At 71.2% G+C, this 56,482-nt stretch carries 56 protein-coding genes (1 of these 56 running past the window's edge); 25 read left to right on the top strand and 31 right to left on the bottom strand.

All coding sequences use genetic code 11. The annotated features are described in order from the left end of the window. Positions 1-217: 217 nt before the first annotated feature. The 4 genes from A6A25_RS29745 (at position 218) to A6A25_RS29760 (ending at position 4,771) form a co-directional block, all read left to right on the top strand. A complete protein-coding gene (locus tag A6A25_RS29745) occupies positions 218-1,684 on the top strand; it encodes an FtsK/SpoIIIE domain-containing protein (protein WP_073895783.1) in 1,467 nt (488 codons plus the stop codon). A 41-nt stretch (positions 1,685-1,725) separates the two neighbouring features. Beyond that, on the top strand, positions 1,726-3,318 hold the full coding sequence (locus A6A25_RS29750; protein ID WP_073896169.1) for a replication initiator: 1,593 nt from the start codon (positions 1,726-1,728) through the stop codon (positions 3,316-3,318). A 13-nt stretch (positions 3,319-3,331) separates the two neighbouring features. Continuing rightward, a complete protein-coding gene (locus A6A25_RS29755) occupies positions 3,332-3,511 on the top strand; it encodes a helix-turn-helix transcriptional regulator (RefSeq protein ID WP_073895785.1) in 180 nt (59 codons plus the stop codon). Between the two features lie 81 nt (positions 3,512-3,592). Continuing rightward, positions 3,593-4,771 carry a tyrosine-type recombinase/integrase gene (locus A6A25_RS29760; RefSeq protein ID WP_241828984.1) on the top strand — a complete coding sequence of 393 codons (1,179 nt, stop codon included), beginning with the start codon at positions 3,593-3,595 and terminating at the stop codon, positions 4,769-4,771. Between the two features lie 39 nt (positions 4,772-4,810). On the opposite strand, the gene trhA is transcribed toward A6A25_RS29760, so the two are convergent. Next, positions 4,811-5,482, bottom strand: a complete 672-nt coding sequence (gene trhA, locus A6A25_RS29765; RefSeq protein WP_073895789.1) for a PAQR family membrane homeostasis protein TrhA — start codon at positions 5,480-5,482, stop codon at positions 4,811-4,813. 117 nt (positions 5,483-5,599) lie between these two features. Here trhA and A6A25_RS29770 point away from each other — a divergent pair, with 117 nt between their 5' ends. Continuing rightward, positions 5,600-6,346 (top strand): isoprenyl transferase, encoded by a 747-nt coding sequence (locus A6A25_RS29770; RefSeq protein WP_380734330.1) that lies wholly within the window; start codon positions 5,600-5,602, stop codon positions 6,344-6,346. Positions 6,347-6,419: 73 nt separating this feature from the next. Here the strand turns inward: A6A25_RS29770 and A6A25_RS29775 are convergent, their stop codons facing one another. After that, positions 6,420-6,785 carry a hypothetical protein gene (locus tag A6A25_RS29775; RefSeq protein ID WP_073895793.1) on the bottom strand — a complete coding sequence of 122 codons (366 nt, stop codon included), beginning with the start codon at positions 6,783-6,785 and terminating at the stop codon, positions 6,420-6,422. Between the two features lie 340 nt (positions 6,786-7,125). Next, positions 7,126-7,440, bottom strand: a complete 315-nt coding sequence (locus tag A6A25_RS29780; protein WP_073895795.1) for a hypothetical protein — start codon at positions 7,438-7,440, stop codon at positions 7,126-7,128. Positions 7,441-7,672: 232 nt separating this feature from the next. Here A6A25_RS29780 and A6A25_RS29785 point away from each other — a divergent pair, with 232 nt between their 5' ends. Further along, on the top strand, positions 7,673-8,911 hold the full coding sequence (locus tag A6A25_RS29785; RefSeq protein WP_073895797.1) for a DUF885 domain-containing protein: 1,239 nt from the start codon (positions 7,673-7,675) through the stop codon (positions 8,909-8,911). 462 nt (positions 8,912-9,373) lie between these two features. Then, positions 9,374-10,663, top strand: coding sequence for a PhoH family protein (locus A6A25_RS29790; protein WP_073895799.1), 1,290 nt, complete (start codon positions 9,374-9,376; stop codon positions 10,661-10,663). Here the strand turns inward: A6A25_RS29790 and A6A25_RS44315 are convergent. From A6A25_RS44315 to A6A25_RS29800, 3 genes are all read right to left on the bottom strand, one after another. Then, positions 10,651-10,812, bottom strand: a complete 162-nt coding sequence (locus A6A25_RS44315; RefSeq protein ID WP_158073841.1) for a hypothetical protein — start codon at positions 10,810-10,812, stop codon at positions 10,651-10,653. The genes A6A25_RS29790 and A6A25_RS44315 overlap by 13 nt on opposite strands. Before the next feature lie 82 nt (positions 10,813-10,894). Next, entirely contained in the window at positions 10,895-12,334 is a 1,440-nt protein-coding gene (locus tag A6A25_RS29795; RefSeq protein WP_073895801.1) for a GuaB1 family IMP dehydrogenase-related protein, read from the bottom strand. Positions 12,335-12,460: 126 nt separating this feature from the next. Further along, a complete protein-coding gene (locus tag A6A25_RS29800; RefSeq protein WP_073895803.1) occupies positions 12,461-12,844 on the bottom strand; it encodes a MerR family transcriptional regulator in 384 nt (127 codons plus the stop codon). 91 nt (positions 12,845-12,935) lie between these two features. Here A6A25_RS29800 and A6A25_RS29805 point away from each other — a divergent pair, with 91 nt between their 5' ends. Continuing rightward, positions 12,936-13,610, top strand: a complete 675-nt coding sequence (locus A6A25_RS29805; RefSeq protein ID WP_073895805.1) for an SDR family NAD(P)-dependent oxidoreductase — start codon at positions 12,936-12,938, stop codon at positions 13,608-13,610. A gap of 131 nt (positions 13,611-13,741) precedes the next feature. Then, the gene (locus A6A25_RS44320) at positions 13,742-13,948 is read left to right on the top strand and encodes a hypothetical protein (RefSeq protein ID WP_158073842.1); all 207 of its coding nucleotides are present in this window, start codon (positions 13,742-13,744) and stop codon (positions 13,946-13,948) included. A gap of 415 nt (positions 13,949-14,363) precedes the next feature. Here A6A25_RS44320 and A6A25_RS29815 read toward each other — a convergent pair whose 3' ends face one another. Together A6A25_RS29815 and pdxR are read right to left on the bottom strand one after the other, a co-directional pair. Then, positions 14,364-15,890 (bottom strand): ATP-dependent DNA ligase, encoded by a 1,527-nt coding sequence (locus A6A25_RS29815; RefSeq protein ID WP_073896171.1) that lies wholly within the window; start codon positions 15,888-15,890, stop codon positions 14,364-14,366. A 53-nt stretch (positions 15,891-15,943) separates the two neighbouring features. Further along, positions 15,944-17,311, bottom strand: coding sequence for a MocR-like pyridoxine biosynthesis transcription factor PdxR (gene pdxR, locus A6A25_RS29820; RefSeq protein WP_073895810.1), 1,368 nt, complete (start codon positions 17,309-17,311; stop codon positions 15,944-15,946). 47 nt (positions 17,312-17,358) lie between these two features. Between pdxR and A6A25_RS29825 the strand changes: the two genes are divergently transcribed. Further along, positions 17,359-18,273 (top strand): DMT family transporter, encoded by a 915-nt coding sequence (locus A6A25_RS29825; RefSeq protein WP_073896172.1) that lies wholly within the window; start codon positions 17,359-17,361, stop codon positions 18,271-18,273. Positions 18,274-18,349: 76 nt separating this feature from the next. Here A6A25_RS29825 and A6A25_RS29830 read toward each other — a convergent pair whose 3' ends face one another. Then, on the bottom strand, positions 18,350-19,741 hold the full coding sequence (locus A6A25_RS29830; protein ID WP_073895812.1) for a class II fumarate hydratase: 1,392 nt from the start codon (positions 19,739-19,741) through the stop codon (positions 18,350-18,352). A gap of 64 nt (positions 19,742-19,805) precedes the next feature. Between A6A25_RS29830 and A6A25_RS29835 the strand changes: the two genes are divergently transcribed. After that, positions 19,806-20,777, top strand: coding sequence for an NAD(P)/FAD-dependent oxidoreductase (locus tag A6A25_RS29835; protein WP_073895814.1), 972 nt, complete (start codon positions 19,806-19,808; stop codon positions 20,775-20,777). Here the strand turns inward: A6A25_RS29835 and A6A25_RS29840 are convergent. The 8 genes from A6A25_RS29840 to A6A25_RS29875 form a co-directional block, all read right to left on the bottom strand. After that, positions 20,774-21,205: a L,D-transpeptidase gene (locus tag A6A25_RS29840; RefSeq protein WP_073895816.1), complete on the bottom strand. Its 432-nt coding sequence runs from the start codon at positions 21,203-21,205 to the stop codon at positions 20,774-20,776. The two genes, A6A25_RS29835 and A6A25_RS29840, sit on opposite strands and share 4 nt — an antisense overlap. 55 nt (positions 21,206-21,260) lie before the next feature. Next, positions 21,261-21,845 carry a L,D-transpeptidase gene (locus A6A25_RS44915; RefSeq protein ID WP_241828986.1) on the bottom strand — a complete coding sequence of 195 codons (585 nt, stop codon included), beginning with the start codon at positions 21,843-21,845 and terminating at the stop codon, positions 21,261-21,263. A 162-nt stretch (positions 21,846-22,007) separates the two neighbouring features. Further along, positions 22,008-22,775: a S1 family peptidase gene (locus tag A6A25_RS29850; protein WP_073895820.1), complete on the bottom strand. Its 768-nt coding sequence runs from the start codon at positions 22,773-22,775 to the stop codon at positions 22,008-22,010. 127 nt (positions 22,776-22,902) lie between these two features. Continuing rightward, positions 22,903-23,958, bottom strand: coding sequence for a class II fructose-bisphosphatase (glpX, locus tag A6A25_RS29855; RefSeq protein ID WP_073895822.1), 1,056 nt, complete (start codon positions 23,956-23,958; stop codon positions 22,903-22,905). Between the two features lie 54 nt (positions 23,959-24,012). Beyond that, complete coding sequence (locus tag A6A25_RS29860; RefSeq protein ID WP_053719410.1) at positions 24,013-24,222, bottom strand: exodeoxyribonuclease VII small subunit; 210 nt, start codon at positions 24,220-24,222, stop codon at positions 24,013-24,015. Further along, on the bottom strand, positions 24,219-24,626 hold the full coding sequence (locus A6A25_RS29865) for a sugar ABC transporter substrate-binding protein (protein WP_143193489.1): 408 nt from the start codon (positions 24,624-24,626) through the stop codon (positions 24,219-24,221). The genes A6A25_RS29860 and A6A25_RS29865 overlap by 4 nt, the downstream gene beginning before the upstream one ends. Continuing rightward, positions 24,607-25,905 (bottom strand): exodeoxyribonuclease VII large subunit, encoded by a 1,299-nt coding sequence (gene xseA / locus A6A25_RS29870; RefSeq protein WP_073895824.1) that lies wholly within the window; start codon positions 25,903-25,905, stop codon positions 24,607-24,609. Before xseA ends, A6A25_RS29865 begins: the two co-directional genes overlap by 20 nt. Beyond that, the gene (locus A6A25_RS29875) at positions 25,902-26,384 is read right to left on the bottom strand and encodes a lipid droplet-associated protein (RefSeq protein ID WP_073895826.1); all 483 of its coding nucleotides are present in this window, start codon (positions 26,382-26,384) and stop codon (positions 25,902-25,904) included. Before A6A25_RS29875 ends, xseA begins: the two co-directional genes overlap by 4 nt. Positions 26,385-26,448: 64 nt before the next feature. Between A6A25_RS29875 and A6A25_RS29880 the strand changes: the two genes are divergently transcribed. Beyond that, complete coding sequence (locus tag A6A25_RS29880; protein WP_073895828.1) at positions 26,449-27,393, top strand: 4-hydroxy-3-methylbut-2-enyl diphosphate reductase; 945 nt, start codon at positions 26,449-26,451, stop codon at positions 27,391-27,393. Between the two features lie 68 nt (positions 27,394-27,461). Here A6A25_RS29880 and A6A25_RS29885 read toward each other — a convergent pair whose 3' ends face one another. Together A6A25_RS29885 and A6A25_RS29890 are read right to left on the bottom strand one after the other, a co-directional pair. Next, positions 27,462-27,725 carry a DUF397 domain-containing protein gene (locus A6A25_RS29885; RefSeq protein WP_073895830.1) on the bottom strand — a complete coding sequence of 88 codons (264 nt, stop codon included), beginning with the start codon at positions 27,723-27,725 and terminating at the stop codon, positions 27,462-27,464. Next, the gene (locus tag A6A25_RS29890) at positions 27,722-28,585 is read right to left on the bottom strand and encodes a helix-turn-helix domain-containing protein (RefSeq protein ID WP_073895832.1); all 864 of its coding nucleotides are present in this window, start codon (positions 28,583-28,585) and stop codon (positions 27,722-27,724) included. The genes A6A25_RS29885 and A6A25_RS29890 overlap by 4 nt, the downstream gene beginning before the upstream one ends. A gap of 121 nt (positions 28,586-28,706) precedes the next feature. On the opposite strand from A6A25_RS29890, the gene A6A25_RS29895 reads away from it, so the two are divergent. From A6A25_RS29895 to A6A25_RS29905, 3 genes are all read left to right on the top strand, one after another. Further along, complete coding sequence (locus A6A25_RS29895; protein ID WP_073895835.1) at positions 28,707-29,210, top strand: hypothetical protein; 504 nt, start codon at positions 28,707-28,709, stop codon at positions 29,208-29,210. Between the two features lie 76 nt (positions 29,211-29,286). Beyond that, positions 29,287-31,170 carry an ABC transporter ATP-binding protein gene (locus A6A25_RS29900; RefSeq protein WP_073895837.1) on the top strand — a complete coding sequence of 628 codons (1,884 nt, stop codon included), beginning with the start codon at positions 29,287-29,289 and terminating at the stop codon, positions 31,168-31,170. A 246-nt stretch (positions 31,171-31,416) separates the two neighbouring features. After that, positions 31,417-34,269 (top strand): AfsR/SARP family transcriptional regulator, encoded by a 2,853-nt coding sequence (locus tag A6A25_RS29905; RefSeq protein ID WP_073895839.1) that lies wholly within the window; start codon positions 31,417-31,419, stop codon positions 34,267-34,269. 73 nt (positions 34,270-34,342) lie between these two features. Here A6A25_RS29905 and A6A25_RS29910 read toward each other — a convergent pair whose 3' ends face one another. From A6A25_RS29910 to A6A25_RS29920, 3 genes are all read right to left on the bottom strand, one after another. Beyond that, positions 34,343-35,260, bottom strand: a complete 918-nt coding sequence (locus A6A25_RS29910) for a DUF346 domain-containing protein (protein WP_073895841.1) — start codon at positions 35,258-35,260, stop codon at positions 34,343-34,345. 214 nt (positions 35,261-35,474) lie between these two features. Continuing rightward, positions 35,475-38,354 (bottom strand): AAA family ATPase, encoded by a 2,880-nt coding sequence (locus A6A25_RS29915; RefSeq protein ID WP_073895843.1) that lies wholly within the window; start codon positions 38,352-38,354, stop codon positions 35,475-35,477. After that, positions 38,351-39,493: an exonuclease SbcCD subunit D gene (locus A6A25_RS29920; RefSeq protein ID WP_073896175.1), complete on the bottom strand. Its 1,143-nt coding sequence runs from the start codon at positions 39,491-39,493 to the stop codon at positions 38,351-38,353. Before A6A25_RS29920 ends, A6A25_RS29915 begins: the two co-directional genes overlap by 4 nt. 97 nt (positions 39,494-39,590) lie before the next feature. Between A6A25_RS29920 and A6A25_RS29925 the strand changes: the two genes are divergently transcribed. Beyond that, complete coding sequence (locus A6A25_RS29925) at positions 39,591-40,529, top strand: DNA recombination protein RmuC (protein ID WP_073895845.1); 939 nt, start codon at positions 39,591-39,593, stop codon at positions 40,527-40,529. Positions 40,530-40,566: 37 nt separating this feature from the next. Beyond that, positions 40,567-41,316, top strand: a complete 750-nt coding sequence (locus A6A25_RS29930; protein ID WP_073896177.1) for a DUF6542 domain-containing protein — start codon at positions 40,567-40,569, stop codon at positions 41,314-41,316. A 93-nt stretch (positions 41,317-41,409) separates the two neighbouring features. On the opposite strand, the gene A6A25_RS29935 is transcribed toward A6A25_RS29930, so the two are convergent. Then, positions 41,410-41,907, bottom strand: coding sequence for a methylated-DNA--[protein]-cysteine S-methyltransferase (locus A6A25_RS29935; RefSeq protein ID WP_073895847.1), 498 nt, complete (start codon positions 41,905-41,907; stop codon positions 41,410-41,412). After that, positions 41,904-43,172, bottom strand: coding sequence for a DNA-3-methyladenine glycosylase 2 family protein (locus A6A25_RS29940; protein ID WP_073896178.1), 1,269 nt, complete (start codon positions 43,170-43,172; stop codon positions 41,904-41,906). Before A6A25_RS29940 ends, A6A25_RS29935 begins: the two co-directional genes overlap by 4 nt. Positions 43,173-43,252: 80 nt before the next feature. On the opposite strand from A6A25_RS29940, the gene ychF reads away from it, so the two are divergent. Next, positions 43,253-44,332, top strand: coding sequence for a redox-regulated ATPase YchF (gene ychF / locus A6A25_RS29945; protein WP_073895848.1), 1,080 nt, complete (start codon positions 43,253-43,255; stop codon positions 44,330-44,332). A 149-nt stretch (positions 44,333-44,481) separates the two neighbouring features. Here the strand turns inward: ychF and A6A25_RS29950 are convergent, their stop codons facing one another. Continuing rightward, a complete protein-coding gene (locus A6A25_RS29950) occupies positions 44,482-45,474 on the bottom strand; it encodes an Abi family protein (protein WP_073895850.1) in 993 nt (330 codons plus the stop codon). Positions 45,475-45,855: 381 nt separating this feature from the next. Between A6A25_RS29950 and A6A25_RS29955 the strand changes: the two genes are divergently transcribed. Both A6A25_RS29955 and A6A25_RS29960 read left to right on the top strand, forming a co-directional pair. Further along, complete coding sequence (locus tag A6A25_RS29955) at positions 45,856-46,059, top strand: CopG family transcriptional regulator (RefSeq protein WP_073895852.1); 204 nt, start codon at positions 45,856-45,858, stop codon at positions 46,057-46,059. After that, positions 46,056-46,442 (top strand): type II toxin-antitoxin system death-on-curing family toxin, encoded by a 387-nt coding sequence (locus tag A6A25_RS29960; protein WP_073895854.1) that lies wholly within the window; start codon positions 46,056-46,058, stop codon positions 46,440-46,442. Before A6A25_RS29955 ends, A6A25_RS29960 begins: the two co-directional genes overlap by 4 nt. Here A6A25_RS29960 and A6A25_RS29965 read toward each other — a convergent pair. Next, positions 46,426-47,001, bottom strand: coding sequence for a Uma2 family endonuclease (locus A6A25_RS29965; protein ID WP_073895856.1), 576 nt, complete (start codon positions 46,999-47,001; stop codon positions 46,426-46,428). The genes A6A25_RS29960 and A6A25_RS29965 overlap by 17 nt on opposite strands. Before the next feature lie 420 nt (positions 47,002-47,421). On the opposite strand from A6A25_RS29965, the gene A6A25_RS29970 reads away from it, so the two are divergent. Further along, positions 47,422-48,642, top strand: a complete 1,221-nt coding sequence (locus tag A6A25_RS29970) for a mannosyltransferase (RefSeq protein ID WP_073895858.1) — start codon at positions 47,422-47,424, stop codon at positions 48,640-48,642. Here the strand turns inward: A6A25_RS29970 and A6A25_RS29975 are convergent. Beyond that, entirely contained in the window at positions 48,592-48,891 is a 300-nt protein-coding gene (locus A6A25_RS29975; protein ID WP_073895860.1) for a 4a-hydroxytetrahydrobiopterin dehydratase, read from the bottom strand. The genes A6A25_RS29970 and A6A25_RS29975 overlap by 51 nt on opposite strands. Positions 48,892-49,028: 137 nt before the next feature. Between A6A25_RS29975 and A6A25_RS29980 the strand changes: the two genes are divergently transcribed. Genes A6A25_RS29980 through A6A25_RS29990 form a run of 3 tightly spaced genes read left to right on the top strand, consistent with a single transcriptional unit; the run spans position 49,029 to position 52,611 of the window. Then, positions 49,029-50,063 (top strand): thiamine ABC transporter substrate-binding protein, encoded by a 1,035-nt coding sequence (locus A6A25_RS29980; RefSeq protein ID WP_073895862.1) that lies wholly within the window; start codon positions 49,029-49,031, stop codon positions 50,061-50,063. After that, on the top strand, positions 50,039-51,640 hold the full coding sequence (locus A6A25_RS29985; protein ID WP_380734313.1) for an ABC transporter permease: 1,602 nt from the start codon (positions 50,039-50,041) through the stop codon (positions 51,638-51,640). The genes A6A25_RS29980 and A6A25_RS29985 overlap by 25 nt, the downstream gene beginning before the upstream one ends. Beyond that, positions 51,640-52,611 carry an ABC transporter ATP-binding protein gene (locus tag A6A25_RS29990; RefSeq protein ID WP_073895864.1) on the top strand — a complete coding sequence of 324 codons (972 nt, stop codon included), beginning with the start codon at positions 51,640-51,642 and terminating at the stop codon, positions 52,609-52,611. The genes A6A25_RS29985 and A6A25_RS29990 overlap by 1 nt, the downstream gene beginning before the upstream one ends. 1 nt (position 52,612) lies before the next feature. Here A6A25_RS29990 and A6A25_RS44325 read toward each other — a convergent pair whose 3' ends face one another. From A6A25_RS44325 to A6A25_RS30005, 4 genes are read right to left on the bottom strand one after another with little or no spacing between them, the layout of a single operon-like run. After that, positions 52,613-52,753 carry a hypothetical protein gene (locus A6A25_RS44325; protein WP_158073843.1) on the bottom strand — a complete coding sequence of 47 codons (141 nt, stop codon included), beginning with the start codon at positions 52,751-52,753 and terminating at the stop codon, positions 52,613-52,615. A gap of 3 nt (positions 52,754-52,756) precedes the next feature. Further along, positions 52,757-53,590: an ABC transporter permease gene (locus A6A25_RS29995; RefSeq protein WP_073895866.1), complete on the bottom strand. Its 834-nt coding sequence runs from the start codon at positions 53,588-53,590 to the stop codon at positions 52,757-52,759. Then, positions 53,587-54,603 carry an ABC transporter ATP-binding protein gene (locus A6A25_RS30000; RefSeq protein WP_073895868.1) on the bottom strand — a complete coding sequence of 339 codons (1,017 nt, stop codon included), beginning with the start codon at positions 54,601-54,603 and terminating at the stop codon, positions 53,587-53,589. Before A6A25_RS30000 ends, A6A25_RS29995 begins: the two co-directional genes overlap by 4 nt. Beyond that, complete coding sequence (locus A6A25_RS30005) at positions 54,600-55,736, bottom strand: LolA family protein (RefSeq protein ID WP_073895870.1); 1,137 nt, start codon at positions 55,734-55,736, stop codon at positions 54,600-54,602. Before A6A25_RS30005 ends, A6A25_RS30000 begins: the two co-directional genes overlap by 4 nt. Positions 55,737-55,876: 140 nt before the next feature. Between A6A25_RS30005 and A6A25_RS30010 the strand changes: the two genes are divergently transcribed. After that, a protein-coding gene (locus tag A6A25_RS30010; RefSeq protein ID WP_073895872.1) for a response regulator transcription factor crosses the window boundary here: on the top strand, positions 55,877-56,482 show its 5' portion. 141 nt of this gene lie beyond the right edge of the window; 606 of the gene's 747 nt are visible here — the first part of the coding sequence; it begins with the start codon at positions 55,877-55,879; its stop codon lies beyond the right edge, outside the window.

The raw sequence follows: 56,482 nt of genomic DNA on the forward strand, positions 1-56,482 counted from the left end.
TTGTTGACACACAAGGGATTCCAGTCATGTCAAGGGTATCTCGTCGCGGGGGACGTGCGTCAAATCGGGCCGTCGCTCCGTCAGGGTGGAAGCTGTCCAACGGTTCGAAGTGCCGGCGGTGCAAGCGGTTCGGTGTGTTCGCGCCCGGACAGCTCGCCTGCTGTGCCTGCCTGGGGTGGCTCGCGCTCATCTTCACCCCGGCAAGGGGTGTGGCCTGATGGCGCGGTGGGTTGATCCGGCTCCGTTCGAGGGTGCCCGGCCTCGGGTGCCGTGGTGGGCCTTGGTGCCGGGCAAGCTGAAGTGGCTGGCCCTGCTGGTCGCGGTGGTGTGGCTGGCGCTGGTCGGTGTCGTGCGCCTGGTGCTCGTCGTGGTCCGGTACCCGGTGGTCACGCTGGTGCCGTTGACGGCGGCCTGGTGCTGGTTGCGGTTCGGGTTGTCGCCGCTGGTCCTGGCCTTGCTGAGCCTGACGGCAGGGCTCATGGTCTGGGCTGGCCTGGATCGGGCGTCGTTCCTGCGGTACGTGTGGTTCCGGCTGGTCACCGAGTACCGGCGGGCGACGGTGTACGTGCCGCGTTGGCGCACCACCATGCGCCTTGCCGAGCTGGCCAAGGACAACCGGGGACGTGAGTACCGGCCCAGGCTGCGGCGCGTTCGATCCGAGGGATGGCGGGACCGCGTCCGCGTGCGGATGATCCCGGCGCAGGCCCCTGAGGCGTGGGAGCTGCGTCGTGACGGCCTGGCGCACTCGTTCGGGGCGCAGTCGTGCCGTGTCCGGGTGCTCCGGCCCAAGGTGATCGAACTCGACTTCATCCACTCCGACCCGTTGGCCCGGTCACTGCCGGTGCCATCCCTGGCCGACGATGCGGACGCGGTCGACCTCAAGCGGGTGGTGGTCGGCCGCACGGAGACCGGTAAGCCGTGGCGGATTCGCTTGCAGGGCAACCAAGTTCTTGGTGTCGGTGTGCAGGGTGCGGGCAAGGGGTCGGTGCTCTGGTCGATCATCTGGCACCTTGCCCCGGCGGTGCGGGCCGGTCTCGTGCGCCTGGTGGGGATCGACCCCAAGGGCGGTATGGAGCTGGGGCAGTGCCCGGACGCCTTCACCCGGCTCGTGTTCGACAACGGCCGTGAAGCGGTCGAACTGCTGGAGGAGCTGGCGGCGGAAGTCAAGGAGCGGGCGGCGCGGTACAGGGGTGTCCGGCGGCTGTGGGCTCGCTCGAACGGTGAACCGTTCACGGTGCTCGTGGTGGACGAGCTGGCGGACCTGATCGCCTACCAACCGGACAAGAGCCTGCGGGAGCGGGCCACCCGCGCCATTCAGACGATCACCTCACAGGGCCGCGCTCCGGGCTTCTGCGTCCTGGGCCTGGTGCAAGACCCGCGCAAGGAGGTCGTGGGGTTCCGGCACCTGTTCGGTACCCGCGTGGCCCTGCGCTTGGACGAGTCGGCGCAGGTGGACATGGTCCTGGGCGACGGCGCCCGTGCGCGTGGCGCTGCGGCACACGAGATCAGCGAGCAGACACCCGGCGTGGCCTGGGTGAAGTCCGATGGACGCGGTGAGCCGGAGCGCGTGCGGGCCTTCCACGTCACCGACGCGGACCTTGTCGAACTGGGCGTCTACCTGGCCGACGCGACCGTGCACGAGTTCCCGACTCAGCCGGATGGCAGTGGAGAGGTGGCAGCGTGAACACCCCTGTTATCCCTGCAGTGCCACTCGACGTGGCGGGCATGACCTCGGCCGAACGGGCTCGGCTGCCACTGTCCCTCGACGTGGTCAAGGCAGCCGCCGAACAGCACGGCGTCTGCACCCGGCCCGTGCTGCGCGAAGTCGTGGACCTGGACACCGGAGAAGTGCGGATCGTCGGCATCCGCTGCAACTCCACCCAGGCGTCCAAGTGCCCGGCCTGCGCCGAACGCAACCGCCGCTCCCGCATGGCCCAGTGCCGCGAGGGCCGGCACCTCGACCACGAACCCGTGGCCGAGCGGCACGTGCCCACGGTCGACCAGGTCGAGCTGGTGACCTACCGCTCGGACCTGACCGCCGAGTACCGCCGTGCCGTGGCTGAGGGCGCAGTCGACCAGGTGGAAGACCTGCGCGAGGGCATCCGGGAGGCCGACGCGGACCTGAAGCGGGAGGGAGTCCGCGGGAACCTCCCCAACGTCGAACGGCCTGGGCGAGCGGCGCCAGTCAGGTCGACCCGGCGCAGGCAGGACGCACCCAACCTGCCTCGTCGGAAGGTTGCCAAGCGCACCGTGGGCCGGGAGTTCGCGGGCAAGTACCGGCCGTCGATGTTCATCACGCTCACGCTCGACACCTACGGCAAGGTCACCTCGGACGGCGCTCCGGTCGACCCGGACACCTACGACTACCGGCGGGCGGCTCGGGACGCCGTGCACTTCGCCTCGCTGGTCGACCGGTGGTGGCAGAACCTCCGCCGGGTCGTGGGCTTCGACGCCCAGTACTTCGGCACGGTCGAGCCACAACGCCGCATCACCCCACACGCACACTTCGCCGTGCGCGGCTCCATCCCGCACAAGGTCATCCGCCAAGTCACCGCCGCCACCTACCTCCAGGTCTGGTGGCCCGACCACGACCACCTGAAGTACAGCGGCGAACGCCTGCCGGTCTGGGACATGCGCACCAAAGGCTTCGTGGACCCGGACACCGAACAACCGCTGACCACCTGGGCCGACGCCGTGGCCGACTTGGACGCCCCGGCCCACGTCGCTGAGTTCGGCCGCCAGGTCCACTCGAAAGGCATCCTTGGCGGCACGGAGGAGTCCGGGCGGCACATCGGCTACCTGACCAAGTACCTCACCAAGTCCATCACCGAAGTGGTCGAACAGGACGCCTCACCACGCCTGGCCGACCACGCCGACCGCCTGGCCGCCGAGCTGGTCGTCACGCCGTGCTCGGAGCGCTGCGCGGTCTGGCTGCTCTACGGCATCCAGCCCAAGGGCGTCACGTCCAAGACCACCCCTGGCCACTGCAAGGGCAAGGCGCACCGCAGGGACACCCTGGGCCTTCCTGGTCGCCGTGTCCTGGTCTCCCGGCGCTGGTCGGGCAAGACGCTGGCCGAGCACAAGGCGGACCGCGCCACGTTCGTCCGCGAAGCCCTCAAAGCCGCTGGCATCGCCAAGCCAGAGGACGAACGCGCCCGACTCCAGTGGGGGCCGGTCCGACCGGGTGACCCGCACGCCCCGTCCCGGACAGAGCTGCTGATGCACATGATCGCCCAGCGGCTCGCCTGGCAGGCCGAGTACCAGCAGGCACAAGCCGTGCTGGCACCTCCGCCGGACCTTTCAGCAATCGCAGCTTGATCAAGGGGGAGCCGTGGGGGAGATCGAACCGCTGTGGGGAGTGGAAGAGGTCTCGGCGTTCCTGGGAGTGCCGGTCAAGACGCTCTACCAGTGGAAATGGCGTCGCTACGGGCCGCCGGTGCGGAAGGTCGGCAAGCACCTCCGCTACGTGCCCGCACAAGTCCGTCGATGGGTTGAAGACCTCGCCGCCTAGCTGTTTCAGCAGTTCAAACGACAGGAGGAGTCTGCCGTGGGCCACATCCAAGATCGCTGGTGGAAGGAGGAGCGCGACCCCGTGACACAGCAGGTCACGCGGGTCAAGACCTCCTCGTACGGCAAGGGCCTGCGCTATAAGGTCCGCTACCTCGACCCGCAGGGCACCGAGAAGAGCAAGAGCTTCCCGGACAGGCAGAAGAAGCGGGCGGAGGACTTCCTGCTGGCGGTCGAGTCGGACAAGCGGGAAGGCAAGTACGTCGACCCGAAAGCCGGGGAGATCAAGTTCTCCAAGTACGTCGAGACCTGGTACGGCGGTCAGTCGCAGGACGCGGCGACGCAGGAGAACCTGCACAACCAGGTGGAGAAGCGCCTGACCCCATTCTTCGGCGCGATGAGCATGAAGGCCGTGACCATCCCGAGGGTCCGTGAGTGGATCGGCTGGATGACCGAGGAGGGCCTGAGCCTCCGCTACCAGCAACTTCTCTTCGACCGGCTGTCCTCGATCCTGAACGCGGCCGTGGAGGAGAAGATCATCACTTCCAACCCGTGCAAGGCGCGGAGCGTGCAGCGGCCGTCACCGCCGGAACGCAAGGTCACCCCATGGCCCGTGGCACGGATGCGCATGGTCCAGCTCGCGCTACCCGCCGAGTTCCAGATAGCGCCGGTCCTCGCTGGTGGGGCGGGTCTGCGGCAGGGAGAGGTGTTCGGCCTGGCGGTGGAGGACATCGACCGCGACGCGATGGAACTGCACGTCGTGCGCCAGGTGCGGATCGTCGCCAACCAGCTGGTGTTCGCCATGCCCAAGAGCAAGAAGACCCGAACCGTGCCGCTGGGCGGTGGTGTCTTGGACGCCCTGGACGATCACCTGGAGGCACGCCCGCCGGTGGACGTCACGCTTCCGTGGGAACGGCCGGGCGGTGAGCCGGTGACGGTCCGTCTGGTCCTCACGATGAACGGTGAGGCCTGCCGACGTCAGACGTTCAACATGGGCGTGTGGCGTCCGGCGTTCGAGGCGGCGGGGCTGGTCTACCGGCCGCAGGACGACGGGATGCACGGCCTCCGGCACCTGTACGCGTCCAGCCAGCTGGAGAACGGCGTCTCCATCAAGGTGCTGTCGGCGCTCCTCGGCCACAACGACCCGGGCTTCACGCTCCGGACCTACACGCACCTGATGCCGACCAGTCACGACCGCAGCCGCAGAGCGGTCGACCGCCTCTTCAAGCCCCGGAAGCGGCCTGACGGCCTGGAGACGGCCTGATCATGGAAAACAGGAGTCTCCAGGCCATGAAAGCCCAGGTCAGGAGTAGATCGCGAACCAGATGGCGATGTAGTGGCACAACGCCGCCAGCACGGTGGCCGCGTGGAAGAACTCGTGGTAGCCGAAGACCTCCGGCCAGGGGTTGGGCCAGCGGGTCGCGTAGAACACGGCGCCGGCCGTGTAGAGCAGGCCGCCGACGAGGAGCAGGACCAGGGCCGCGACGCCGACGTGGTGCAGCAGGTCGGGCAGGACGAAGACCGCCACCCAGCCCAGCGCGATGTAGATCGGCACGCCCAGCCACCTCGGGGCGTGCGGCCAGGCCAGTTTCAGCGTCACGCCGCCCAGGGCACCCGCCCACACCACGATCAGCACCACGTTGCCGGTGCCGGGGTCCATCGCCAACAGGGCGAACGGGGTGTAGGTGCCGGCGATGAAGACGAAGATCATCGAGTGGTCGAGGCGCTTCATCCACGTCCGCGCCCGCACGCTCACCCAGTTCACCCGGTGGTACAGGGCGCTCACGCCGAACAGGCCGAGCACCGTCGCCCCGTACACGGACGTCGCGAGCGCGGCCTTCGCGGACACGGTGGCGGCGGCCAGGGCGATCAGCGTGGCGCCCGTCGCCACGGACACCACGAACGACCAGAGGTGCAGCCATCCCCGCAGGCGGGGCCGCAGGGCGGGCTGTGGCTGGTGAGTGGACGTCGTCACGCCCCGAGGTTACGGGAGCGTAGGTGACCCGGTCAGCACACGACGGCGTGACCGCGACCACCCGGCGTACGCTCTTCCAGCGTGGGTCTTCGCGAGCGCATCAAGGACAAGCTCCTCCTGCCGGTCTACGAGTACCGCCTCAACCGATGGCTCGACGGCAAGCAACGACCACGTCACGTCGGCGTGGTGCTCGACGGCAACCGCCGGTGGGCCAAGGAGGCGGGCTTCACCGACGTCGCGCACGGCCACCGCGCCGGCGCCCGCAAGATCCTCGAACTGCTGAGCTGGTGCCGCGAGGCCGAGGTCGAGGTGGTCACGCTGTGGATGTTGTCCACGGACAACCTCAACCGCCCGCCCGAGGAGCTGGACCCGCTGCTCGACATCATCGCCGACATCGTCGACGAGCTCGCCGAGCCGGGTAACCCGTGGCGCATCCGGCACGTCGGCGCGCTGGACATGCTGCCGACCGAGACCGCGGCCCGGCTGTCCGCGGCGGCACTGCGCACCAAGGGGCGCACCGGCCTGGAGGTCAACGTCGCGGTCGGCTACGGCGGGCGGCAGGAGATCGCCGACGCCGTCCGCAAGCTGCTGCAGAAGCACGCCGAGTCCGGCGGCACGATCGAGGAACTCGCCGAGGTGCTGGACGTCGACCACATCGCCGAGCACCTCTACACGTCCGGTCAGCCCGACCCGGACCTGCTCATCCGCACCTCGGGCGAGCAGCGGCTGTCCGGGTTCATGCTGTGGCAGTCCGCGCACTCCGAGTTCTGGTTCACCGAGGCCTACTGGCCCGAGTTCCGCCGCACCGACTTCCTGCGCGCCCTGCGCGACTACGCCATCCGGCACCGCCGCTTCGGCTCCTAGAACCCACTCCCGCAACGCCCGAGGGCGGCACCCCCAACGGGAGGTGCCGCCCTCGGGAACTCCAGCGCGGAGCTCAGTCGTCCGAGCTGTTGTCGCCGGCGTCTTCCGAGTCGTTGTCGTCGTTGTCGGTCGCGATGCAGAGGCTCTCGTCGTTGTTCGAGAGGATCGGGATCGCGATGACGTTGATCTCGGTCTCGCAGATGTTGATGTTGCTCAGCAGGTCGGAGTCGTTGCCGAAGTTGATGAGACCGAACTGGTCAGCGTACTGGCCGCCGTCCTCGTCGTCCTCGAAGTACTGCTGGTTGTGGTACTCGCCAACGGCGGTGTAGTGGCCGTGGTCGTCGTCGTCGTAGTCCCCGTGCGGAGTCGCGAACGCGGGGGAGCCCAACAACATGAGACCGGCCGCGGCGATGGCGACGGCACCTGCCTTCTTGAACATGTAAACACACTCCTCTAGTGGGGAATTGATGTGACGCCCATAACCTTGCTCGCGTGATCCGAGCATTCGGGGAGTCTGCGGCTCAGGCGTTTTGCCCTCGCTCCGGTAATTTACTGGCTGCTGTTGTGGATTGCACCCGCATGAACACCATCGTGTGAACGGGGTATTCTCTGGTTTAACGCCGAACTCGAAATCCGGACATCGCGCCCACGTACTGGCGTCGGCATATCCACGGTATTGCGCGCTATCCGGTTATTCGGCGGTGCGCACCTCGTCGGTCGCCGTTCGGCGACCTGGGCGCATCCGTCGGCTCGAAGGTGGGTCGGGTTGGTCGGAGCCCTCAGCTGCCGTCGTCGTCCGAGGTGAGGCAGATGCTCTCGTCGTTGTTCGACAGGACCGGGATGCCGAGCAGGACGTTGAGCTCGGTCTGGCACACGCTCAGGCCGCTCGCGACGTCGGAGTCGTTGCCGAAGTTCAGCAGGCCGAACTGGTCGGACACGTTCCCGTTGCCGTCGTCGTCTTTGTTCACGAGCATGAAGCCCGGCTCGGAACCGTGCTCCTCTTCGTGGGGCTCACCGGCCACGGCGAACGCCGGGGCGCCGACCAGCATCAGCCCGGCCACGACCGCGGCGAGCGTACCTGCCTTCTTCAGCACTTCACACTCCTCTTTGCGGGTTTCGCCGGTTCAGCCGGCACCGCCCGGAAGTCGGACTTGGTCACCTGTCCGGCAAACTACCGAACCTCCGCCCCCAGGTGGATCTACGTAACACCATTGTGTGATCGGCCGATCGTGGTTGTCCCTCGTTACGGTGTCATTTGTCGTCATAATTCGTCGGCACCGTTCCACTGTGGTAAACCGGGCGGTCATCTCGTATGGTCTTCAGTCCGTGGACGGCGACCGGATCGTGCGTGAGTACCTGCTGCTCGGGCTGCGGCTCGACCGGCTGTCACCCGGCCTGGTCGACTCGTTCACCGGCGACCGGGCGCTGCGCCGCGCCGTGGACGTCGAGCCGAGGCCGCACCCCGTCGCGCTGACCGAGCAGGCCAGGCTGCTGCGCCGCGAACTGCCCGGTGCCGACCTGGAACCGGACCGCAAGCGCTTCCTGGACGCCCACCTGGTGGCCGCCGAGACGATCGCGCGCAAGCTCGCGGGCGTGCGCGTCGGCTTCGTGGACGAGGTGCGCGCGTACTTCCAGGTCGACATCCGCCCCGGCCACCCCGACACCTACCGCCGCGCGCACGCGAACCTGGACGAGCTGCTGCCCGGCCCCGGCACGCTGGCCGAACGCCTCGCCGACCACCGCGCGCTGGACGAGGTGCCACCGCGCCGGCTCAAGGCCACCGTGCACGCCCTGTCGAGCGCGCTGCGCGACCGCGTGCGGCAGCGGTTCGAGCTGCCCGCGAACGAGGTCGTGGAGTACGAGGTGGTCACCGACAAGCCGTGGAGCGGCTTCAACTACTACCTGGGCGGCTTCCGGTCGCGGGTGGCGGTCAACGCCGACCTGGGCCACCGCATGTCGAACCTGCCGCACCTGGTCGCGCACGAGTCCTACCCCGGCCACCACACCGAGCACTGCCGCAAGGAGGTGGGCCTGGTCGGCAAGCGCGGGCACGCCGAGCAGTCGTTGTTCCTGATCAACACGCCGCAGTGCCTGATGGCGGAGGGCATGGCCGAACTCGGCCTGCACGCGGTGGTCGGCGCGGGCTGGGGCCGGTGGACCGAGGAGATCATGGCCGACCTGGGCCTGCGGATGGAGGGCGAACTCGCCGAGCGGGTGGAGAACGCGCTGTCAGGCCTGCTCACCGTGCGTCAGGACGCCGCGCTGATGCTGCACGACCGGCGTGCCCATCCGGATGACGTCGTGAACTTCCTGTGCCGGTGGCTGCTGGTCCCCGAACGCCGTGCCCGCCACATGCTGCGGTTCCTCGGTGACCCTCTGTGGCGGGCGTACACGACGACCTACGTGGAGGGCGTGCGGCTCGTCCGCGCGTGGCTCGACCTCCGCGCCCGCACGGACACGTTGAGTGACCGCTACCTGAGACTTCTTGACGAACCACTGGTGCCGGCGGCGTTGGCGGAGGAGGTCGCGGCCGGCGTGCCCTGGCTGTCCGGCGACGCTGGGTGACGAAGGGTGCCACATCCGGCCGCACCGGCTCTGAGCTGCGTGGACGACTTCGTGTTGCGCCGATGTGACGGCCGGTCGTGGCCCGTGCGCACCCAACGTGGCCATCTTTCTTCGGTTTTGCGGAGAAGTGACGAATTGACGAATCACCTGTGTGGCTGCCTGCATAAGAGGGACCTGCGGAGGTAACTTCCGGTTGGCGGGACGCGTCCACTGCGGACCGCGCAGGGAGGCCCTGATCGTGGCGGTAAGCGCGAGGGGGCCGGCACCCGGCCCTCGTGGCCGGTGCGCCTGAGCTAGACGGCGTGCCGGTCGATCGGGGTGGTGCCTGGCCCAGCGAGGAGCGGACGCGGGTGCCGCGTTCGTGAGGGAGTTGCCGTGAACGCACGACGACCCGCGAGCCGTTCCTCAGGCTCATCGCGCAGCACTTCCCGGCGCCGTGGCGCGCCGACGACCAACACGTACGTGGTGGACACGTCCGTGCTGCTCTCCGATCCCCTCGCCACCACGCGGTTCGCCGAGCACGAGGTCGTGCTGCCGCTCGTGGTGATCAGCGAGCTGGAGGGCAAGCGGCACCACCCGGAGCTGGGTTGGTTCGCCCGGGAGGCGTTGCGCCTGCTCGACGACCTGCGCCTGCGGCACGGCCGGTTGGACCACCCGGTCCCGATCGGCGACCAGGGCGGCACGTTGCGCGTCGAGCTCAACCACAGCGACCCGGAGGTGCTGCCCGCGGGTTTCCGCACGGACTCCAACGACGCCCGCATACTGGCCTGCGCGCTCAACCTCGCGGCCGAGCGCGATTCCGTCACGCTGGTCACCAAGGACATGCCGCTGCGGGTCAAGGCGGGCGCGGTCGGCCTGGCCGCGGAGGAGTACCGGGCGCACGACGTCACGTTGTCCGGTTACTCCGGGATGTCCGACTTGGACGTCGACCAGTCCGTCGTGGACGCGCTGTACCGCGACACCGTGATCGACCCGGCGCTGTTCGACCTGGCGCACGTCGGCGAACTGCCGTGCCACAGCGGGTTGCGGCTGCTGGCGGGCACGTCGAGCGCGTTGGGGCGGGTCACGCCGGACAAGCAGCTGCGGCTGGTGCGCGGTGACCGGGAGGCGTTCGGGCTGCACGGCCGGTCGGCCGAGCAGCGCGTGGCGCTGGACCTGCTGCTGGACACCGAGGTCGGCATCGTCTCGCTGGGCGGACGGGCCGGTACCGGCAAGTCGGCGCTCGCGCTGTGCGCGGGGCTGGAGGCGGTCATGGAACGCCGCCAGCACCGCAAGGTCGTGGTGTTCCGCCCGCTGTACGCGGTCGGCGGGCAGGAGCTGGGGTACCTGCCCGGTTCCGAGAGCGAGAAGATGCAGCCGTGGGCGCAGGCGGTGTTCGACACCCTCGGCGCGCTGGTCAGCCAGGACGTGGTCGAGGAGGTCATGGACCGCGGCATGCTGGAGGTCATGCCGCTGACCCACATCCGCGGCCGGTCGCTGCACGACTCGTTCGTGATCGTGGACGAGGCGCAGTCGTTGGAGCGCAACGTGCTGCTGACCGTGCTGTCGCGGTTGGGCGCCAACTCCCGTGTCGTGCTGACCCACGACGTGGCGCAGCGTGACAACCTGCGCGTGGGGCGGCACGACGGGGTGGCGGCCGTCATCGAGAAGCTGAAGGGCCACCCGCTGTTCGCGCACGTCACGTTGACGCGGTCGGAGCGTTCACCGATCGCCGCGCTGGTCACCGAGATGCTGGAGGACTACGCCTCCTGACGCTGTGACGCCGCGGCCGCCCCGGTCCTCGTGACCGGGGCGGCTTTCAGCGTGCCGGCCAAGGCCTTCGCGGCCACGGCGATCACGGCAGCCGGCACGCCGTGCCAGACCCGTGAGCCGGTGTGCCGGGTGTGTCGTGCGGTGCTCATCGCCCGATCATCGGGTCGGTGCGGTGGTTCCGCTCGTGACCGCCAGGGCTCAGGTGGGTGTCGGCCCTGGCGGTCACGCGGGCTACCAGCCCGACGGCAGCGGGCGGCCTTCGGCGAACCCGGCCGCGCTCTGCACGCCGAGCGTGGCCTTGGCGTGGAACTCCTCCAGCGTCTGGGCGCCGGCGTAGGTGCAGGCGCTGCGGACGCCCGCGGTGATGGCGTCGAGCAGGTCCTCGACACCGGGGCTGGTCGGGTCCAGGCGCATGCGCGAGGTGGAGATGCCCTCCTCGAACAGGCCCTTCCGGGCACGGTCGAACGCGTTGTCGGTGCGGGTGCGGGCGGACACGGCGCGCTTGGACGCCATGCCGAACGACTCCTTGTAGAGCCTGCCCTGCTCGTCGCGCTGCAGGTCGCCGGGCGACTCGTAGGTGCCGGCGAACCAGGAGCCGATCATGACGCTGGACGCGCCCGCGGCCAGGGCGAGGGCGACGTCGCGCGGGTGGCGGACACCGCCGTCGGCCCAGACGTGCTTGCCGAGCCTGCGCGCTTCGGCGGCGCACTCGGCGACGGCCGAGAACTGCGGGCGTCCGACGCCGGTCATCATGCGGGTGGTGCACATCGCGCCCGGTCCGACGCCGACCTTGACGATGTCCGCGCCGGCCTCGACCAGGTCGCGGACGCCCTCGGCGGTGACGACGTTGCCGGCGACTACCGGGATGCTCGGGCGGGCCTCGCGGACGGCCTTGAGCGCGGCGAGCATCTTCTCCTGGTGACCGTGCGCGGTGTCCACGACGAGGGTGTCGACGCCGGCCTGGAGCAGCTGCTCGGCCTTGGCGGTGACGTCGCCGTTCACGCCGATGGCCGCGGCGACGCGAAGCCTGTTCTCGTGGTCGAGGGCGGGCTGGTAGACGCCCGCGCGCAGGGCGCCCAGGCTGGTCATCACGCCGCGCAGGCGGCCGTCGGCGTCGACCCCGAGCGCGACCCGCTGGGTGCCGTCGTGGAGCCGCTCGAAGACGTCACGCGGAGCGGTGTCCATCGGCAGTGTGACGATCCGTTCGTCGGCCACGTCGTGCAACCGGGTGAACCGGTCGACGCCCGCGCACGCCGCCTCGTCCACGACCCCCGTCGGCCTGCCGTCGTCGTCGATCACGACCACCGCGCCGTGCGCGCGCTTGTGCAGGAGGTTGACCGCGTCGGCGACCGAGTCGCCGGAGTGCAGGGTCAGCGGGGTGTCCCACACGGTGTGCCGTGCCTTCACCCACTGGACGATCTCCGCCACCGCTTCCGGCGCCACGTCCTGCGGGAGCACGACCAGCCCGCCGCGCCGCGCCACGGTTTCCGCCATCCGCCGTCCCGCCACCGCGGTCATGTTCGCGACCACGATCGGGATCGTCGCCCCCGTTCCGTCGGAGGTCGACAAGTCGACACCGAACCTCGAGTCGACGGCCGATCGGCCGGGCACGAGGAAGACGTCGTCGTAGGTCAGGTCGTAGCTGGGCCGATGCCCTTCGATGAACCGCACGAGACCTTGACGATACCCGCGTCGCGGCGAATCCGCCCTGGTTGTGCGCACCAGAGGCGCGATCGGTACGGGGTCTGCGGTTGTGTCATCCTCCAAACCGCACTCCTGCGGCCACCCCCGCGCGGGTCAGTTGGCGCCAGGTTCGTCACCGGGGCCGCTCAGGGCGTCGGTGAGGAGCGCGTCGAGCGCTTGCCGGGATGCCTGGAGCCGGGTGATCGTCTCGTCGATCCGGGTGTGCTCCCGCCGCAGGTGGTCGATCATGCCGGGACAGGGCGCCGGTCGGAGCCGGTCACCCTCGCCGTGCACGCAGTGCAGCACCTCGGCGATGACCGCGGTGGACAACCCGGCCGCGAGCAGGAAGCGGATGTGACCGACCGTGGTGACGTGGGACTCGTCGTACTCGCGGTAGCCGTTGGACCGCCGGCGCGACCGCAGCAGGCCCTGCTCCTCGTAGTACCGCAGCAGCCGCTCGCTCACCCCGGTCCTGCGGGCCAGGGCACCGATCTGCACGGGCGCCTCACTCGTTCGCGGTTGACCTTCTCACTGGTGTGAGACTTTAGCTTTCCCTCGTCCGTTGTCGGAGGAGAAAGAAGGTGTGCCCATGCCGGGCGTGGTGATCATCGGAGCCGGACCGGGCATCGGGTTGTCGGTCGCCCGTCGCTTCGCGCGCGAGGGGTGGTCGGTCGGCCTTGTCGCCCGATCGCAGGCGAAGCTGACCGCGATGGCGGAGAGCTTGGCGGGCAGCGAGGTGGTCGCACGGGTAGCGGACAGCACTGATGAGGCGGCGCTGCGTTCGGCTCTCGACGCCGTGAGCGAGCGGATCGGGGTGCCGGACGTGGTCGTGTACAACGCGGCCGTCATCCGACCCGACCTCCCGGGTGAGCTGTCGGTGGCCGGCCACCAGGACGCGTGGGCGGTCAACGTGGTGGGAGCGATCACCGCGGCCGCGCACGTCGCACCGGCGATGGCGCGTCGGGGCAGCGGTTCGTTCATCATCACCGGCGGGATGCCCGAGCCGAAGCCGGAGTATGTGAGCCTGTCCCTCGGCAAGGCCGGGGTGCGAGCGCTCGTGGCACTGCTGGACCAGCAGTACGGTCCGGCCGGGGTGCACCTCGCGACCATCACCGTCGACGGCCCGGTCGCGCCGGGCACGGCCTTCGACCCCGACGACATCGCCGACCACTACTGGCGGCTGCACGCCCAACCCCGGCACCAGTGGGACCGGGAAGTTGTGCACAGCCGGCACGGCCGCGCGGGGGAGGCGGCACGCTCGTGAGGCGGACCTCCACCGACAGCCGCAATCCAATCGCCGACCTGACCCGACCGACCCGACCCGACCGACCCGACCTCAATCGCCGACCGACCCGACTGTCGCTGTTCCCGGCGGTCGGGTGGCTGGTGGGCTCGGTGGCTGCGCTCGTGATCGACTGCGCGCCGCACGGCACCAAGCAGGTCAGGATGAGCCGCTGTGCTGAGCCGGTCGACCTGGCTGGCCGGGCCGATGGTGGGGCCGACCTGGCGGAATGGTCGGTCTGGCTGGGCGGCGGGCGGACTGGCCGACCTGGCAGGTCGGGCTGCGCGGCGGTCGGGCTGGCCTGGCGGTCGGCGGGCTGAGTGGGGCGGGCTGAGTGGGGCGGGTCAGTCGGGTGGCGCGGCTGAGGCGGCGGGTCGGCCGGGCGCGGCTGAGTGGCGGGTCGGTCAGGTGGCGCGGTCGACTGGGCGGGGCTGTCGGCGTGGGGGCGAGCGGGTGCTGTGGCGTGCGGGCCGGATTGGCTGGGCTGCGTGGGTGTGGGCTGGGTAGGGCGTCGGGCTGGAGGGGTTCGGCTGGGTGCCGAGCTGGGTTGCGGGTGTGTGGTCTGGTCGGCTTGGTCATCGGGTGGAGGGTGGGTGTGGGGCGGTGGTCGGGTCGGGGGTGTGGGCTGGTCGGGCGGGGTGGCTGGGTGGTTGGGCGCGGGGCGGGGTTGGTTGGGTTCCTCTTCGTTTCAACCGAGGGGCGGTAACAGTGTTTCCGTACATTTTGCGGCCATGATCACTCGATCGTGTTCGGATTGGTCGTCGTGGGCTGGGGCAGGAGGGCGCGGACGGTGTTGATGATGTCGGCTTCACCTGCGTCTTTGTCCGGTCGGTAGCGGAGTACGCGGGCGAAGCGGAGGGCTACGCCGCCTGGGTAGCGGGAGCTGACCTGGACGCCGTCCAGTTCGATCTCGATCACCAGCTCCGGCCGGACGGTCACCACCCAGTCGGTCCGCTCGGTCGCGATCGCCATCAGCTCGCGGGTCTGCCACGCCAGCAGCTCGTCCGTCAGCCCCTTGAACGTCTTGCCGACCATGATCGGCGCACCGCCATCGGGATCCCGCGCACCCAAGTGCAGGTTCGACAGCAGCCCTTTCCGCCGACCGCTGCCCCACTCGACGCCGATCACCACCAGGTCGAGCGTGTGCACCGGCTTCACCTTCTGCCACGCCCGCCCGCGCCGGCCGGCCGCGTACACCGACTCCAGCGACTTCACCATCACGCCCTCGTGCCCGGCGGCCAGCGCCTCGTCCAGCACGCGCGAGGCCTCGGCCTCCGCCGGCGACACCGCACCCGGGATGACGTGCGCCCCCGCCACCCGCCGCAACGCCTCCAGCCGCACCCGCAGCGGCTGGTCCAGCAGGTCCTCCCCGTCCAAGTGCAGGCAGTCGAAGAAGAACGGGCTCAGCAGCAGCTCCCGCACGTCCCGCGCACCGAACCGGCTCATCGTCTCCTGGAACGGCCGGGGTTTGCCGTCGTCGGTCAGCGCCAGCGTCTCCCCGTCCAGCACCACCGACGTGCACGGCAGCGCCCGCACCAGCTCCACCAGCTCCGGCACGGTGCCGGTGATCTCGCGCAACGTCCGGGTGAAGATCCGCACCTCGTCACCGGACCGGTGCACCTGGATCCGCGCACCGTCCAGCTTGTGCTCCACCACGCACGACCCCAACTCCGCCAACGCGTCGGGCAGCGACTCCGCCGGTGACGCGAGCATCGGACGCACCGGTCTGCCCACCTCCAGCCGGAACGCCGCCAACGCCTCCTCACCCCTCATCGCCGCCACCGCCGTCCCCGGCAGCGAGCCGGAGAGCATGAACGCCCGCCGCACCACCTCGCCGGGCACGTCGGCGGCCCGCGCGATCGCGTCCAACATCACCCCTTCGAGTGCACCTTGACGCAGTTCACCGGTCAGCAGCCGACGCAGGAAGTCCTGCTCGGCCGCAGTGGCACGACCGAACAGCAAGGTCAGCACCTCGACCCGCCGAGCCGACGACCCCTTGCCGCTGATCGACGCGAACGAACCCAGCGCCGAGTCCACATCGGACACCGTCAGCGAAGGCGTCGGAGCGGGCGGGACGTCCAGGTCGAACACGGTGCGCCACCCCGCGCCGATCCGACCCTGACTGGGCACGCCCACCAGGAACGACACCACCGCGGGCGTGCTCATCCGGCGCACCAGCTCGGCCAGGGCGGCGACCTTGGCCAAGCGGGAACGCGTCGCCGCCACCGCGGCGGACGTTTCGACGACTTCGGTGAACAACACGTCGACCATGGTGCACCCGACCACCGACAAAAACCGGCTCAGCCGAAAACCGGTCAGGCGGCCGCGCGCAGTTCCCGCACGGCCTCCCGCAGCCGGTCCGGGGTCAGCGCCGCGTACCCGAGCACCAGCCCGGGGAACGTCGGCGTGCGCGCGTACCGGGCCAACGCCGGCGCGTTCACCCCGCGCCGCGCCAGCCGCTCCTGCAACGCCACGTCGTCCGTCCCCGCCGGCAGCCGCACGACCACGTGCAACCCGGCCGCCACCCCGATCGGCTCCCACTCCGGCAGCACGACCCGCAGCTCGGCCAGCAACGCGTCCCGCCGCGCCCGGTACAGCTGACGGGTTCGGCGCAGGTGCCGGTCGTACCCGCCGGTGCCGAGCAGCCGGGCGAACGCGGCCTGGTGCAGCGTGCCCGTGCCGAGGTCGTCCAACCGCTTGCGGTCCACCACGACGTCGCGCATCGACGGCGGCAGCACCAGCCACCCCAGCCGCAACGCGGGTGCGAGCACCTTGCTCGCACTGCCCTGGTACACCACCCGCGTCGGGTCGAGCGCCTGCATCGCGCCCAACGCCGGCCGGTCGTAGCGGTGTTCGGCGTCGTAGTCGTCCTCCACCACCACCCCGTCGCACGCGCGCGCCCACTCCAGCAGCGCGCGCCGACGCGACGGATGCAGCACGACCCCCAACGGGAACTGGTGCGCCGCCGTGACGACCACCGCACGGCAGTCCGATGTGGACAGAACGTCCACGCGGAGCCCGTCCGAGTCGACCGGGATCGGCCGGATGGCCAGCCCGTGCGACGCCAGCATCTCCGCGGCACCGAAGTGGCTCGGCTCCTCCACCGCCACGCTCCGGTGCCCGGCCGCGTGCAGGACCCGGCCGAGCAACGAGATCCCCTCCGCCGCGCCGTTCGTCACGACCACTTCGGACGGTCGTGCCGCCACCGCGCGCACCCGACCCAGGTAGTCCGCCAGCTCGCGCCGCAACGGGCCGAAACCGGCCGGGTCGGGGTAGCCGAGGTCGTCGGTGGACAGGTCCGCCAGCGCCGACTTCTGCGCCTGCATCCACTCGTCGCGCGGGAACGCGCTCAACGCGGGCACGCCGGGCTTCAGGTCGTACCGGAACCTCGGGGCGGGTTCGGGTGCGGCGGCCGGGCAGGGCCACGTGCAGGCGGCCGTCACGGTGGTGCCCGAGCCGCGTCGTGCGGTCAGGTAGCCCTCGCCGATGAGCTGCGCGTACGCGGACGTGACCGTGCCGCGGGCGACGCCGAGCTGGGCGGCCAGGTCGCGGCTGGACGGCAGGCGGGTGCCCGGCGCGAGCCGCCCGTCCCGCACCGCGCGACGCAGCTCGGACTCCACCGCGCGCCGTCCGTTCGGGGCGGGGAGGAGGAGCTCACGGTAAGTGGTCCAGTTGGCAGGCATCGAAGTGGAGCTTAAACCTGGACCACTGGTCGCGGAGAGTGCTGGGCATGAGAAACGGCAGAACCGCGATCGCCGCGGGCGCGATGTCGTCGGTGATCGTGGGCGCGTCCGTGCCGGTGACCGGCATGCTCCAGGGGTATCCGCTGCTCACGGGGCAGGCGATGCGGTACGCGCTGGGCGCGGTGGCGCTGCTCGGGTGGATCTACGCGCGCGGTGGGCGGCTGCCGGTGCCGGGTCGGCGGGACTGGTTCCCGCTGGTCGGGCTGGTGGCGACGGGGATGCTCGGGTTCAACGCGTGCGTGCTCTACGCGCAGCGGTACGCCGAGCCGGGGTTCGTGGCGGCCGTGCTGGGTGCGAGCCCGCTGGTGCTGGCGCTGGTGGCGCCGTTGCTGGCGGGGCGCAAGCCGTCCGGTGCGGCGGTGGTGGGCGCGGTGGCCGTGGTCGGTGGGGTGGTGGTGCTGTCCGGCGGTGGGTCGTGGCACGGGCCGGGGCTGCTGCTGGCGTTGTTGACGATGGCCGGTGAGGCGTCGTTCACGCTGTTCGCGGTGGGTGTGGTGCGGCGGTTGGGCGGGTTGGCGGTGGCGACGTGGTGCTGCCTGATCGCGGCGGTGGTCGGTGGGGTGCTGGGGACGGTGGTCGGCGGGTGGCAGGTGCCGACGGTGCGCGAGGGGGTGGCGCTGGTGGTGCTGGGGATCGTGCTGACGGCGGTGGCGTTCGGGCTCTGGTACTTCGCGGTGGCGCGGTTGGGTGCGGACCGGGCCGGGGTGCTGATCGGGCTGATGCCGGTGGCCGGGTTGGTGGCGTCGGTTGCGTTGGGGGCGCAGGCGTTGACGGTGGTGGGGTTGGCGGGTGCGGTCGCCGTGGCGGTGGGGTGCGTGATCGGGCTGCGGGGGCGGGCGGCCGAGGTCGACCGCCCACCCCTGGTCGAGCCGAACGTCCAGGTCGCGCGTTCTGAGCGTTGAATTCAGGGGTCCTGAACGTAGGACACGCGCGACGCGAACGTAGGACACACGCGTTCCGAACGTACGACTCTCGTGGTCAGTGGGGGTTGGCCATGCGGAGGACGTCGAGGGCGTGGTCGAGGTCGGCTTCGGAGAGTTTCGAGGGGACGTGGCCGCGTTCCAGGACGACCTCGCGGATGGTCTTGCGCTCGCGGAGGGACTGCTTGGCGATCGAGGCCGCTTCCTCGTAACCCAGGTAGCGGTTGAGGGGGGTCACGATGGAGGGCGAGGACTCGGCGTACTCGCGCATCCGCTCGACCTGCGGCTCTGCGCCGGTCAGGACCTTGTCGGCGAGCAGGCGGGCGACGGCGGCGAGCAGGCGCGCGGACTCCAGCACGTTGCGGGCGATCACCGGCAGCATCACGTTCAGCTGGAAGTTGCCCTGCGACCCGGCGAACGCCACCGCCGCGTCGTTGCCGATGACCTGCGCCACCACCATCATCGTGGCCTCGGAGATCACCGGGTTCACCTTGCCCGGCATGATCGACGAGCCCGGCTGCAGGTCCGGCAGCGCCAGCTCGCCGAGGCCGGTGCGCGGGCCGGAGCCCAGCCACCGCAGGTCGTTCGCGATCTTGTAGAGGCCCACGGCGGTGGCGCGGAGCTGGCCGGAGACCTCGACCACGCCGTCCTGCGTGGCCTGCGCCTCGAAGTGGTCGCGCGCCTCGGTCAGCGGCAGGCCCGTGACGGACGCCAGTTCGGCCGACACCGCCGCCCCGAATCCCGCCGGGGCGTTCAGGCCGCTGCCCACGGCCGTGCCGCCGATCGGCAGCTCCGCCAGCCGGGGGAGTGACGACGTCAGGCGCTCGACGCCGTAGCGGACCTGCGTCGCCCACGCGCCCGCCTCCTGGCCCAGCGTGATCGGCACGGCGTCCATCAGGTGCGTGCGACCGGACTTCACCAGTGATGTCCAGTCGGCGGCACGGGCGTCCAGCACGTCGGCGAGGTGCTCCAGCGCCGGGATGACCTCGCGCGCCACGGCCTCGGTGGCGGCGACGCGCAGCGTGGTCGGGAACGTGTCGTTGGACGACTGCGAGGCGTTGACGTGGTCGTTCGGGTGCACCTCGCGGCCCAGCGCGCGGGTGGCGAGGGTGGCGATGACCTCGTTGGCGTTCATGTTCGACGACGTGCCGGACCCGGTCTGGAACACGTCCACCGGGAAGTGCGCGTCGTGCTCGCCCGCCGCGACGGCGTCTGCGGCCGAGGCGATGGCCGCGGCGACTTCGGGTTCCAGTACCCCCAGCCGCTCGTTCACCCGCGCCGCGGCGGCCTTGAGCAGGCCCAGCGCGCGGATCTGGGCGCGCTCCAGGCCACGCCCGGAGATCGGGAAGTTCTCCACCGCGCGCTGCGTCTGCGCACGCCACAGCGCGTCCGCCGGCACCCTGACCTCGCCCATGGTGTCGTGCTCGACGCGGTACTCCTGTTCAGCCATACCACCGAGTTTGGACTGGCTGGCCTTACTGGGCACAGTGGGCTGGAACACCTATGGTCGAAGGATGGAGCTTGAGGTCGATCTGCTGATCGTCGGTGCGGGCCCCACGGGGCTGTTCGCGGCGTACTACGCGGGGTTCCGGGACCTGTCCGTCGCGCTGGTCGACGCGCTGCCGGAGGCGGGCGGCCAGATCACCGCGATGTACCCGGAGAAGATGATCTTCGACGTGGCGGGGTTCCCGGCGGTGCGCGGGCGCGAGCTGGTGAGCGCGCTCGTGCAGCAGGCGGACCAGTGGAATCCGACGTACCTGCTCGGCAGGCAGGCCCGCACGTTGTCCGATGTGGACGGTCGGCTGGAGGTCGGGCTGGCCGACGGCGGCGTGGTGCGGGCGGGCGCGGTGCTGATCACGGCGGGCATCGGCGAGTTCCGGCCGCGGCCGCTGCCCGCGGGCGACGGCTGGCTGGACCGGGGCATGGTGCACTTCGTGCCCAAGCTCAACGTGCACACCGGCCAGGACGTGGTGGTGGTCGGCGGCGGCGACTCGGCGTTCGACTGGGCGCTCGCGCTGCACCCGATCGCGGCCAGCGTCACGCTGGTGCACCGGCGTTCGACGTTCCGGGCGCACCCGCCGACCGTGCGGCAGGTCCGCGAGCTGGGCGTGGAGATCATCACAGACGCCGAGGTGCTCGAACTGCGCGGCGACCCGGACCTGGCCGAGGTGGAGCTGGGCATCAAGGGCGGCGACCGCAAGGTGCTGCCCGCGCAGACCGTGGTCGCGGCGCTGGGCTTCACCGCCGACCTGGGCCCGATCGAGTCGTGGGGCCTGGAGCTGGACCACCGGGCGGTGCTGGTGGACACCACCATGCGCACCGCCCGGGATCGCGTCTACGCGGCGGGCGACGTCGCCCACTACCCCGGCAAGGTCAAGCTGATCGCCACCGGGTTCGGCGAGGCCGCCACCGCGGTCAACAACGTCGCCGTGCTGCTCAACCCCGAGGCCCACCTGTTCCCGGGGCACTCCAGCAACGCGACTTAAGGCACTACCTGGACTTGTTCGCCCGGGAACAGGTTGTCGTAGAACACCAACGACTCCTGTGGTCCCAGGCGGACGCAGCCGTGCGACTGGGTGTTCGTGTCACCCTGGTGGAACGCGATGCCGTTCGCGGTGAAGTACACCGCGTTGGGCATCGGCCCGTTGTAGGGCACGCTCCAGTCGTCCTTCACCTTGCGCAGCACGGGGTACGTGCCGACCGGGGTCTCGTAGCCGGGCATCCCGTGGGACACCCGGACGGGGCCGTAGCTGGCGTTGCCCTGGTAGATCAGCCACGCCTGGTTGGTGGACAACTGCACGCACGCGCCGTTCTGCACGGAGCACGGCGTGCCGGTCGAAGCGGAAGCGGGAGCCGTGAGGCCGAAGGTCAAGGCCGCCGCGGCTAACGCCGTCGTGCCGAGCGTCTTCCTCATCGCTATCACTCCTCGACCCCCGGTTACCCCGTCCGAGTCGATCGAACACTCACTGTCAGGGTGCGACCTGAACCTGGTCACCCACCTGGAGGGTTTCGAAGTACTTCGCCGCCGCTTCGCGTGACAGGTGGATGCAGCCGTGGGACTTCTCCGTGAGGCTGCCCTCGTGGAACGCGATGCCGTTGCCGACGAAGTACGTGGAGAACGGCATCGGCCCGTTGTAGGGGATGCTCCAGTCGTCCCGCACCTTCCACAGCACCGAGAAGTAGCCGACGGGCGTCTCGTAGCCGGGCATCCCGGACGTCGTCGGCACCGGCCCGTAGCTGATCCGGCCGCCGCTGATCAGCCACGACTCGTTGGTCGACAGCCGCACGCACGCGCCCGAGGTGATGTCGCACGGAGTGCCGGGCACGGTGACCGGCGGAGGCGGCGGCGCGGGCTGCGGGTCCGGCGTCTTCGTGGTCTCGGTCGGCGGCGCGGGCTCGGGAGTGGGCGCGGGAGTGGGCGCGGGGACGGACGGCTCCGACGTCGGTGCGGCGGAGGACGGAGTAGAGGTCGAAGAGGCCGGAGAAGGTGTGGACGCGGCCGGGCCGGAAGCCTCGGACGTCCCGCAAGCCGTTGCCAGCAAAGCGATTGCCACCAGTGCTGCTCTGCGCATCGCGCATCCCCCCAGAGATCGTGCTGTGTACTGATCCTGGAGACGCCACCTGGTAGCCCCTGGTTGCAGGCCCTTCGATAACGAATCGGGAAGGGCCGCCCCACCCGGAGGAGGGACGGCCCTTCGAACACGAGAACGGGGTCTTTAGACCGCGCCCGCGTACTGGCTGATCCACGAGCGGAACGCCGGCACGTCCATGTAGATCGACGGACCGGTGGCGCAGGTGGAGCTGTTGTTGCCCGCGCGGCTGGTGGCGCCGATCAGCTGCCACCCGCCGTTCACGGACTTGACCTGCGGGCCGCCCGAGTCGCCGTAGCAGGCGCCCGAGTTGCCGTTCGGGTTGTTCGTGCAGATCTCCACCGAGCCGTAGATGCCCAGGCAGCGGCTGTCCGACACGATCGACGTGTTCAGCTCCTGGAGCGTGATCGGGGCGCCGCAGGCACCGCGCGGGGCGCAGGTCTGGCCCCAGCCGATGATGCGGGTGGCCGTGCCGACCGGACCTGACGTGGACGCCACCGCGATCGGCGTCTGGCTCACCGAGGTGGCCAGGCGCACCAGCGCGATGTCGTACGACCGGTGGGTGATCACCTGGGCGCCGGACGCGACCGTGCCGCCGCTGGTGCGGTTGGTCGTGCCGATGCGCGCCCGGATCGAGGACGCCGACCGGCCTTGCACGCAGTGCTTGGCCGTGACGACCCAGTTGGCCTTGATCAGCGAGCCGCCGCAGAAGTGGCTACCCGTGGTGCTCTGCAGGGAGACCATCCACGAGTACGTCTGCGTGGCGTTGCCGCCGCCCACGATGAACGGGGTGACGCCGCCGTCGGTCGCCGGGGCCGCCGCCGCCCCGGCCGCCGAGGCGAGTGCCGCGCCGACCGCCACCGCGAAGGCGGTGAACAGGGTACGAACCTTCATCGCTTCCTCTCCGTCCCCGGCGCAGGGTGCACGGGGACGGATCGGAAACTAGGGATGAACGCGGCGTGATCACCACAGCCGATCGGCCGGTAACGCACGGTTCACAGTTGACAGCGCAGGGTAGGACCTACGGCAGCGGCGGCAGCGCGTCCTCGCCCGTGGGCGGGATGTCGAAGTCGACCGACGAGTACTCGCGCAGCTTGGTCAGCCGGTGGAAGCCGTCGATCATCCGCACCGTGCCGGACTTCGACCGCATCACGATCGACTGCGTCGTGCAGCCGCCCGCCCGGTAGTGCACGCCGCGCACCAGGTCGCCGTCCGTGACGCCGGTCGCGCAGAAGAACACGTTGTCGCCGCGCACCAGGTCGTCGGTCAGCAGCACGCGGTCCAGGTCGTGGCCCGCGTCCAGCGCCTTCTGCCGCTCCTCGTCGTCCTTCGGCCACAGCTTGGCCTGGATCGTGCCGCCCATGCACTTCAGCGCCGCCGCCGCGATGATCCCCTCGGGCGTGCCGCCGATGCCGACCAGCAGGTCGATGCCGGTGTTCGGCCGGGCCGCCGAGATCGCGCCCGCCACGTCACCGTCGGAGATGAAGTGGATCCGGGCTCCTGCCGCGCGCACCTCGCCCACCAGCGACTCGTGCCGGGGCCGGTCCAGGATGCACACCGTCACGTCGGAGACGTCGCTGTGCTTGGCCTTCGCGACCCGGCGGATGTTCTCCGCGATGGGAGCGGTGATGTCGATGACGTCCGCCGCCTCCGGCCCGGTGGCGAGCTTCTCCATGTAGAACACGGCCGACGGGTCGAACATCGCGCCCCGCTCGGCCACCGCGAGCACCGCCAGCGCGTTCGGCATGCCCTTGGCCATCAACGTGGTGCCGTCGATCGGGTCGACCGCCACGTCGCACTCGGGGCCGTTGCCGTCGCCGACCTGCTCGCCGTTGTAGAGCATGGGCGCCTCGTCCTTCTCGCCCTCGCCGATCACCACGACGCCCCGCATGGACACGGTGCCGATCAGCTTGCGCATGGCGTCCACCGCCGCGCCGTCGCCGCCGTTCTTGTCGCCGCGGCCGACCCAGCGCCCGGCAGCCATCGCCGCCGCCTCGGTCACCCGGACGAGCTCCAGCGCGAGGTTCCGGTCAGGTGCCTCGCGACGGCGCTCGGACTGGCTGCTGCCTGTGACCATGAGTGCTCCTCCAGGGACTGCGATTACCGGGCGGTAAGCAATCCTCGCACGTCGTCAGGCCTCGGCCACGTCCTCCTCGGTCACACTGAGTGCTTGATCGATCCGTTCCCGGGCGCCCGCGAGCTGCCGCTCACAGGTCTTCGCCAGGGCCTCGCCGCGTTCCCACAGCGCCAGCGACTCCTCCAGCGACAGGCCGCCCGCCTCCAGCCTGCGGACCACCTCCACCAGCTCGTCCCTGGCCTGCTCGTAGCCCGGCTCGCTCACGTGGACAACTTCCCCAATCGGTTCTGGACGTGCACCACGACGGTCGCGACCGCCTGGTCGTAGCCGATGAACGCCTCGGCGAACTCCGCGCCGTCACCCTCCCGCACCGCGTCGTCGATGCGGTGCTCGGCGTCCGCGACGCGCCGCCGGTGGACCGAGCCGTGGCCCAGCCACCAGCGCATCCCGGCGTAGCCGGAGGTCGCCTCGGACAGGTCGTGCAGCCGGTTGATCAACGTCTGCCTGCCGGACGTGCAGCCGGCCACCAGCGACAGCCAGCAGTCGGCGGCGGCCCGGTCCGCGGACTCGGCCCGGTCGCGCACGGTGACGGCACCCTCGTCGTCGGCCGCGCCCGCGGCGGCCATCGTCAACGGCAGGAACGTGGGCTCACGTGCCGGGTTCGGCACCACGGCCTCCTTCTTGGGCCTCGTCGCCGGCTCCGTCGGCGGTTGTCCGATCGCCGTCCCCGCCGGCGGTGACGATCGCGTGCACGGCGCCGTCGGCCACGCGCACCCTCAGCTGGGTGCCCGCGGGAGCTTGGGAGGTCGACCGGAGTACTCCGTCGACCCCGTCGGGGGTGACGAGCTGGACCACCGCATACCCCCGCGCCAGCGTGGCGGCAGGCCCGAGGGTCGTCAAGCGCGCCGTGGTCGCGGTCAGGCCCGCGGTCTCTGAATCGAGACGGTTCCGCACCGCGCGCCGAGCCCGTTCCCGCAAGCGGTCCACGTCCTCCGCACGCCGGTCCAGCGGGCCGTACGGGTCGGAAAGCGCTGGTCGCGTGCGCAGCGCGGCGAGCAGCTTGCGCTCGCGGTCCACCCAGCCGTGCAGGGCGCGCCTGCTGCGGTCGCGCAGTTGGCGGATCCGCTCGCCTTCCTCCGCCACGTCCGGAACCACCCGTTTGCCGGCGTCGGTCGGCGTCGAACAGCGCACGTCCGCCACGTGGTCGACCAGCGGGGTGTCCGGCTCGTGCCCGATCGCGGACAGCACCGGCGTGCGGCACTGCGCCACCGCCCGGCACAGCGCCTCGTCGGAGAACGGCAGCAGGTCCTCCACGCTGCCGCCGCCGCGGGCCAGCACGATGACGTCCACTTCGGCGTCACGGTCCAGAGTCGACAGTGCGGTGAGGATCTGCGGCACGGCCAGTGCACCCTGCACCGCGACGTTGACCACCCGGAACCGGGCACCCGGCCAGCGGGCGTGCGCGTTGGTCAGCACGTCCCGTTCGGCGGCGGACGCGCGGCCCGTGATGAGGCCGATCTTGTTCGGCAGGAACGGTGGCTTGCGCTTGCGACGCGGGTCGAACAGGCCCTCCGCGTTGAGCAGCTTGCGCAGCCGTTCGATGCGGGCCAGCAGCTCGCCGATGCCGACCTGCCGGATCTCGTCCACGCGCAGGCTCAGCGTGCCGCGGTTGGGGAAGAAGTTCGGCTTGCCGTGCACCACCACCCGGCTGCCCTCGGTGAGCTGCAACTCGCGCACCATGCCCACCGGCGCGGTCAGCTGCATCGACATGTCCACCGACGGGTCACGCAGGGTGAGGAACGCCGTCGCCGTGCCCGGACGCGCGCTCAGCTGCGTGACCTGGCCCTCGACCCACACGTCGCCGAGCCGGTTGATCCAGTCGAAGATCTTGCGCGCGACCGTCCGCACCGGCCACGGGTTCTCCGGGCTGGACTTCTCCTCACTCACTGCTGCTTGAGGTTCGCGATGCGGCGGGTGAGCATGCCGGTGAACTCGGGCCGGGCCGCGTGCGTGCGCTCGTGCGCCAGCAGCTCTTCGAGGTCTTCCGCGGTCAGGGTGCGCAGACGTGCCCTGAGCTGCGCCAACGACAGCTCGTCGTAGTTCGGCAGCACGGCGGGCGGCTCGGCGGCCAGCGCCTGCTCCTCCTCCGCCCACGGGTCCTCGGCGTGGACCTCGGGCTCCGGCTCGTCCTCGTCGAACGTCGCCCACTCGGGTTCCTGCTCCACCGGCCGCAGCACGGACAGCACGTCGTCACCCTTGATTGCGAGTTCCGTCACCCGCTGCTGCACGCGCATGGACAGCTGCAGGGCCTCACTGACCACGGTGACCGGCAGGCCCGCGAGTTGACCCGGGAGCTTCCGGGCCTGCTCGACGGCGGTGACCGCCAGTCCCGCGGCGAGGCGGACGGTCAGGGGCAGTGGCTTCATGCCCTACAGCCTGCCGCAGTCGGCCGTCGGATGCCTACATCCGGCACGCCGTACCCTGGTGGTCATGGACAAGCGAGTGCTCCTGGCCAAGCCGCGTGGCTACTGCGCCGGCGTGGACCGTGCCGTCGTGACCGTGGAGAAGGCGCTGGAGCAGTACGGCGCCCCGGTCTACGTGCGCAAGGAGATCGTCCACAACAAGCACGTCGTGGAGACGCTGTCCCGGCGCGGCGCGATCTTCGTGGACGAGACCGACGAGGTGCCCGAGGGCGCGCTCGTGGTGTTCTCGGCGCACGGCGTGTCGCCGGCCGTGCACCAGGAGGCGGCCGATCGCGGGCTGAGGACGATCGACGCCACCTGCCCGCTGGTGACGAAGGTCCACAACGAGGCCAAGCGGTTCGCCCGCGAGGACTACGACATCCTGCTCATCGGCCACGAAGGACACGAGGAGGTCGAGGGCACGTACGGCGAGGCGCCCTCGCACATCCAGCTCGTGGACACCGCCGAGGACGTCGACAAGGTCGTGGTCCGCGATCCGTCCAAGGTGGTGTGGCTCTCCCAGACCACGCTCTCCGTGGACGAGACGATGGTGCGGGTGCGGCAGCTGCAGGAGCGGTTCCCGGATCTCCAGGAACCCCCGTCGGACGACATCTGCTACGCCACGTCCAACCGGCAGACCGCGGTGAAGACGATGGCGCCGGAGTGCGACCTGGTGCTGGTGGTCGGGTCGAAGAACTCGTCCAACTCGGTGCGGCTGGTCGAGGTGGCGTTGCAGGCGGGCGCGAAGGCGTCGTACCTGATCGACTACGCCCGTGAGGTCGACCCGGCGTGGCTGGAGGGCGTGACGACGGTCGGCGTGACCTCGGGCGCGTCCGTGCCGGACATCCTGGTGATGGAGCTGCTGGAGTTCCTGGCGACGCAGGGCTACGGCGACGTCGAGGAGATCACCACGGCGAACGAGAAGATCGCCTTCGCCCTGCCCCGCGAACTGCGCAAGGACATGGTCCGCTAGGTATCGCCTACTTCGATGCGAAGCGCCCCACGCCGGTCGGCGGGGGCGCTTCGTGGTTGGTGCGCTTGTCACGCCGAGCCGTCGAACCCGCCGTTCTTGGCGGCGGTGACGAACGCGGCCATCGTGCCGGGCGCGAACGTCAGGATCGGGCTGCCCTCACCCAACTTGCTGTCCCGCACACCGACCGACGCCGTCTGGACGCTGGTGCCGATCTCGACGCAATCTCCGCTCGTCGCTGATCGTGATGACTTCCGCCACGACCAGCCGATCTCGACGCACGCGCCGCTCGTTGCCGATCGGGACGACTTCCGCCATGACCAGTTGGTGGTCAACTCAACTCCCCTCGAACCTCGTGGATCATCGACGCCGACTCCGATTCGGGGAGCGCCAGCTCCAGCAGCCTGCCCACGACAGCGGCGTACTCGTCGATCTCCTCAGTATCGTCCCTGTAGCGACCGCCGATCCGATCTTCCACGTAGACGACGCCCGGATCACGTTCGATCGGGAACTCGAGGACGATGAACGGTCCGTGCAGAGCCGGATGCACGCCCACGCTGTAGGGCAGCACCCTGATCGTGATGTTCGGCCGCTCGGCCGCTTTCAGCAGGTGGTCCAGCTGTTGGCCGAGCACTTGCGCCCCGCCGATCCGCCTGTGCAGGACGGCCTCGTCGATCACGGCAACCAGCTCCAGTGGCGACTCCTCCCGGTCGAGGGCGTCCTGACGTCGCAGGCGAAGGCCGAGCTGGCGCTGGATTTCGGCTTCAGGCAGACCGGGATCGTGGCCCCGGAATAGTGCCTCGGCATACGGCTCACACTGGAGGATGCCCATGACGATCATGGCGTCGTAGGACACGATCCGGCTCGCGCCTTGCTCCAGGCCGAGGTAGAGGTCGAAGCCTGGCGGCAGGGTCATCGACTCGTCCCACTCGAAGACGGGAGCGGCGGTGCGGGCCTGCACGATCAGCTCGCGGAAGCCGGAGACCAAGTCCTCCGCGCCGTAGAACGGCAACAGCAGCTCGACGTCGGTCAGCTTCGGCAGGTTCCGGCCCGATTCGAAGTGCGTGATGCGGGACTTCGACGTGTCCAGCCGCTTCCCGGCGTCGAGCTGGCTCTTGCCCGCGTTCTCGCGCAGGCGTCGCAGCTCGAACGCGATGTAGCGGCGGAGCACCGTGGGTGTGGTCGAGAGGGCCAAGAGGAATTCCTTCACCCGATCGTAGGGCTAGACAGTAGTTGGTTACAGAGTAACCTGATCCATAGCGGTGAGTGACGAAGTAACCGCGCTGGGCAAGATTCCCACATGAGGAGTTGATCAGGTGAGCTGGGTGTCGGAAGGTGTCGTGACGAGCCTCGGGCTGAAGCTGGAGACCGGGGTTCCGGTGCACTTGCGCGGGAGTCTGGACAAGACGGCGTTCCTCACGGTGGGTGACGCGATCGAGATCGTCCTCACGCGGGAACACGTGGAGGCGTTGCGCGAGCAGACCACGACCGCGTTGGGTGACATGGCGCAGGTCGAGGCGGCGGAAACGCTCGTCTACGACACGTTCGACGCGGGAGTGCAGGCGCGGACGGCGGGCGAACGGGCGTTGGCACAGGTCGAGGCGGCCGAGCGTGCCGGAGCCACCGAGCAGGCCGAGCGGGCCCGCCGCGCAGCCCGTACCGCGATCGAGGCCGCCGACCAGGCCAGGCAAGCCGCACGAGCCGCGGGCGTGGCGATGGACTCCGCCGAGGAAGCCGCCGAGGAGGCCACGCGGGCAGCCGACGCGGCCAGGGTCGCCGGAGCGAGCGCGGAGAGGAGCGAGGAGCCCGCGTTGACCTGACGACCGGTCGCTGGGTTGGGCTGCGCTGACGGCGTAAGTGGTTGGCGGGACGGGGAAGTTCGCGTTTGCTGGAACGATGAGCACCGTGCTGATCGGGGTGGAGAACGTCGCCACCCCCAAGTGGGCCCGTCGTCGTGGTGAGACGTCGGTGAGCTTGGGCAAGGCCCTCAAGAGCCTGCCGTCGGCGGTGGGGATGGTGGTTCGGCTCGCCTGGCGCACGTCGCCCCGCCTCACGCTGATGGCGGGCGTGGTGCACGTGTTGTCCGGCGCGGTCACGGCGTTCGGGTTGTTGGCGACGGCCGACGTGTTCTCCGCGCTGCTGCGTGACGGTCCCACACCACAGCGGGTGGTGGAGGCGTTGCCCGCCCTGGCGGTGGTGGTGGGGTCGTTCGTGGTCCGGGCACTGCTCGACACGGCGGTCGCGGCGGTGGAGAGTTCGTTGCGGCCGAGGGTCACGCGTGAGGCGAACGACGAGGTGACGGCGGTGCTCGTGCGGGCACAGCTGCTCGCGTTCGAGGACGCCGACTTCCGCGAGCTGGCCCGTCAGGGCGGTCGGCGCGGTGTCCGTTCGCTGGAGAGCAGCCTCCGGTACCTGGCGGAGCTGCTGTCGGGCGGCATCTCGCTGGTCGCGGCGGTGGTGACGGTCGCGCTGCTCAACCCGTGGCTGGGTCCGGCGCTGCTGCTGGCCGCGTTCGCGAACGCCTGGGCGTCGGCGCGGGCCTCGAAGCTGCGCTACGAGCACTTCCTCGACTCGGTGACCCGCAACACCCGCAAGGGCGTGGTCGAGGAGGTCGCCACCGACCGCGACTTCGCGCTGGAACGGCACGCCCTGACGCTGCAGGAACGCCTGCTCGCCGAGCACCGGCGCATCGCGGACAGCCTGATGGCCGACGAGATCCGGATGGCCCACCGCACGAACCTGGTGCGGCTGACCGGGCGCGGGCTCGCGGGCGTCGGCACGGCCATCGCCTACGTCGTGCTGGGCTTCCTCCTGCACACCGGCGGCATGGAGTTGGCGTTGGCGGGCACAGCGGTGCTGGCCATGCGCACCGGGTTCTCGTCGCTCGCGTCGACCACGCGCGCGGTCAACTCGCTGTACGAGGACTCGTTCTACATCGACTTCTACCGCAAGCTGCTGGTCGAGGGCGCGGAACGGGCGCAGGGCAGCTCACCGGTCAAGGCGCCGGAGGACCCGGAGCGGATCACGCTGACCGACGTCTCGTTCACCTACCCGGGCGCGCCGAGGCCCGCGCTGCGGGACGTGAACCTGACCGTGGCCAAGGGCGAGGTCATCGCGCTGGTGGGGGAGAACGGGTCGGGCAAGACGACCCTCGGCAAGGTGCTGACCGGCCTGTACCCGGCGTCGTCGGGCACGGTCGCGTGGGACGGCGTCGACCTGGCCGAGGCCGACCCGCACTCGGTGCACTCGTCGATCGCGGTGATCGCGCAGGACCCGGCGCAGTGGCCGATGACCGCGCGGCACAACGTGACGGTCGGCAGGCTGGAGCGCGAGGACGACGAGGCGTGGCGGGAGGCGGTGGCCAAGTCGGGCGCGGACGAGGTGCTGGCCACGCTGCCCGCAGGGCCGGACACCGTGCTGTCCCGGCAGTTCAACGACGGGCAGGACCTGTCCGGCGGGCAGTGGCAGCGGATGGGCATCGCGCGCGGCATGTACCGGGACGCGGCGGTGCTGGTGGCCGACGAGCCGACCGCCGCGCTGGACGCCAAGGCCGAGGCGCGGGTCTTCGAAGGCCTGCGCGAGGCGACCGCGCGGCGCACCACGGTCCTGGTGACGCACCGGCTGGCGAACATCCGCAACGCCGACCGGATCGTCGTTCTCGACCAGGGCCGGATCATCGAGCAGGGCACGCACGAGCAGCTGATGGCGTTGCGGGGCCACTACTTCGAGCTGTTCGAGCTGCAGGCCGCCGCGTACCGGGGCGGGCTGCTCGCGTCCTAGGCCCGCAGACCACGACCGGGCGACGGGAGCAGGTTGCCGCCCGGCACCCGGTCGTGGGGTCCCCGCGGGATCGTGGCTGTGACCCACCCCCAAGAAGGCCACAGCCGGCGACCCGCGTGATCAGCCTGGGGCACGCCGGTACACCGCCGGTACATCGGCGGTCCAACACCCGGTGACGGTGCGACTGCGCTAGGTTCAGGACCGCCTCGGCCGTGGGGACGGCCGCGGCGCTGGGGAGTGTGCCGAGTGCTGTTCCGGGTCCTGGGCGCGGTCGACGTCGTGCGGTCCGACGGTGCGCGGGTCCCGGTCGACGCCCGGAAGCCGCGGGTGCTGCTGGCCACGCTGCTGCTGCACGCGGGCGAGTGGGTGAGCGTCGAGCGGCTGGTCGAGGCGCTGTGGCCGGAGGGCGCGCCGCCGTCGGCGGAGCAGAACACCAAGACCTACGTGTGGAAGCTGCGCCGGCTGGTCGCCGACGACCGGATCGACGGCGGCCGTGGCGGCTACCGCGTCCGGGTGGCGGACGGCGAGCTGGACGCGCACCGGTTCGAGGAGCTGGTCCGCGCGGGACGGCGGCACGCGGACGCGGGCCTGCCCCGGCAGGCCGCGTCGGCGTTCGGCGAGGCGCTGCGGCTGTGGCGCGGCGACCCGTTCGGCGACCTGGCCGGAGCGGACGTCGACACCGTCCGGGCCGGGCTGGTCGAGCGCCGGCTGACCGCGCTGGAAGGGCACGCCTCGGCGTTGTCGGCCCTGGGGTCGCACGAGGAGGCGGTGGTCGCGCTCACCGGGCTGGTCGCGCAACACCCGTTCCGCGAACGTTTGCGCGGCGCGCTGATGACCGCGCTGTACCGGGCGGGCCGCCAGGCCGAGGCGCTGGACGTCTACGACGAGGGCCGCGTCCTGCTCGACCGGGAACTGGGCGTGCGGCCGGGCGAGGAGCTGCGCCGGCTGCACCTCGCCGTCCTCAACCAGGACGTGCACCCGGCGGCCGGCCCGTCGCCGTGGGTGAGCCCCGCGCAGGTGCCCGCCGCCGTCGTCGGGTTCACCGGACGGGCCGAGCACTTGCAACGGCTCGACCGCCTCCTCTTACACGCCGACGACGACCGGCAGCCGCCGCCGATCGCCGTCGTCACGGGCACCGGGGGCGTCGGCAAGACCGCCCTGGTGATCCACTGGGCGCACCGCGTGCGCGACCGGTTCCCCGACGGGCAGCTCTACGTGAACCTGCGCGGCTACGACCCGGACCTGCCGGTCAGCCCGGGTGACGCGTTATCCGGCTTCCTGCGCGCGCTCGGGGTCGACTCGCGGGACATCCCGCAGGACTTGGACGAGCGGTCCGCCACCTTCCGGTCGCTGCTGGCGGGCAGGCAGGTGCTCGTGGTGCTCGACAACGCCCGCACGGCCGCCCAGGTCCGGCCGCTGCTGCCCGGGTCGCCGGGTTGCCTGGTGCTGGTGACCAGCCGTGACTCGCTGCGCGGGCTGATCGCGAAGGACGGCGCGACCCGCCTGCCGCTGGACCTCCTGCCCGACGCCGAGGCGCACGACCTGCTGTGCGCGTTGATCGGCGACCGGGCGGCGGCGGAACCCCGTGAGGTGGACGCGCTGGCCGAGCTGTGCGCCAGGCTGCCGCTCGCCCTGCGGCTCGCCGCCGAACTCGCCGGCGGCCGTCCTTCGTCGTCGCTGGCGGACCTCGGCCGCGAGCTGACCCGCGAACAGGACCGCCTGGACCGGCTGGACGACGACGCCGACCCCCACGCGGCGCTGAGGTCGGCGTTCTCGTGGTCCTACCGGCACCTCGGCCCCGAGGTCGCGCGGGTGTTCCGGCTGTCGGGTGCGCACCCGTGCCACGAGCTCGGCATCACCGCGATCGCCGCCCTGACCGGCTCCGACGACGTCACGGCCCGCCGGCACGTCGACGCCCTGGTCCAGGCGCACCTGGTGGAGCGCACGGCCGACGGCCGGTTCCAGATGCACGACCTGCTGCGCACCTACGCCCGCGGCCTCGCCGCCGAGCTGGACGCCGACCGGGACGCGGCGCTGCACGCCCTCGCGGAGCACTACGTCCGCGAAGCGGCGGCGGCGATGGTGCTGTTCGACCCGGTCGACCGGGCCGACCGGCGGCCCGCACCGCCCTCGACCCGCCTGACCACCCGGGACGAGGCGATGGCATGGCTGGAGTCCGAGCGGGCGAACCTCCTCGCGGTCGCCGAGCACGCGGCCGGCCACGGCGACGCCGAGCACGCCGAGCAGCTGTCCGGCACGCTGTGGCGCTACTTCCACGTCCGCGGCTACCACGACGAGTCGCTCGCCCTGCACACGCACGCGCTCGCCGCCGGCCGCAGGAGGTCGGACCGCGTCGCGGAAGGGCTCGCGCTCACCGGTTTCGGCGTGGCGTGCGAGCGGTTGGGGCGCTACGGGGAGGCGTTGCGGCACCACGAGCAGGCCGTCGCGGTCGGGCGGGAGACCGGTGACGTCAGCTTCACCGGCCGGGCACTGAAGAACCTGGGTGTCGTCCTGCGCCGCCTCGGCCGGCACGACGACGCGCAGCGGACCTTCGAGGAGGCGCTGTCCATCGCCAGGGCCATCGGGAACCGGCGCGGCGAAGCCGGCGTGCTGTGCAGCCTGGCGCTGGTGCACGAGGCGTCGGGCCGGTACGCGGAGGCGTTGCGGCACATGGAGCTGGCCATGGCGGCGGTGCCGGACGTCGACAACGACCACGCGCTGGTGAACCACCTGCAGGCCAACCTGGGGCTGGTCCACCTCGGGCTCGGCCGGCCGGAGGTCGCCGCGAAGCACCTCGGCGAAGCCCTCGCGGGCGCGCGGGCGACCGGCAACCGCGACCTGGAGTGCGAGGTGCTCGACACCCTGGGCGAGCTGGCGACCGCCACCGGCGACCTGAAGCGTGCCGTCGAGCACCACCACGAGGCGTTGGCGCTGACCCGTCGGACGGGGGACCGGCACGAGGAGGCCCGTGCCCACGACGGTCTCGCCCGCGCCTACGAGGCCTGGGGCAGGCCCGGCGACGCCCGCCGGCACCGGCTGGTGGCGACGCGCCGTGCACCCGGCGTGAACCAAGGGGTGAATGCACGGCGCTCGTCCTGAAAGGGCGCGCACGTGCCCCCTTCCCCGGCACGCGGAAAAGGGGGCAGGTGTGCCGTGCGTTATTCAGCCCGGCTCAGTACCAGGCTTTGTGGTAGACGTGGTTGTTGGTGCCCTCGACGAACACGTCGATCCGGTTCGGGCCCCAGGACACGGCCGCCGGGTTGTGCAGGAAAACGCCGCCGAGGTTTTCCCAGCCGGACCACGACGACCCGTTCCACCACTTGTGCCAGAGCCGGTTGTCGGTGCCCTTGGCGAACACGTCGAGCCGACCGGCCGACCACGACGACACCGCCGGGCCTGCGGTGATGACGCCGCCGAGGTCTTCCCAGCCCGACCACGACGTGCCGTTCCACCACTTGTGCCACAGGTGGTTGTTCAGGCCCTCGACGAAGACGTCGATGCGGTTCGGGCCCCACGACACGGCCGCCGGGTTGTCGATGAACACGCCGCCGAGGCTTTCCCACGTCGACCACTGGCCGTTCCACCACTTGTGCCACAACGCTCCGTCGGAGCCCCTGGCGAACACGTCGAGCCGACCGGCCGACCACGACGACACGGCCGGGCCTGCGGTGATGATGCCACCGAGGTCTTCCCAGCCGGACCAGGACGTGCCGTTCCACCACTTGTGCCACAGGTGGTTGTTGGTGCCGCGGCCGAACAGGTCGATGCGGTTCGGGCCCCACGAGACGGCGGCCGGGTTGTCGATGATGTTGCCGCCGAGGCTCTCCCAGCCCGACCACCCCGCGCTGGTCCACCACCGGTGCCACACGGCCGAGTCGGTGCCGCGGACGAACACGTCGAGCCGGTTCTCCGACCACGACGACACGGCCGGTCCGGAGGTGGCCACGCCGCCGATGTCGGTCCAGCCCGACCACTGTCTGTCCGTCGCCTCCGCCGCGGGCGCGACGGGTTCGGCGGCGGCCGCGGTGGCGCCCGTGGACACCACCGCGAAGAACACGGCGATCAACAACCTGCTGAATGAGGAATTCATCGGGAGATCCCCTCCAAGTCCGATGTTTAAACGTCGAACAAGAGGGAATCTAGCATCGGACCGGGCTTTCCCAATGGCTGAAAAAGCGTTGGTCCACTCCGGCCCGGGGTCTCCGCAGAAATTGTGCTTCACCCGGCCGGGTGGTCACTGAAAGTCAATTATTCTCAGGTGGGTAATACTGCTGGGCGACCCCTGTTAGTGGCAGGGGCACGGGTCAGGCCGTCAGCTCCAGCGAGGAGCCCTCGCGGGCCTTGCGCACGCGCAGCCGGGTGGGGATGCGCTGCCGCAACTCCTCCACGTGCGAGACCAGGCCGACGACCCGGCCACCGGCGCGCAGCTCGTCCAACGTGGTCATCACCAGCTCCAAGGTCTCGGCGTCGAGCGTGCCGAAGCCCTCGTCGATGAACAGCGTGTCCAGCACGGCGCCCGCGGCGACCACGTCCGCCAGGCCCAGCGCCAGGGCGAGCGACGCCAGGAACGACTCGCCGCCGGACAGCGTCTTCGCCGGCCGCTGCTGCCCCGAGTAGTCGTCCATCACGTCCAGGCCCAGCCCGCCCCTGGTGCCGCGCGGCCCGGCCTCGATCGAGTGCACGAACCGGTAGCGGCCCTGGCTCATCCGCTCCAGCCGGGCACCCGCGGCCACCGCGACCTCCTCCAGCCGGGCGGCCAGCACGTAGGTGCGCAGGGTCATGTTCTTGGCGTTCTGCCCCTGGCCGTTGATCACGTCGGTCAACGCGTCCAGCTCGGCGAACTCGGCCTCCACCGGCTCCAACCGCAGCCACGCGGCCCGCAGCTGCTCGGCCAGGTCGGCGGCGCGTGCGGCGCGCGTGCGGGCGTTCGTCAACGCCGTCGCGCCCTCGGTCGCGCGGTCGCTCGCCACCCGGAACCGCTCCTCCGCGCCCGCCACGTCGACCTCGGCGTCCGGGTCGGTGTCGGGCAGCTCGGCCAGCGTGCTCTCGGCCGCGGTCCGGGTCTTCTCCACCTCGCGGATCCGGGTCTCCAGCTCGGCGACGGCGGTGGCCGGGCGGGCGGCGGCCAGGGCGTCGGCCACGTCGGCGAACCCGGCCAGCGACGCCAGCCTCGACACCTCCAGCCGCTGGTCGGCCAGGCGTTCCTCGTGCTCGACCACGGCCGCGCGGCGCGTCGCCAGCTCGGTCACCGCGTCGGCCAGGTCGCTGAGGTGCGCCCGGCGCGTCACCACGTCCGGGAAGTCGCCGCGCGCCTCCTCCAGCCGCGCGCCACGCTCCTCGACCGCCTCCGCCAACTGCGCCCGCTGCGCGCCCGCCTCGGCCAGCTCCCGTTCCAGCGCGCCGCGCTGGTCGAGCGCGCGCTGCACCTTGGCCTCCAGCTCGGCCAGCTCCGCCTGCCTGCTCTCCAGCCGTTCGGCCAGCGCGGCCACGGACCGGTACTCGCGGTCCAGGTCGGCCGGCGGCCGGTCGCCCAGCTGCTCGCGCAGCAACGCCAGCCGCTCGCCCAGCCGGTGCGCCTCCTGCTCGGCCCGTTGACGCAGGTCGAGCGCCCGCTGGTCCTCCTCGGCGGCACGTTCCTCGTCCACCGCCGTCACGGCGTTCAGCATCGGCTGCGCGGGTGACGGGTGCTCGGCCGAACCGCACACCGGGCACTCGTGGCCCGCGCGCAGCTGCCCGGCCAGCTCGACCGCCATGCCGTCCAGCCGTTCCCGGCGGATCCGCAGCAACGTCTCCCGCGCCTTCTGCTGCGCGTCCACCGCGACCCGGCGCACCTCGTCGGCCTCCCGGAACGCCCGCTCGACGCGCGGCAACTCGACCGCGGCGGCGGCCAGGCCCGAGACCTGCGGCAACCGTGCCGCGGCCTCCACCGACTCCTCGACCGCGGCCTTCGCGGCGGCCAGCCTGGTCGGCACCTCGTCCAGCTGCGTGACCAGCGTGGCCAGCTGCTGTGACGTGGCGGCCACCTCACGGTCCAGCTGCGCGATCCGCCGCTGGTCGGCGCGCTGCCGCTCGGCGTCGGCGGCCAGGCTGGTCAGGCTGCCCGCCTCCTCGCGGAAGCGCTCGCCGTCACCGCGCAGGTCGCCGCCCCGGTAGCCGAGGACGACCACCGCGTCGGCGGCGGCCCGCTCGTGGGCGACGGCGGCGTCCAGCTCACCGGCCAGCTTCACCGCGCGTTCCTGCGCGGGCACCACGACCGCCGCCTGCCTGGCCGCGTCACGTTCGGCGACCCACGCCCGCAGGCTCGGCTCCACCTCCGCGTACCGGTCGAGGTTGCGGCGCGCCTCACGCACCCGGCGCACCCGTTCGTGCCGCGCCCGTGCCTCCTGCCAGTCCCGCTCGGCCACCGCGCGCCGGTCGGACGCCTCGGCCGCGAGCTGGTCGGCCTCCCGCTCGGCCTCGTCCAGCCGCTTGAGCAGCGAGCTGAGCCACTCCTGGTCGCCACCGCCCTCCGGCGGCTCCTCCAACGCGGCCTCGGCGACCCGCTGCACCAGGTTGCGGTGCACCTCGCCGAGCCGCACCACCTCGCGCCTGCGTTCCGCGCGGCGGTCCCGGAACCACTTCTCCACGTCCAGGAACCGCTCGGTGCCGAACAGCTTCTCCAGCAACTTCTCCCGCTCGGCGGTCTCCGCGCGCAGGAACCGGGCGAACTCGCCCTGCGGCAGCAGCACCACCTGGAAGAACTGCTCGGCGGTCATCCCGAGCAGGCCCTCGACCTCGCGGGCCACGTCGTCGATGCGGCTGTGCCCCTCGCCGGTCCACCCGCTGACCCACGTCAACGACACCTGCGCCTGCTGCCGGGTCGCGCCGTCGCCGCGCTTCTTCGGCCGCTCATACTCGGGGCTGCGCTTGATCCGGAACCGCCTGCCGCGCACGGTCAGCTCAAGCTCCACGTACGTCGGGGTGTCGCGGTCGGCGTAGTCGCACCGCAGCCGCTTCACGTCACCGCGCGCGCCGGGCACCTTGCCGAACAGCGCGAACGCCACCGCGTCCAGCAACGTCGTCTTGCCCGCGCCGGTGTCGCCGTGCAGCAGGAACAAGCCGTCCGCGCCGAGCAGGTCGAAGTCGACCTCCTCGCGCCCCGCGTACGGGCCGAACCCGCTGACCGCCAACCGGTGCAGCTTCACGACTCCCCTTCCCGGGCGGCGGCGGCGAACGCCTCGCGGAGCAGGTCCAGCTCACGCGGGTTCGGCTGGTCGCCGCGCACGTCCTCGATGAAGCAGCAGGCGATCTCCTCGTCGCCGCGGCCGCGCACCCGTTCGGCGAACCGCAGCTCACCGGTCCGCCCGCCCTCCGGCCGCCACTCCACGTGCACCGCGTGCGGGAACCGCTTCTGCAGGCGGCGCAACGCGTCCAGCGGCCGGACCCGGTCGGTCAGCGTGACGGACAGGAAGTGGTCCTCGACCGGCTCGTGGTCCGGGTCGAGCAACAGGTCTTCCAAAGCGCCGCTCACCGTCGACAGCGCACGCGGCACCGGCAGCGCACGCCGTTCCACCCCGGCCAGCCCGTCCGCGCCCAACTCGACCAGCCACACCGACTTGTGGTGCCGCGCCTCGGAGAACGAGTACGCCACCGGGCTGCCCGAGTACCGCAGGTGCTCCGCCAACGTCTGCTGACCGTGCAGGTGGCCCAGCGCCACGTAGTCGACGCCGGCGAACACCGCGCCGGACACGTCCTGGACACCGCCCACCGCGATGGTGCGCTCCGACTCGCACGGCTCCCCGCCGGTCACGAACGCGTGCGCCATCACGACCGACCGCGTGCCCGGCCGCGCGGCCAGGTCGTCCTTGATCCGCCGCATCGCCTCGGTCAGCACGCCACCGTGCCCCTTGGCCTCCACGCCCAACGCGTGCCGCGCCGTCTCCGGCTCCAGGAACGGGATCCCGTACACCGCCACCGGCCCGTGCGCGTCGGCCAACAGCACCGGCTCGTGCAACTCGGCCACGCGGGTCCGCAGGTGCAGGCCACCCGCCTCGGCGAACGCGCCCAGGAAGCCCAGCCGGGCCGCCGAGTCGTGGTTGCCCGGCGTGATCACGATCTTCGCGCCCGCCGCGCGGATCCGCTTGAGCACGCGCGAGCACACCGCGACCGCCTCCGCGTTCGGCACGGCCCGGTCGAACAGGTCGCCCGCCACCACGACCACGTCCACCCGCTCGTCCGACACGGTGTCGGCGAGGCCGCCGAGCACCGCTTCCTGCTCTTGCAGCAGGTCACGGCCGTGGAAGGTGCGCCCCACGTGCCAGTCGGACGTGTGCAGGATCAACACGTCGGCCACGCTAGGGCCGGCGCGCGCTCTGATCGTTCAAGCGACTCGGCGTGTCGCTCGAACGTGTGGTCGGACACGTGTGCGCCATGATCGGGGCATGACAGCGGTCCTCAGCACGGCGGCGGTGGTCGTGGCGCTCCTGCTCGCGGGCGCGCTGGTGTTCCTGTGGCGGCTCTACCAGGACAGCGTGCGGCGCACCGACGCCGCGCTGGCCGCGGTGGCCGCCGAACGGGAACGCGGCGACGCGCAGTGGGCGGCGTTGCAGCGCTACGAGGTGGCGTTCTCCTCGGTCAGCGGTCGTGGCGAGCTCGGCGAGAAGGTGCTGGTGGAGACGGCGCGGGTGCTCGGCCTGCGCGAGGGGATCCACTTCGACCTGCAGGTGGACGTCGCCGGCGGCGGGTCGGTGCGGCCCGACCTGGTGCTCAACGTCGGCGGCGGGCGGCGGGTGCCGGTGGACGCGAAGATGAGCATGGCGACGTGGGCCGAGGCGGTGGAGACCGACAACGCGGCGGAGCGGGTGGACGCGCTGCGCGTGCACGTGCGCAACATCCGGGCGCGTGCCGCGGAGCTGGCCGGCAAGGGTTACCAGCGGTGGGCCGACGCGATCTACGGGACGATCATGTTCGTGCCGAACGACGGCGCGGTGGTCGCGGCCCTGGACACCGACCCCGAGCTGCTGCGGTGGCTGCTGGACCGGCGGGTGTTCCTGTGCGGGCCGACCGGGTTCGCGGTGATCGCGTCGGCGGCGATGTTCGCGGTGACCGACCGTGCGCTGGCCGACGACGTCGAGCAGGTCAGGGCGGCCGCGTCACGCGCGCACCGGGCCGCGGACTCGGCCATCGACGCGGTGAACCTGTCGAGCACGCACCTGCAGCGGTTCCTGTCCGCGCGGCGGCGCGAGCTGGACGCGTTGGAGGGATTCCGGGCGGCGGTGGAGCCGTTGAGCAACGCGTCGTCCGACGTCACACCCCTGCCGGTGGTGCGGCGAACGGACGAGGCGGGCCTTGGTGCACCCTTGGACGCCCGCGAGGCGTAATACAGTGTGCCGAGACTGAGCCGAACGAGGAGTGCTGGTGACCGCTGCAACGCGTGACGACTCGCGCAGCGAGCCGGAGGACGACGAGTACTCCGCCGTCCGCTGGAACGACCGCGCCATGTTCGGCAGCTTCCGCGGCCTGCCCTGGTGGGCGGCCGTGCTGGGCACCTTCGTGGTGGCCATCGTGGGGACGTTCATCGACGTCAACTCGGCCGCGAAGACCGTCGGCTGGGTGTTCGCCATCACGTTCTTCGTGGGCTGCGTCGGCGCGGTGGTGTTCGTCGAGCGGCGCTCGATGTTCGGCCCGATCGTCCAGCCGCCGCTGGTGCTGGCGATCGTCGTGCCGATCCTGGTGGTGATGACGCAGGGCATGCCGAGCACCGGCGGGCTGGCCTCGATCGGTCTCACGCTGGGCAAGCCGCTGATCGACGGTTTCCCGGCGATGGCGATCACGACGGCGTGCACGGTGATCATCGGCATCGTGCGCGTGTCGATCCAGAAAGACCCGAACCGGCTGACCAAGGACGAGAAGCGCGAGGCCAAGCGCAAGCCGGACCAGCCCCGCCGCGCCGACAAGCCCCAAGCCGACGACCGCCCCCGCAAGCGCCCGCGCTCGGACCGCTCCGACCCCCCGTCCGACCGCCGCCGCCCAGGCCCGACCGCCGACGAGGACCGCCCCAAGCGCCCCCGCCCCCCGGCCGGCACCCCGGACCGCCCCCGCCGTCCCGCCCCACCTCGCGAAGGCGGCCGCCCCCCACGCCGCCCCCGTCCACGCGACGACGACTGATCTCGCGTCCACCCAGGTGGCTTGAGGCCTGCGGCAACCCGGCCCGACCCACGCCGCACAACGCTCAGCCTCGTGCGGTCGGTAGTGGTCGGCTCAGGACTCGTGGGCCAGCAGCCACCGCTTCACGTCCGGACCCCAGCGGAAGTTGCCGAGGGCGCCGCCCGTGCGGATCACCCGGTGGCACGGCACGAACAAGGTCGCCGCGTTGCGGGCGCACGCGGTGGCGGCGGCGCGGATGGCGGATGGTCGGCCGGCCAGGGCGGCGTGGTCGGCGTAGCTGACCGGCTCGCCCGCCGGGACGGTGCGCAGCGCCTCCCACGCCCGCTCCATGAACTCGCCACCGCGCTGGCGGACCGGGATGTCGGTGATCGCCTGCACGTCACCGGCGTGGTAAGCCCGGACGGCCCTGGTCACGACGCCCAGGTCACGGCGGTGCGCGAGCGTCGTCGGCCGCAGCGACGGCGACACCTGCGGGAGCAGGTCGTCCACGTCGGCGGTCCACCCGCTGGCCAGGACGGCGCCGTCGGCGGCGACGACGGCGGTGAAAGGGCTGATCGGGGTGTCGATGGTCGACACGTGGCCGGTGCTCACGCGGTCCTCCTCAAGTGCATCGCGGCGTACGAGCGCCACGGGCGCCACGCGACGTTGTTGCTGGTCAAAGGGATGTCCGGGGCGCCGAGCACGCGCATCACCACGTACGAGGCGACCTGCGGGCCGATGCCCGGGAACGCCGACAGCTCGGCGTGCAGCTCGTCCGCGTCACGGCCCACGTCGACCCGCAGCGTGCCGTCGGCCAAGGCCCGCGCCACCGGCGAGTCGATCGCCGACGGCGCCGGGTACAGGTGCGTCACCGGCCCGTCCGGCTGCTCCAACCGCTCACCCGGCGCGTCGTGGCCGAGCGCCCTGAGCAGGGTTTCCGCGCCGTCGACGCTGCCCGGCAGCCGCACACCCGGCCGGGCCAGGACCGACGGGCGCAACGTCGGGTCGGAGGCCAGGAAGTCGTCCACGGCGACCGGGTCGGCGTCCAGGTCCAGCAGCCGCCGCACCCGGCTCACCGCGCTGCCCAGGTCACGCAGGTCGGTCAGCCGCAGCGAGCACGACACGTACCCCGCCGCCGGTTCCAGCAGCACGGTCGCCTGGCCGTGCGCCAGCCGCAGCGACCGGGCGTAGCCGTGGTCCGTCACGTGCTCCACGCCCGGGATCGCGTGCGCCCGGAAGTACGCCAGCAGGCCCGCCGCGTCGAACGGCGGCCGGTACGGCAGCCGCAGCGTGATGCGTCCCGCCGTGGTGGCCGCGGCACGGGTCGAGCGCATCGCCGAAGGCGTGGCCGCGAACACCGCCCGGATCGTGTCGTTGAACTGCCGCACGCTGGCGAAACCCGCCGCGAACGCGATGTCGGCGAACGACAGGTCCGTCGTTTCGATCAGCAACCTTGCGGAGTGCGCGCGGTGGGCACGGGCGAGCGCCAGCGGTCCGGCGCCCAGTTCGGCGGTCAGCACGCGGGTCAGGTGGCGTTCCGAGTAGCCGAGCCGCGCCGCCAGGCCCGGCACGCCCTCCCGTTCCACCACGCCGTCGGAGATCAGGCGCATGGCGCGGGCGGCCAGGTCGGCGCGGAGGTTCCACTCCGGTGAACCGGGCACGGCGTCGGGCAGGCAGCGCCGGCACGCCCGGTAGCCGGCGGACTGGGCCGCCGCCGCGGTCGGGTAGAACTCGGCGTTGCGGCGCTTCGGCGTCACCGCGGGGCAGGACGGCCGGCAGTAGATGCGGGTCGTGCGCACCGCGAGGATGAAGCACCCGTCGAACCGGGCGTCGCGGGCGGCGACGGCCCGGTAGGCGCGTTCGTCGTCGAGGAGCATGGCACCCACTCTGCCAGCACGAACACGTCTGGTCTCGCGGGAATCGGACACGGCGTTGGAGGCGCGTAGACTCACCCACCGTGAGTTTGACCCTCGGCATCGTCGGCCTGCCCAACGTCGGCAAGTCCACCCTGTTCAACGCCCTCACGCGCAACGACGTGCTGGCGGCGAACTACCCGTTCGCGACCATCGAGCCGAACGTCGGCGTGGTGCCGCTGCCGGACGCCCGCCTCGGGAAGCTGGCGGAGATCTTCGGCTCCGAGCGCGAGGTGCCGGCGGTGGTGTCGTTCGTCGACATCGCGGGCATCGTGAAGGGGGCGTCCGAAGGCGCCGGGCTGGGGAACAAGTTCCTCGCCAACATCCGCGAGGCCAACGCGATCTGCCAGGTCATCCGGGTGTTCGACGACTCGGACGTCGTGCACGTCGACGGCCGCGTCGACCCGGCGTCCGACATCGAGACGATCAACACCGAGCTGATCCTCGCCGACCTCCAGACGTTGGAGAAGGCCGTGTCGAGGCTGGAGAAGGAAGCCCGCACGCAGAAGGACCGCCGTCCGGCGCTGGAGGCGGCGCAGAAGGCGCGCGAGATCCTCGACAGCGGGCGCACGCTGTTCGCCGCGCAGTCCGAAGTGGACGGTTCGCTGCTGCGCGAGCTGAGCCTGCTCACGGCGAAGCCGTTCCTGTACGTGTTCAACGCCGACGAGGCCGTGCTCACCGACGAGGCGAAGCTCAAGGAGCTGCGCGAGATGGTGGCGCCCGCGGACGCGGTGTTCCTCGACGCCAAGGTCGAGGCGGAGCTGCTGGAACTGGACGAGGAGTCCGCCCGCGAGCTGCTGGAGTCGATCGGCCAGCACGAGCCGGGCCTGCACGCGCTGGCGAGGGCCGGCTTCCACACCCTGGGCCTGCAGACCTACCTGACCGCCGGCCCGAAGGAATCCCGAGCCTGGACCATCCCCCGGGGCGCCACCGCACCGCAGGCGGCCGGCGTCATCCACACGGACTTCGAGCGCGGCTTCATCAAGGCCGAGGTGGTCTCGTTCGCCGACCTGGTGGAAGCGGGCTCCATGGCCGCCGCGAAGGCCGCCGGCAAGGTCCGCATGGAGGGCAAGGACTACGTCATGGCCGACGGCGACGTCGTGGAGTTCCGCTTCAACGTCTGATCGGACGAGCCCTGCGCTTCGGAAATGTGACGTGACCCCAGACGCCACCGCGCACCTCCGGCCGCTTCGGAACGATGACCGGCTCGACGGCCTCGTTCTCCACCAGCCAGTAGTGCCGGATGCCTGCCGCAGCGTACTGAGATCGAGTGTCATCGTTGCCAGAGTTCGAGGGATTCCCAACCCTGGGGGACGCCGATGGAAGCGACCGACAGAGCGTGCGAGGTTGGGAACTCCCGCAGGAGCTCGGCCAGTCGTCGGTGCCAGTCCGTCCCCGCTTCGATCGATGGGAGGAGGTAGGCAATCACGGCCAGCGCGTTGTAAGTGCCGAAGGCGCCCTTGGCGGTCTGCTTGTCGCGAAGGTGGTCGAGGACCGGCACCTGCCCGGCCTTGGGTCGCGCAGGTGCATTCTGGAGCTTCCGGTTGAACAGCCGGGCGTGGTGCGCGGCGACGTTCCGCACGTAGTTGAGACTGGCGAGCCAGCTGACCATGATTTTCTTCGTCGGAGCCCCGAAGGCGAAGGCGATCTCTTCGGCGTCCGGCTGGCGCAACCACCTGTAGAGAACGGAGAGCTGGCCAAGCTCGAGCAGTTCGGTGAGCGCCCAGACCGGCATCCGGTCGTCGTACTTCTCCCGGAAGTGGGCGACAAACTGCTCGTCGGACTTGCCCCGCCGCTCGCTGGCGCGCTCCAGCCACCTCGCGTGCGAGCTGGGGAGTGGCTCCCCGCTCTCGGGGGCGGTACCCGGTTCGGTGAATGCCTCTATGAAGCACGGGGGCTCCTCATGGGCGAAGGCTGAGGTGCGTCCGAGCACGTACCCCAGTTGCATCCGCACGGCGACCTCAATGCGTTCGATGCCATCCATGACGAGCATGCGCAGCCGCCGGTCGAAGCTGATGATTGACTCGGCGTGGTCGAGCCTCGTGCCCGGCCTGTATCCACCCAGTACGCGGGTGCGCGCGCGGCCTTCGCTGTCGGCGTACTGCTCGGACTCGCGGAATGGGTAGAGGTAGCCGGTGAGCCGGTAGTAGCCCACAGCTCTGAGGACCGCAGCGGCATGATCGCGGTCGCCCATGTCGACTCCCCGGCTCGCGAGCCGCTCGACCTGCTGCTCCAGGGAGAGCCAGGGCTTGGTGTACTCGACCATGAAGATCCTCGCGAAAAGAAAATCAGCCCGCGCCTTACGGCAACGGGCTGATCGTGATGCCTCGATGTTAGCACGGAGGTCCGACTGTCGCTACGACGCAAGCCCATCAGAGTCGGGTCGATGCGGCGGGCAGTCGGCGTCGCTCCTGCGCGGAGCGCGACAAGCCGTCGGCAAGGATGACTCGTACAGCAGGTGTTCCGGATTGGGAGGTCTGCCGGCATCCTAAGACGTCGAATCCTGCTGCAACATGATGAAAACTGCTCCTGACCTGCGGTGATACATAACGGTGCATCCCGGGCCACGCCATCTGCCAAGGCTCGGAACGTCGTGGAGTCCCGCTGCTACGACTGATCTTGCTACCACTTTGGTAGCATCGTCGGTATGGCGATGACGTTGCGGCTGACCGAGGAGCAGGAGCGCGCGCTCGCACTGCTCGCGGAGGCCGACGGGGTGAGCAAGCACGAAGCCGCGGTGCGTGCGATCACCGACGTCGCGGCCCGGCGGGTCAAGGAAGACCGGATCCGCGCGCTCTCCCGTGACGGGCGGAAGCGGTACGCGGCGTTGCTCGACCGGCTCGCGCAGTGAACCCGGAGTACTTGACGCTGGAGGACCTGCTGGCGCTGGCCGACGACCTCGGCGTGCCCAAGGTGCGTGACCTGGGACTGCTGGACTCGGCCGCGCACCGGCCCCAGTCGTCGTTGATCGGGCAGGACGCCTACGGCAGCCTGCACGAGAAGGCCGCCGTGCTGATGGAGTCGATCCTGCGCAACCACCCGTTGATCGACGGCAACAAGCAGCTGGGGTGGATGTCCGCGTTCGTCTTCTACGGCATCAACGGGTTCGACCTGGACGCGCCCGAGGACGACGCGTACGACTTGGTGATCGCGCTGGCCACCGGAGCGGTCGGCTACGCGGAGGCGGCGGAACGCCTGGGTGGCTGGACCCGTCCGATCACTGACGCGGGATGAGCTTGGCGAGGTCGATGTCGATCTCGAACGGCACGGTGACGTGCAGCGAGTCGCGGAACACGCCGGTCGGCGCGTAGGACTTGGTCGGCTCGTCCAGCTCGTAGACGTGCACGACCGGGCCGGTGGCCTCGTCCTCCACCAGCCAGTAGTGCCGGATGCCTGCCGCCGCATACTTGCGCAGCTTGACCGTGCGGTCGCGGAACGCGGATTCGGGTGAAACCACCTCGATCGTGAGCACCACGTCACCCGGCTCCAACCAGGTCCCATCGTCCTCGAACGGTGAGGTCGACGCCACGATGTCGGGTTCCAGGCGGTTGCGGGCGTCGAGTCGGACGGTGATCTCGCGTTCGATCTCGATGCCGTCCGGGGCCTGGTAATCGAGTGCGGCGGTGAGCCTGGAGATGATGCGGCCGTGCCAGCGCCGCTGTGGGGCCATCATGAAAACGAGCGCTCCGTCGATCAGTTCGGTGTGTCGGGGCGCCTCGGGCAGTCGGTCCAGATCCTCCGCGAACCAGCCTTCCTCGCGCGGTGGGCGCATCCAGTCAGGCAAGTCGGCCATGTCCTCACCGTAATGCGGTTCGATGACTTGAGCAGCAATCATGGGCGATCGACTCCTTGGCGTGGTGTCGATCAAGAACGCTAGCGGCGGGAGCACCACCCGGGTAGTCGCACGATGGCGTGGGCGGCGGGTGGTGGTGGACCGGTGGTCCCTGAACAGGACTCGGGGCGGTGCGTTGGACGCGCCGCCCCGAGGTACTGTGCTGCAGGCGTCAGCGCACCTGGTTGCGGCTGTGGCGGGCCAGGGCGAAGACGCCCCCCGCGGTGGCCAACATGCCCAGTGCCGAGACGGTGAACACGACGATGTCGGTGGTCATGCGTAGCTTCCCCTTGCGTTGATCTCCCACTCGTCTTGACGTCCGGGTACCCGGTTTCGTGGTCCGACAGTCGTGTAATTCACACGATCGTGGAGGTAAGGGCAGTGGGACTGCGCACACTTGAAGGTCGGGTGCTGGCCATCGCGCCCTGGATCCTGGGTGCGTCCCTGCTCGGGCACCTGGCGATGGTCGCGTTCCAGACGAAGATGACCATGGTGGACCTGATGGTCTACCGGAACGCCTCACCCGAGCTGTTCACCGGGCAGCTCTACGAGTGGCGGCTCAAGGAGTTCTCCGACCAGTTCGCCCTGCCGTTCACCTACCCGCCGTTCTCCGCACTGGTCTTCGTGCCGCTGTCGTGGGTCCCGTGGGGCGTGGCCCGCTGGGTCTGGCAGCTGGCCTGCCTGGCCTGCCTCTGGTTCGTCACGCGCAAGTCCCTCCAGCTCGTCGGCAGCAACGACCCGCGCCGCGCGATGCTGTGGACCGGCCTGTTCGTCTGGGTCGAGCCGGTGCGCACCACGCTGAACTACGGCCAGATCAACCTGGTGCTGGCGGCGCTGCTGCTCGGCACGATGGTCAGCGCCCGCAGTTGGAAGCAGGGCGCGGGCGTCGGGATCGCGGCCGGGTTGAAGCTCACGCCCGCCATCTCCGGCCTGTACTTCCTGCTCCAACGCCGGTACCGGGCGGCGGTGTGGTCGATCGCGGCGTTCTTCGGCACGGTCGCGGTGGCGTACGCGGTGTCGCCCCGCCTGTCGAACGAGTACTGGTTCCACCTGCTCGGTGACGCCTCCCGCGTCGGCCCGGTCGCCTCGGCCATCAACCAGTCGCTGCGCGGCGCGCTGTCCCGCACGGTCGGGTACGACATCGGGACGGGGCCGCTGTTCATCGGCGCCGTCGTGGTGGCCGCCGTGCTGGCCGGGTTCGCGCTGCACGCGTCGCTGAAGGCCGACGACACGCTGGCGATGATCGTGTCGGTGCAGTTCCTCGGCCTGCTCGTCTCGCCGATCTCGTGGAGCCACCACTGGGTGTGGGCGGTGCCCGCGCTGATGTGGCTGGTCTACGCGGCGAAGCACCGGTTGGCGACGATCACGGCCACCGCGTGGATCGTGGCCATCGGCAGTTACCTGATCTCGTTCCTGCTCAAGGCGCAGCCGTCGATCTGGGTCATCCCCCGCCCGTGGCACCAGTCGGTGCTGGGCTGGGTCTACCCGGCGGTGGGCGTGCTCACGCTCGTCACGATCGCCGTGGTGCTGCGGCAGCGGACACGCGAGCCGTCACCGGCCCACGAAGACGTCGAGCACCCCGTCGATCTCCTCCGCGAGTGACACGTCCAGCGCCGTGATCCCGCCGCTGGAGTGCGTGCTGCAGCGGAACGTGAGCGTGCGCCAGCGGATGTCGATGTCGGGGTGGTGGTTGTCGTTCTCCGCGATCTCCGCCACCCGGTTCACCACCTGCAGCGCCTGGGCGAAGCTCTCCAGCTCCACCGTGCGCACCAGGGCGGCGTCCTGGGCCTTCCACGAGGGCAGCGAGGTCAGCGCGGCGGTCACCTGGTCGTCGGTCAGCAGCTCGGCCATGGCCCCGATCGTCCCACCGCGCGGGGTAAGCTGCGCGTTCGCCACGGGAGTCCGGTGCCGCGCCGGGCTGAGAGGAAGGCGCGCGAGCCTTCGACCGTCCACACCTGATCCGGGTCATGCCGGTGTAGGGAGAGATGATGTTCCGACGAGTGCTGCCCGCCGTGACCGCGTTCGCGCTGCTCACGGCCTGTTCGGTGACCACGTCCGACGCGCCGCCGGCGGGGGAGCGGGTCGTCACGCTGGTGACGCACGACTCGTTCGCGCTGTCGCCGGAGCTGCTGGAGCGGTTCAAGGCCGACACCGGCATCACGATCAAGCCGCTGGCCAGTGGCGACGCCGGTGAGATGACGAACAAGCTGGTCCTCACCAAGGACGCCCCGATCGGGGACGTCGCGTTCGGCGTGGACTCCACGTTCGCCTCCCGTGCGCTGAAGGAAGGGGTGTTCGCCGAGTACGCGAGCCCCGAGGCGACCAAGGGCGCGCACCGCTACCAGCTCGACCCGCCGAACCGGCTGCACGCCGTGGACGTCGGCGACGTGTGCCTGAACATCGACATCGCGGCGTTCTCCGACATCGGCGAGCCGAAGCAGTACGCCGACCTGGCCGACCCGAAGTACAAGGACATGCTGGTGGTCGAGGACCCGGCGACGTCCTCACCGGGCCTGGCGTTCCTGCTCGGCACGATCGCGCAGTTCGGCGAGCAGAACTGGACGAACTACTGGGGTCAGCTCAAGGCCAACGGCGTGAAGGTCGTCAGCGGCTGGGAGGAGGCCTACACGCAGGACTTCTCCGGTTCCAGCGGCAAGGGGCCGCGCCCGATCGTGGTGTCCTACGCGTCGTCGCCGTCGGCGGAGATCGGTGACGACGGCACGCCGCGCACCAAGGCGCTGCTGGACACGTGCTACCGGCAGGTCGAGTACGCGGGCGTGCTGAACGGCGCCAAGAACGCCGAGGACGCGAAGAAGGTCGTGGACTTCCTGCTCGGCGAGCAGGTGCAGGCCGACGTGCCGGGCCAGATGTACGTCTACCCGTCGCGCGAGGGCGTCGCGCTGCCCGAGGCGTGGACGAAGGCCGCGCCGCTGCCCACCACCGCGCGGACGCTGCCCGCCGCCGAGGTCGACGCGAACCGCGAGCGCTGGGTGCAGCAGTGGCGCACGTTGGTGCAGGGCTGACGCCTCGGCTGGGCTGGTCGCTCGCCGCCCTGCTGCCCCTGGCGTTCCTGGGGGTGTTCTTCGCGTGGCCGGTGCTGGCGATCGTCGGCCTCGGCCTGGGCGAGGGTGGCGTGCTGCCGGTTCTCGCCCGGGCCGACACGTGGGACCTCGTCGCGTTCACCTTGGGGCAGGCCGCCGCGGCGACAGCGTTGGCGCTGGTCACGGGCCTGCCGGTGGCGTTCCTGCTGGCCCGTTGCCGGGTGCGGGGCACCGGTCTGGTGCGCGCGGCGGTGATGGTGCCGTTCGTGCTGCCGACCGTGGTGGTGGGGTTGGCGTTCCGGGCGTTGTGGCCTGACGGCGGGGTGCTGCCGATCGTGCTGGCCAACGCGTTCTTCAACGTCGCCGTGGTCGCCCGGACGGTCGGCGGCCTGTGGGCCCGGGTCGACCGGCGGGCGGAGGACGCCGCACGGGCACTGGGCGCGTCCCGCGTCCGCGCGTTCACCTCCGTGGTGCTGCCGTCGTTGGCGCCGGCGATCGGGTCGGCGGCGTCGGTGGTGTTCCTGTTCTGCGCCACCAGCTTCGGCGTGGTGCTGGTCCTCGGCGGTGCGCGCCACCGCACGTTGGAGACCGAGATCTACCTGCGCACGGTGGAGCTGTTCGACCTGTCGGGCGCCGCCGCGCTGTCGTTGCTGCAGTTCGTCGCCGTGATCGCGGTGCTGGTCGTCGGTGGTCTGGCGCGTCGCCGCCGGGAGAAGGCCCTGCCGCTGCGGATCGAGCCACCGCGTCGGCCCACCGGCGGCGAGTGGGGCGTGGTCGTGGCGGCGTGGCTGGTGGTGGCGGCGCTGCTCGCGCCCGTCATCGGCCTGATCGCCAGGTCCCTGGCCACCGACGACGGCTGGAGCTTCGCCGGGTACGCGGCGCTGGCGGGCACGGGGGAGCGCGGCACGCTGGCCGTCTCCGGGTTGGACGCGGCGCTGAACTCGGTGCGGGTGGCCACCGACGCCACCGCGGTCGCGCTGCTGGTCGGCGTGACGTCCGCGGTGGTCCTGGTGGGCCTGCGGCGGCACGGGTCCTGGTTCGCGGAGACCCTGGACACGGCGTTGATGCTGCCGCTGGGGGTGTCCGCGGTGACGCTGGGCTTCGGCTACCTGGTCACGATGGATGCCCTGCCCGGCGATTTCCGCACGTCACCGCTGCTGGTGCCGCTGGCGCAGGCGCTGGTGGTGACACCGCTGATCGTGCGGATCGTGCTGCCGGTGCTGCGCGCGGTGGACGAACGGCTGCGGCAGGCGGCGGCGACGTTGGGCGCGAGTCCGTGGCGGGTGTGGCGCGAGGTCGACTTGCCGTTGGCGGCGCGGTCGTTGGTGGCGGCGGCCGGGTTCGGGTTCGTGGTGGCGCTGGGGGAGTTCGGTGCGACGAGCTTCCTGGCCAGGCCGGACGCGCCGACGTTGCCGGTGGTGATCGCGCGGCTGATGTCGCGGCCGGGGGAGTTGAACAGCCAGATGGCTTATGCGGCGTGCGCGTTGCTGATGGTGGTGACCACGGTGGCCGTGCTGCTGATCGAGCGGTTGCGCGTGCCGAGCGGCGGGGAGTTCTGATGTCGTTGCGGGTGGCCGGTTTGAGCGTGGCGTACGGGCCGGTGGTCGCCGTGTCCGAGGTGGACCTGTCGGTCGGCGACGGCGAGGTGGTGGCGCTGCTGGGGCCGTCCGGGTGCGGCAAGTCGACGTTGCTGCGCACCGTGGCCGGCCTGGAACCGCCCAGCGCCGGGACGGTGTCGTGGGACGGCGCGGACCTGGCCGGGACACCCGTGCACCGCCGCGGTTTCGGCTTGGTGTTCCAGGACGGTCAGCTGTTCCCGCACCGGGACGTGGCGGGCAACGTGGCGTTCGGCCTGCGGATGGGCCGGGTGGAGCGCGAGGCACGCGACAAGCGGGTGGCCTCCCTCCTCGACCTGGTCGGCCTCGCCGGTTACGGCCGGCGACGCGTCACCGAGCTGTCCGGCGGTGAGCAACAGCGCGTGGCCCTGGCCCGTGCCCTCGCACCCCGGCCGAGGCTGCTCCTGCTGGACGAACCGCTGTCCGCGCTGGACCGGGCGTTGCGGGAGCAGTTGGCGGTGGACCTGGCCCGGTTGTTGCGCGAGACGGGCGCGACGGCGCTGGTGGTGACGCACGACCACGACGAGGCGTTCACGCTGGCCGACCGGGTGGCGGTGATGCGCGCGGGCCGGATCGTGCAGGTCGGCGTGCCGACCGAGGTGTGGCAGCGGCCCGTCGACGTGGAGACCGCGCGGTTCCTGGGCTGCGGCAAGGTCCTGGCCCCCGACGCCGCCGAACGCCTGGTGGGCGTGCGCGCACGGGTCGGCCTGCGTGCGACGGCACTGCGCACCGACCCGACCGGCCCGATCGAGGCCGACGTCCTGGAACGCGTCCACCGCCGCGACCACGTGCGGCTGCTCGTGCGGCTGGACGGCGAGGACTTCGAGGCCGTGGCCCCGGTCGCCGAACCCCCGTCACCCGGCGACCGGGTCACCCTGGCCGTGGACCACGACGGCGTCGCGGTCATCGGCTGAACTACAGCACGAGCTCGTACTCCACGTCCCCGTGCTCGGCGCCCTCGATGTACCGCATCACCCGCGGCTCGCCCAGCAGTCGCGCCACGTCGTCCACATCGGACCCGCCGAGTTCATCCAGCACCAGTCGTCCGGTCTCCACCGGCTAATTGTCCTTGGTGGCCAACCGCATCGCCGCCAACGACATCCCGATCACGACGTAGCACGCGGCCAGCGCGGTGCTGCGCCACAGCTCCTCGGTCGGCAACGGGTCGCGCATCACGTCGGTCAGACCCTCCCAAGCGGACGTGATGAGGTACGGGTGCAGCCAGTCCAACGCGCTGAACACGCCCAGCACCGCGAACACGATCACGCCGGCCATCGTCGCCGCCATCACCACCAGCGGGTGCTCGGTGCACGCCGAGATCGCCAGCGCGACCGCCGCCACACCCCACACCTGCACGGTGACCAGCAGGATCGTCAACGCGATCCGCCCCAGCGCCGCCCCGAACGACAGCGTGGACCCGGACAGCGTCAGCATCCCCTCACCGCCGAACAGCACCACACCCGTGATCGCGCCCACGAACGCGATCAGCGTCACCGCGAACAACGTCATCGTGGCCACGCCGAACGCCTTGATCCCCAGCAACCGGATCCGACCCACCGGCGAGATCATCAACCCGCGCAGCGTGCCGTGCTGCGCCTCACCGGCCAGCCCGTCGGCCGCCCAGATCGCACCCACCAGCGGCAGCAGCAGCGGCAGCGCCAGGAACAGCGTGAACACCGGCAGCACCAGGCCGTTGCCGGAGATGATCGCGGCCAGCCCGGGACCGGCGGGCCCCTCACCGTCCACCGCGAACCACAGCCCGATCCCGGCCAGGATCGGCACCAGGCACAGCGACGCCAGCCCGATCACCGTCCGCGGCCGGCGCAGGATCCAGCGCAGCTCCGAGCGCAGTTGCCTGCCCAGCGGAGCGCGCGTGGCGACCAGCGCGCTCATCGCGCACCCTCCTCGATCGTGTCCACCGCGGACAGGTTGTGCTCGGACTCCTCGGCCTCGGTGAGCCGGGCGAACAGGTCCTCCAAGCCGGTGCGGTGGCGACGCGCCTCGTGCACCGCGACCCCCGCCCGCACCAACGTCTCCAGCACCGCGGGCGCCGTCGTGCCGATGAGCTCGACCCGAACGCCCTCCTCGATCGGACGCGCCGAGATCCGACCCGCGCGCAACGCGTTCAGCGCGTCGTCCACGTCCGGCGTGACGACCAGCAGCGAACTGCTGTCCGCGTGCAGCAACTCGGCCAGTTCCCCCTGCGCCACCACGGTTCCCCGGTGCAGCACGGCCACGTGCGTGCAGATCGCCTCGATCTCGCTGAGCAGGTGCGACGACACGACGACCGTGCTGCCCGCCTCGTGCAGGTCCGCGATCACCTTGCGCACCTCGCGCGTGCCCGCCGGGTCGAGGCCGTTGGTCGGCTCGTCCAGCACGATCAGCTTCCGCTTCACCAGCAGCGCCGCGGCCAACCCCAGCCGCTGCTTCATGCCCAGCGAGTACCCCCGGTAGCGCCGGTGCGCGGCGGCGGCGAGGCCGACCCGCTCCAGCGCGTCCTCCACCGCCTGCCTGATGTCACCCGTGGCGAGCAGCGGCTCGAACGCCGCCGCCCGCCGCAGGTTCTCCCGACCCGACAGGAACGGGTGGAACCCCGGACCCTCGACCAGCGCGCCCACGTGCGGCAACGCCTCCGCCGCGCCGTCGGGCAACGCCTTCCCCAGCAGCTCGACCTCCCCCTCGGTCGGCCGCACGAGCCCGAGCAGCATGCGGATCGTGGTGGTCTTGCCCGACCCGTTCGGCCCGAGCATCCCGAGCACCGCCCCCCGCGGCACGTCGAGGTCCACCCGGTCCACCGCGACCGTGCGCCCGTACACCTTGCGCAGTCCTCGCGTCCGGGCCGCGAGGACCGGGGTGGAGCCGGTGGTCGTCACCGGCTCCACCCGCGCGCTGGTCGAGGAGGTCACTTGACCTGGCCGATCGCGTCCACCAGCACCTGCTCCGGCACCGCGCCCGCGGCGACCCGGCCGTCGTCGGCGATCAGCACGCCACCGACCCGCGTGGTGATGAGCGTGCCCGAGCCCCAGGCGCCGCTGACCTGCTTGCCCAGCTGCTTGATCAGGCCCTGCACATCGACGTCCTCACCCTGGCCGTGCTCCTGCCAACGGCCCTCGCGCTGACCCTGCTGCTGCATGTCGGCCAGACCCGTCAGCGCGTCCTGGGGCACCCGCGCGGCCAGCACGACGTCCCAGCCCTCGCCGATGACCTGCGGGTTCGCCTCGGTGAACGCCTGCTCGGCGGCGGCCTTGTCCTCCGCCGACGGCTCGTCGACCTCCGGCTCGGTCACCTTCGCCCCGGCGGGCGGGGTGAACGCGAACAGCGACGCGTCCTGCGGGCCGACGTTCAGCTCGGAGAACCCGACCTGCGCGGCCGGCGCGTCCGTGCCGTTGGTCAGCACGGCCACCCGCAGCGGCACCCGCAGCTCCGAGTCGACCGCGACGCGCACCTCGCGCAGCACCGTCTTCTCGGTCGGCTTCGGCGTCAGCACCAGCTCGTACACCGGCCGGTTCGCCACCCGCGCGGTGCCGTCGACGGTGACGTCGCTGTACTCCTGGATCGCCGCCACCACCTGCCGCGACAACGTCACCGGATCGGTCGGCGCGGCCTTCGGCTCACCGCTGAGGTCCGGCTTGCCGTGCTCGAACGAGCCGTGCGGCAGCTTGGTCACGGTCTGCTCGGCCGAGTCCCACAGCCACGCGGTCTGCCCGTCGTCGACGAACGTGCGCTCGGAGTCGCCACTGGGCAGCTGCACCCGCAGCTTGCCCGCGCCATCGGTCCAGATCCGCAGGTTGCTGGCACCGTCGGACAGCTGCGGCACGCCCGCGATCGCCGGGATGCCCAGGTCGTTGTCCACGTCCACGGTGCCGCCGAACGCGGCCGGCTTCGCGTTGAGCACCGACTCCACCAGCGCCTCGGCGCTCACGTCCGGCAGCACCGGTGCGGGTCCCGCGCCGGCGGGCATCGCGAGCAGACCCAGCCCGGTCGCACCGGCGACCACGCCTACCGCCGCCGCCACGACGGTCACCCTTCTCCGGTTCATGTGTCCCCTCCTCCTGCCGGGCAGCCCCTTGCGACCCGACACCACAGACCCTCCTCCGCCCGCGCTGAGATGGGGCTGAGAGCCGCCCGGAGCCTGAGAGCGGACTGAGACTCCCGCGCCGATTGTCCTCCTCACGGGGCATGCTGTGGGACGTGAGACCACGGGTGCTGGTTGTGGACGACGAGATCGGCGTGCGACGGGCGTTGGAACGCGGCCTGTCCGCGGAGGGCATGGAGGTGGTGACGGCCGCCGACGGCCCCAACGCCCTGCGGGTGGCGTTGACCGGCGCGTTCGACGTGGTGCTGCTGGACATCATGCTGCCCGGCCTGTCCGGCTACCGGGTGCTGCAGCGGATGCGCGCCGAAGGCGTGCGGACGCCCGTGCTGATGGTGTCGGCCAAGGACGGCGAGGTCGACCAGGCCGACGGCCTCGACCTCGGCGCCGACGGCTACCTGGTGAAGCCGTTCTCGTTCGTGGTGCTCGTGGCGCAGGTCCGGGCGTTGCTGCGGCGCAATTCCGCCGACCTGGCGCGGCGCAGGCTCAAGCTCGGCGAACTCGTGGTCGACCGCGCCCTGCGCGAGGTCAGCTGGGCCGGTGAGCCGGTGTCGCTGTCACCGCGCGAGTACGCCGTGCTGGACGTGCTGGCCAGCCGTGCCGGTTCCGTGGTGACGAAGGACGAACTGCTGCGCACGGTGTGGGGCGACGAGCAGGCCGCCACCCGCAACGCGGTCGAGGTGTACGTCGGC

The organism is Saccharothrix sp. CB00851 (assembly GCF_001905065.1).
Lineage (GTDB): Bacteria > Actinomycetota > Actinomycetes > Mycobacteriales > Pseudonocardiaceae > Actinosynnema.

Coding starts and splice junctions, on each gene's coding strand:
- A6A25_RS29875 (WP_073895826.1), bottom strand. CDS start 26,384: ATGAAGCCACTGCCCCTGACCGTCCGCCTCGCCGCGGGACTGGCGGTC.
- A6A25_RS29840 (WP_073895816.1), bottom strand. CDS start 21,205: ATGAGGAAGACGCTCGGCACGACGGCGTTAGCCGCGGCGGCCTTGACC.
- A6A25_RS29825 (WP_073896172.1), top strand. CDS start 17,359: ATGAGAAACGGCAGAACCGCGATCGCCGCGGGCGCGATGTCGTCGGTG.
- A6A25_RS29850 (WP_073895820.1), bottom strand. CDS start 22,775: ATGAAGGTTCGTACCCTGTTCACCGCCTTCGCGGTGGCGGTCGGCGCG.
- A6A25_RS29805 (WP_073895805.1), top strand. CDS start 12,936: ATGCCGGGCGTGGTGATCATCGGAGCCGGACCGGGCATCGGGTTGTCG.
- pdxR (WP_073895810.1), bottom strand. CDS start 17,311: ATGCCTGCCAACTGGACCACTTACCGTGAGCTCCTCCTCCCCGCCCCG.
- A6A25_RS29990 (WP_073895864.1), top strand. CDS start 51,640: ATGTCGTTGCGGGTGGCCGGTTTGAGCGTGGCGTACGGGCCGGTGGTC.
- A6A25_RS29940 (WP_073896178.1), bottom strand. CDS start 43,172: ATGCTCCTCGACGACGAACGCGCCTACCGGGCCGTCGCCGCCCGCGAC.
- A6A25_RS29995 (WP_073895866.1), bottom strand. CDS start 53,590: ATGAGCGCGCTGGTCGCCACGCGCGCTCCGCTGGGCAGGCAACTGCGC.
- A6A25_RS29980 (WP_073895862.1), top strand. CDS start 49,029: ATGTTCCGACGAGTGCTGCCCGCCGTGACCGCGTTCGCGCTGCTCACG.
- A6A25_RS29910 (WP_073895841.1), bottom strand. CDS start 35,260: ATGAATTCCTCATTCAGCAGGTTGTTGATCGCCGTGTTCTTCGCGGTG.
- A6A25_RS29830 (WP_073895812.1), bottom strand. CDS start 19,741: ATGGCTGAACAGGAGTACCGCGTCGAGCACGACACCATGGGCGAGGTC.
- A6A25_RS44315 (WP_158073841.1), bottom strand. CDS start 10,812: ATGAGCACCGCACGACACACCCGGCACACCGGCTCACGGGTCTGGCAC.
- A6A25_RS29880 (WP_073895828.1), top strand. CDS start 26,449: ATGGACAAGCGAGTGCTCCTGGCCAAGCCGCGTGGCTACTGCGCCGGC.
- A6A25_RS30005 (WP_073895870.1), bottom strand. CDS start 55,736: ATGAACCGGAGAAGGGTGACCGTCGTGGCGGCGGCGGTAGGCGTGGTC.
- A6A25_RS29835 (WP_073895814.1), top strand. CDS start 19,806: ATGGAGCTTGAGGTCGATCTGCTGATCGTCGGTGCGGGCCCCACGGGG.
- A6A25_RS29975 (WP_073895860.1), bottom strand. CDS start 48,891: ATGGCCGAGCTGCTGACCGACGACCAGGTGACCGCCGCGCTGACCTCG.
- A6A25_RS29900 (WP_073895837.1), top strand. CDS start 29,287: ATGAGCACCGTGCTGATCGGGGTGGAGAACGTCGCCACCCCCAAGTGG.
- A6A25_RS29965 (WP_073895856.1), bottom strand. CDS start 47,001: ATGGCCGACTTGCCTGACTGGATGCGCCCACCGCGCGAGGAAGGCTGG.
- A6A25_RS29750 (WP_073896169.1), top strand. CDS start 1,726: ATGACCTCGGCCGAACGGGCTCGGCTGCCACTGTCCCTCGACGTGGTC.
- glpX (WP_073895822.1), bottom strand. CDS start 23,958: ATGGTCACAGGCAGCAGCCAGTCCGAGCGCCGTCGCGAGGCACCTGAC.
- A6A25_RS29955 (WP_073895852.1), top strand. CDS start 45,856: ATGGCGATGACGTTGCGGCTGACCGAGGAGCAGGAGCGCGCGCTCGCA.
- A6A25_RS29950 (WP_073895850.1), bottom strand. CDS start 45,474: ATGGTCGAGTACACCAAGCCCTGGCTCTCCCTGGAGCAGCAGGTCGAG.
- A6A25_RS29745 (WP_073895783.1), top strand. CDS start 218: ATGGCGCGGTGGGTTGATCCGGCTCCGTTCGAGGGTGCCCGGCCTCGG.
- A6A25_RS29775 (WP_073895793.1), bottom strand. CDS start 6,785: ATGTTCAAGAAGGCAGGTGCCGTCGCCATCGCCGCGGCCGGTCTCATG.
- A6A25_RS29925 (WP_073895845.1), top strand. CDS start 39,591: ATGACAGCGGTCCTCAGCACGGCGGCGGTGGTCGTGGCGCTCCTGCTC.